Raw genomic sequence first — 56,572 nt, forward strand, 5'->3', positions numbered from 1 at the left:
CGGGGCGGCTGCGCCGCGGCTGGGAGGAACGCGGGCGGCCCGCCGCCGAGGCGGTCCGCAGCAACCTCCTCGGGACGGAGGTCACCGGCGCCCACATGGTCGTCTGCCTGCTGGACTCGGCCGTTCTCGGCCTGTCGCACCGGCGGCTCGGCGAGCTCGAGCCCCGGCTCGCGGAGACGGCCCGCGCCGTCTTGCGGACGAAGGAGCGGCACGTGGCCTTCTTCGGCGAGGAGGCCGCCGCCCGCCTGTCCGTCGGCGGGCGCTCCCGGCGCCCCGCCCGGACGGCGGTGGCCCGGTGGAACTGGCCCGGCACGCACCGCGGCGGGCCCGCGTCCGCCGCCGCGGCCGCACGCCGCCTGTTCGCCGGCGCGGCGGCCGAGGAGGCCGTTCTCGATCTCGACCGGGCCACGGCGACCCTGCCCGGCCTCTCCGGGGTGCGTCCGGTGCACACCGCGCTCGTGCGGATTCGCCGTGGCGAGACGGTCAGGAACGCCGACCGAGCCGCTTGACGAACGGAGCGGAGTCGCCGGGCTCGTAGCCGTTCCGGTGCCAGAACCCCTCGAGGTCGTGGCGGTGCGCGGGGACGGCGATCTCCACGACGGAGGCCCCCATCCGTCCGGCGAGCTCCTCGCAGTGGGACAGCAGCCTGGAGCCCACCCGGCCGGCCCGGTGGTGCTCGTCCACGGTCAGGGCCGTGATGCGTGCACGGAGGCCGTCGCCGGACTGCCGGGACGGGACGACGACGTGCGCCGCACCGATCGGCACGTCGTGGAGCACGGCCACGACGTGCGCCTCGGCATCGGGATCGGCTCCGAGCCGTGCCCGGATCCACTCCGGATTGAGCCGGTACCCCACCTGGTCCGCGAGGTCCACGAGCAGGAACATGTCCGCCGTCCGGGCCCGGCGCAGGACCACCGGTTCCGCCCACTCCGCCCCGGCCGCTCCCGAGATGCTCACGCCGGCCTCCTTCTCCGCCCCCGAGGAGACAACAACGGCGCCCAGGAGCATCCCCCGACAAGGTGACCGGAGCGGAACGAACACCTCCGGTCGTCCACGGCGTGATCCGCGATGATCCGCAAAGCGCACTGGTTCTTGACAAGAATAGCTCCGAACGTGCAGGCGTGCCAGGCCGGTTCGGCACCTGTGGGGTCGCCGGGAGGACGGGCCGGCACCCCCACCGCGCCGGGCACCGTTGCTAGACTGGGCGGAACTCCGGCGTGACCGGGATCCGCCGAGCGGGTTCAGGGTCCGCCGACAGGTCAAGCAGACGGCCGAGGTGTTCGCCGTACCCAGAAGGATCCCGCCATGCCTCGACCGTCCACCGTTCTGTCCCCTCCGTCTCTGCCCGGCGACTCGGGCGCGCCGGGCGCCCCTGCCGCCGGAGGAGTCCGGCCGTCGACCGGCGGGACCTCTGCGGTCAAGCAGCTGCGCTTCGTCACCCAGGACCCCGCCGAGGGCATCGAGGTGCTCGAACGGATCTACTCCGCCAAGCGGATCGAGGTCTCCCCCGACGCGCCGTTCGCCATGAGCCAGGTCCTGGCCGCCCTCGAACGGGTGAGCCTCGAGCGCGTGCGGCTGACGGGCGCGCCGTCCGCGGGACTGATCGACGCCCCCGGGACCCTGCGCGTGGCCAGGGTCCTGAGCGGGCGGCTGATCTTCACGGACTCCACGGGGACCAGGCCCGGCCCCACCCCCTTCCTGCTGCCGCAGCGCCCCTACAGCTGCCGGTGGACGGACCTCGACCTGCTCACCCTCTCCCTGGACACGGCCGCCGTCGAGGCCCACGCGGCCGAGCTGCTCGGGGTCGCGAACTTCCGTCTGCACTTCACCGGCGGTGAGCCGGTGTCCCCCGGCATGGCCCACTACCTGAGCACGACGGTCGCCGCCTTCGGCCAGCACCAGTTGAGCAACGAGGAGGCCATGGCCGGCCGGCTGACCCGCGCCGAGGCTTTCCGCTCCCTGGCCACCGCGGTGCTCCACACCTTCCCCGGCACGTTCCTGGACCGGGCGTCCGCACCCACGTCGGAGCGGACGAGCCCCGCCGGCCTGCGCCGGGCGATCGCCTTCATGGAAGAGCACCTGGCCGAGGACATCGGCCTGCCGGAGATCGCCGCCGCGGCCCGGATGAGCCCTCGCGGCCTGCAGGCCGCCTTCCGCCGCGAGCTCGCCTCCACGCCCCTGAGCCATCTGCGCGGGATGCGCCTGGACGCCGTGCACGCCGAGCTGCTGTCCACGGATCCCGCGGACGGAGGCACTGTCTCGGGCGTCGCCGGACGCTGGGGCTTCGCCCACGCCGGACGCTTCGCCGCCGCCTACCGGGAGCGCTACGGCGTCAACCCCGCCGCGACACTGCGGGCCTGAGGGCGCCGGCCGCGCGTCACGGAGCCAGGCCGTGGTCGACGACCCCTTCGGCGGGGCGTAGCCTTCCCCTCATGAACGCCCCCGTGCAGCGCTCGGTGTTCAGCACCCACGACCCGGACGAGGGCCTCGCCGTGCTCGACGACGTCTTCGCCGTCCGGGGCGTGCGCCGGGACCCCGAGGACGGGTTCGCCATGCGACTGGGCGCGACCCGTCTGGGTCCGCTGACGCACGAGCGGGTGCGCCTCGCCGGCTCGTCCGCCGCGGGCCGGACCGACGGCGCCGGCGTGCTGCGGGTCTGCCACGTGATCGGCGGGGTCCTGCGCGCGACCAGTCCCGGCGACCGGTATCCCCGCACCGGCCCGTTCCTGTTCCCCCAGCGGACCTTCACGAGCTGGTGGGAGGACCTCGAGACGGTCACCGTCTCCGTGGACCCGGCCGCGGTGGAGGAGCGTGCCCGGAGCCTGCTCGGCGACGACGGCTTCCGGCTCGTGTTCACCGGCATCCACCCCGTCTCCCCCGCCGTGGGGCGGTACTGGCTCGGAACCGTGTCGCACCTCGGGCGTGACCTCCTGCCCGACGACCAGGCGCTGGAGAATCCGCTCATCCGGGCGGAGATCGCCCGGTCGCTGACCACGATCCTGCTGCACGCCTTCCCGAACTCCTTCCTCGACCGGGCCCACGACGCCCCCGGACCGTCCCGCCGCACCCCGGCGGGTCTGCGCCGCGCCGTGGCGTTCATCGACGAGCACGTGGCCGAGGACATCGGCACGGCCGAGATCGCCGCCGCCGCCGGGATGAGCGTGCGCGGCCTGCAGGCGGCGTTCCGCCGTGAACTCGACACGACGCCGACCGCCCGCCTGCGCGAGGCCCGCCTCGACGCCGCCCACCGGGAGCTCGAGGCCTCCGATCCGGCGGCCGGAGCCACGGTCGAGGCGATCGCCGCGCGGTGGGGCTTCGCCCACCGCGGACGGTTCGCCGCGGCCTACCGGGCCCGCCACGGCCGCGGCCCCGCCACGACCCTGCGCGGCTGAGCCCCGCCGGAGAAGGAGCTGGAGATGACGACCCCGGTGCACCTGCACCTGGCCACGACCGACCCGGAGGTGGCCAACGAGGGACTGCGGCGGGTCTTCACGCGCGCGAGGATGGGCACGATCGCCGACGAGGCCTCGTTCCTGTACCGCCAGGACGTGCAGGGCGACACCGATCTCAACCTGGGCAGGCTGACGTTCCGCGGCAGCATCGCCGGGCACATGGTGCTCGAGGACGCCTTCTCCGTGGTCGTCCCGCGCGCGGGCGGCGTCAGATGGACGATCGACGGGCAGGCGGGGACCGGACTCGGGGTCTTCGTGGTCCAGCCGGGACAGGACTACTACGGCGAGGTGGACCGGCTGGAGGTCGATTCGGTCAACCTCGGCCTGAGCACCCTCCGGGAGACGGCGCGCACCGTCTACGGCGACGAGGAGCTCGCGGTGTCCTTCGCCGGCCCCCGCCCGCTCTCCCCCACCCGGGAGCGGTACTGGAGGTCCACCTACGCGTTCCTGCACGAGATCCTGGCGGACCCCGCCGTCACGTCCGTGCCGCTGCTCCGGGCGGATCTGCAGCGGCGGATGTCGGTGGCCACCCTGGAGGCCTTCGCCTTCAACGGGAACCCGAGGACCCCCCGCGCCTCGGTCGCCGCGCACCAGGCCGCGTACCGGCGCGCGGTCGAGTACCTGCACGCCCACGTGGCCTCGCCGATCACCGTGGAGGACGTCGCCCGCCACGTGCGGCTGAGCACGGTCCAGCTCACCCGCGCCTTCCGCTCCCACGCCGGGACCACGCCCGGCGCGTACCTGCGGGACCTCCGGCTCACGGCCGCCCACGAGGACCTGGTGCGGGCCGACCCCGCCGACGGCACGACCGTGCGGGACGTCGCCCGGCGCTGGGGCATGGCCCACGCCGGGAGCTTCGCCCGCCGTCACCGGCAGGTCTACGGCGAGAGCCCCGGTCTCACGCTCCGCCGTCCGTGACGGCCCCCGGGACGCCGCCGGGCCCGGTCCGGAGCGCGGGCGGAGGGGCGGCCGGCGGCTGCCCCTCCGCCCGGGACGACCCGCTCCGGCTCCTCAGACCTGGGAGATCTCGTCGTCGGGCCGGGTCGTCCGGCGACGTCCCCGGTGCGCGCGCCACAGGGGCACGGCGAGGGAGATCAGCGCGAGGACGAGCAGCACGAACGGGATCGGGTCCAGGGCCCAGCCGAAGGTGCCGCCGGACTGGATCATGGCCAGCCGGTAGTTGTCCTCGGCGAGGGGACCGATGATCACGCCGATCAGGAACGGCGCGACCGGATAGCCGCCCTTCATCATGAGGTAGCCCAGGCCACCGGCGATCAGCATCACGAACACGTCGAAGGGATTGGTGCGCACGGCGTACGCGCCGATGATCGACAGGACCAGCACGATCGGCCACAGCAGCAGCGGGGGGATCCGGATGACCTGGGCCCATGCCCGGATGCCCAGCGCGCCCACGAGGAGCAGGAACGCGAAGCCGGCGAAGATCGCGATGAACGCGCCGTAGACCAGGTCCGGGTCGGACTCGAACAGCTGGGGTCCCGGCCGCAGCCCCTGCACGAGCAGCGCGCCGATCAGGACGGCGGCGGCCGTGTTCCCGGGGATGCCGAGGGTCAGCGTGGGCACGAGACCGCCGACCTGGGCCGAGTTGTTGGCCGACTCCGCGGCGGCCACGCCCCGGGGATCGCCCTTGCCGAAGTTCTCCTTGCCCTGGCGGGCGAAGCGGCGGGTCTCGTTGTAGGCCACGTAGCCCCCGATGTCCCCGCCGACACCCGGCAGGGCGCCGATGAAGAATCCGCCGACGGAGGACAGCACGGTCGTCGGCGCGATGGAGCGCAGCACCTTCTTCCCGATCCGGAAGCTGCCCATCGAGGAGACGTGCTCGGCCCCGTGCATGCGCTCGATCTGCACGAACGCCTCCGCGGCCCCGAAGAGCCCCACGAGCAGCGGGATGAGCTCCACGCCGCCCGTCAGCTCGGGGGTGCCGAAGGTGAACCGGCTGGCCCCGGAGATGCTGTCCAGGCCCACCATGGCCACGAGCACGCCCAGTGCGGCGCTGAGCACGCCCTTGGCCAGGGAGTCCTCGCCGAGGGAGGCGATGATGGTCAGCGCCACCACGGACAGCGCGAAGTACTCGGCCGGCCCGAAGGTCAGGGCGAACTCCGCCACCGCCGGCGCGGAGGCGATCAGCATGACGGTGGCGATCAGGCCGCCGACCACCGAGGCCACGAGGGACACGGCCAGGCTGAGCCCCGCCTGGCCCTTCTGCGCCATGGGGTAGCCGTCCAGGACGGTGGCCGCCGACGCCGGCGTGCCCGGGGTTCTCAGCAGGATTGCCGGGATGGAGCCGGCGTAGCAGGCCCCGTTGTAGATGCCCAGCAGCAGCACGAGTCCCGGCAGCGGGTCCAGGGTGAAGGTGAACGGCAGGAAGATCGCGATGCCCACCGTGGCCGACAGGCCCGGCATCGCGCCGATCAGCACGCCCAGGAGGATGCCGAGCGGGGTGAGGATGAGGACGGTGGGGTCGAGGACGGCCTCGAGGCCGGAGAGCCAGTCGGTCATACCGGCAGTCCCCCCCATCCACTCAGCGGCAGGGGCACGTCGAGGACCTCCCGGAACAGGTAGAAGAGGCCCAGGGACACGGCCAGGGGCATGACGATCAGCGTGAGCGGCTTGCGGGCCCCGAGCAGGAACAGCTCAGCGAGCACGAAGGCCACCGTGGTGATGACGAACCCCGCCTCCTCGACGACCAGGGCGTAGACGCACAGCAGCGCGGCGGTGCCGACGACGCGCGCGGCCACGATGCCCCGGGGGAACCGCTCCCACGCGTGGGGCCTGATCAGCGGCACCAGGGCCAGGACCCCGATCAGCACCGCGAGCATGCGGGGGAAGTACCCCACACCCGGGTCCAGGTCCTGGACCGGGGCCGGCAGGGTGCCGCTGTACACGAACACGAACACGGCCAGCGCCAGCAGCAGAACGGCGGCTGTCCGGTCACCCAGTCCGGTGGTCATGGTCGATCCCTCCTTCCGGGGGTCGGGTCCGGTCTACTCGGCAACGATGCCGACCTCGCGGATGACCTCGGTGTACTGCTCCGACATCTCCTGGAGGTACGCCTCGAACTCCGCCGGCGGCAGGTACGACAGGCTGAGGTTCTGCTCGGCCATGGCCGTCTGGAACTCCTCGGACTCGATGGCCTCGTGCAGGCACTCGTCGAGGGTCTGGACCACCTCGTCGGGGGTCTCGGCCGGCACGGCCAGACCGAGGTGGGAGGACGAGGTCCAGTCGATCCCGAGCTCCTCCAGGGTCGGGGTGTCCGGGATCGCCTCCAGTCGCTCGTCACCGGCGACGGCCAGGGGCCGCAGCCGGCCGGACTCCACCTGGGAGATCGCCTCGTTGAGCACCACGGCCGTCATGTCCGCCTGGCCGCCGATGACGGCCTGGACGGCGGCGGACCCGCCGTCGAAGGGCAGGTTCCGGAACTGGTCGGGCACGCCTTCGGCCAGGCCGAGCCCCGCCACGGCGAGGTGGTAGACCGAGCCGGTGCCGCTGGACGCGGCCGAGATGGTCTCCCCGTCCTTGGCGGCCTGCAGGAGGTCCTCCATGGTCTCGTACGGGGAGTCCGCCGGGACGAAGTAGACGTGGGGGTTCAGGGCGTAGCGCATCACGCCCTTGAGGTCGTCCGGACCGATGTCCGTGAAGCCGAGCTCCTGGAGGTAGGTCACCTCGGTGGCGGTCGCGCCCACGGTGTAGCCGTCCGGGTCGGCGTTGGCGGTCGCGGTGAAGCCCACGGCCCCGGCGCTGCCGGTCTGGTTGCTGGCGATGATGTCCGTGCCGCAGGTGTCCTCGGCGACGGAGGCCATCTGCCGGACGCTGACGTCGGTGCTGCCACCGGCGGCATAGGGAATGATCATCTCGATGGTGTCCGAGGGGAACTCCTCGGGCTCCCCGCCGCCGCCGCAGGCCGTCGTGGCCAGCACACCGGCCGCCGCCGTGGCCGCGCCGGCCGTCCGCAGCACGCGCCGGCGTCCCGCCGCTCCCCGCCGCGCCGCGAGGTCCGGGATCAGGTTCTGGTTCCGCATGTTCTTCCTCTTTCTTCCGGGACGGAGTGGCCGCGCCGACGCCGTCGCCCTTCGGCCGGCGGCGACGGCGCTCAGGGCCCGAGCCCCTAGAGTTCTCATATATTGAGAGCTCCTGCTGTCTATTGGAATTCCAGCATGAAGTAGGTCACACTGGGATGTCAAGGAGGCAGAACGATGGCGACAGATGGATCAGGAACCGTGGGCAAGGCCCTCAGCGTGCTCACGCTGCTGGGGAAGCACCCGAACGGGGCGACGGCCGCCCAGATCGCGGAGGAGGTCGACTACCCGTTCAGCACGGTCTACCGCCTGCTGAACACGCTCGTGCGCTCCGGGTACGCCGCGTACGATCCGCGGGAGAAGAGGTACGGCCTGGGCCTGCAGGTCTTCGCCCTCGCCCAGAAGGTCGCCAGCTCCCGCGGCTTCGAGGGAACGGCGGCCCCGATCCTGCAGCGTCTCACCGACCTGACCGGCGAGAGCTCCATCCTCTCGGTTCTCGACGGCGACCGGTTCCTCACCGTGCGCAAGGTGGACGGTCCCCAGTTCCGCACCACCACCGACCCCGGGGACCGCGGCTCCCTGCACACCAGCGCCGCCGGCAAGGCCCTGCTGGCCTTCAGCGACAGCACCACGCGGGAGCGGCTCCTGGAGACCATCGAGCTCACGCCCCGGACCGAGCACTCCGTCACCGACCGCGACGAGCTGCGCCGGCAGGTCGAGCAGATCAGGGCCCAGGGGTGGGTCGGCCAGCAGGAGGAGCACGACATCGGCATGACCGCCGTCGCGGTGCCCGTGCTGTCCCCCTCCGGACGGCTCATCGCGGCCATCACCCTGGCCGCCCCGGTCTTCCGCATCGACCTCGCCGGCCTGCAGAGCTACGTCCCCGCGCTGCGGCAGGCCGCCGCCGAACTGGCGCTGGAGCTCCCGCCCCAGCCCTGACCGACCCGGGAGCGCTCCGGCACGGTCCCGCCGCGGACCGCCGACCGGGCCCTCCGCCCCCGAATCCGTGAGGAGACCGCATGAGCACGACGTCCGAGTCCTACCTGGTGGGCCTGATCGGCGAGGGCATCACCCGCAGCCTGACCCCGCCGATGCACGAGGCCGAGGCCCGCCGGCACGGCCTGCACTACCTGTACCGCCCGATCGACCTGGAGGTCATCGGCCGTCCCGCCCAGGACGTCGGGGAGCTGCTGCGCGCCGGCCGGGACGTCGGCTTCAACGCCTTCAACATCACCCACCCGTGCAAGCAGCTCGTGCTCGGCCACCTGGACGACGTCGCCCCGGAGGCCGCGGCCCTGGGCGCGGTGAACACGGTCGTGATCCGCGACGGGCGGTTCGTGGGCCACAACACCGACCAGACCGGCTTCGCCGCCGGGCTGCGCGCGGTGCTGCCCGGGGCCGCCAAGGACCGGGTGGTCCAGGTCGGCACCGGCGGGGCCGGGTCCGCGGTGGCCTCGGCGCTGCTCGCGGCCGGCGTGGGAACCCTGCACCTGTTCGACGTGGACCCCGGCAGGGCCACCGAGCGCGCCGCGGCCCTGGGGCGGACGTTCCCCGACCGGACCGTGGCGGCCGCCACCGCCCAGGCCCTCCCGGAGCTGGTGGCCGACGCCGACGGCGTGGTCAACGCGACCCCGGTCGGCATGCACCACCACCCCGGCACGCCCGTGGACACGGAGTGGCTGCAGGCCCGGCAGTGGGTGGCCGACGTGGTCTACCTGCCGGTGGAGACGCAGCTCGTGGCCGCGGCGCGGTCCATCGGCTGCCAGGTCCTCGACGGCGGGCACATGGCCGTAGGCCAGGCCGTGGACGCGTTCCGGCTGATCACCGGCGTGGAGCCGGACCGGGACCGGATGCGCGCCCACTTCCTCGAGCTCCTCGGGTCCCAGCCGCGCTGACCCCGGCCGGGCCGGCCGGACGCACCGCCGGGGCCCGGGCCGCCCGCCCCTACCGGGTGGCCGGCGAGGTCGTCAGCGCCGGGTCCCGCTCGGCGAGGGAGCCCACGACGTCGTCGACGCGGCGCATGATCTCCGCGTCGAGGACGACCCCGGCCGCCGCCGCGTTGGAGGCCACCTGTTCGGGACGGGAGGCCCCGATGATCGCGGAGGCCACGTTCTCGTTGCGCAGCACCCAGGCGATCGCGAGCTGCGCCATGGTCAGGCCGGCGTCCTCGGCGACCGGCCGCAGCCGCTGCACCGCGGTGAGGACGTCGTCGGACATCCACCGCCGGATCATGTCCGCGCCGCCCCTCTCGTCGGTGGCGCGGGTGCCGGCCGGGGGCGCCTGCCCGGGACGGTACTTGCCGGTGAGCACGCCCTGGGCGATCGGGGACCAGACGATCTGGGACACGCCCAGCTCCCGGCACGCGGGGACCACGTCGGACTCGACGACGCGCCACAGCATCGAGTACTGCGGCTGGTTGGAGATCAGATGCACGCCCAGCTCGCGGGCCAGGGCCTGGCCCGCGCGGATCTGCTCCGCCGTCCACTCGCTCACGCCGATGTAGAGGGCCTTCCCCTGGCGCACGACGTCCGCGAACGCCTGCATGGTCTCCTCGAGCGGCGTCGTGTGGTCGTAGCGGTGGGCCTGGTAGAGATCCACGTAGTCGGTGCGCAGGCGTCCCAGGGACCCCTCGACGGACTCCATGATGTGCTTCCGGGACAGCCCCGAGTCGTTGTGCCCCCGCGGACCGGTGGGCCAGTAGACCTTGGTGAAGATCTCCAGGGACTCCCGCCGCTCGCCCTGCAGGGCGGCCCCGAGGACCTCCTCCGCCACGGTGTTCGCGTAGACGTCGGCCGTGTCGAAGCTGGTGATGCCCGCCTCGAGGGCCGCCCGGACGCACCGGGCCGCGACGTCGTTCTCCACCTGGGAGCCGTGGGTGAGCCAGTTGCCGTAGGTGATCTCCGAGATCCTCAAGCCGCTGCGGCCGAGATGCCTGAACTCCATCGTGGCGGGCCTTCCTGGGTCGGGGCGCGGGAGCGGGCGCGCCCCCGAGTGGTGGTGCCCACCCTAGTGCTGCTCACAGCAGCGGCCAGGGCACCCGGCGTCCGGTCTCGTCGACGGGCAGCACGGGGTCGTCGAGCAGCCGGCGCACGCGTGTCCGCAGGGCGGCCGCCTCCCGGGGGTCGAGGAGCTCGGCGAGCTCGGCGGGCACCGCGTCGGCCAGCGGGGCGATGTCCCGCAGCAGGTCCTCGGGGACCGGCTCCCCGCCGAAGTCCCACACGACCGTGCGGAGCTTGTAGCCCGCGGCGAAGCACAGCCCGTGGTCGATGCCCCAGACCCGGCCGTCCACCCCGAGCAGGACGTGGCCGCCCTTCCGGTCGGCGTTGTTGGCGACGACGTCGAAGACCGCGATCCGGCGCAGGACCTCGTGCGTGCCGGGGGCGCCGCCGTGCAGGGTGAAGTAGTGCTCCCGGGGCTCGTGCTCGACGAACAGCTGCACGGAGCCGACGCCGAAGGGCCCGTCCTGCCGCACCACGGTGGGCGGGACGAACTCCCACCCCAGTGCCTCGCTGAGCAGGTACGCGGCGCGCTCCCGCCGGTGCAGGCCCGGGCGGAAGTCCAGCAGCGGCCGCTCGCCCTCCTGGGGCTTGTAGACGGCCCAGGCGCAGCGGTCCCCGCGGGCGAGCTCGACCAGCAGCGCCGAGTTGCTGCTCCCCCGGATCATCCCGAGCAGCTCCATCCGGCCCTCCGCGAGGAGCTGGAGATCGTGCATCATCACGTGCTCACGGGGCCCTCAGCGCGCTCAGCGGCCCGTCGGTGGAGTTGACCGTCAGCACGGCCGGGGCGGCTCCCGGCGCCCAGGAGATCGCCGAGACCGAGCCCGGCCCCACGACGATCCGCTGGAAGAGGTCCAGGTGCGTCCCCAGGGCGTGGGCCAGGACCGCCTTGATGGGGTCGGCGTGGGAGAAGCACACCACCACCCCGCCCTCGTGGGCCGTGCGCGCCCGGTCCACGGCGCCGACGATCCGGGCCTGCATCTCGGGGAAGCTCTCGCCGCTGGGGAACCGGAAGGCCGAGGGCGCCTGCTGGACGGTCCGCCAGGCCCTGAGCCGCGCGAGCCGGGAGATCTCCTGCCCCGTCCACTCCCCGAAGTCGCACTCCAGCAGACCGGGCTCGACCACGGCCTCCCGCCCGGTCGCCGCCTCGGTGGGCGCCGCGGTCTCGCGCGTGCGCTCGAGGGGGGACGTGAGGAGGGCGTCGACGCGGACCCCCGCGAGCCGCTCCGCCACCTGCCGCGCCTGGACGCGGCCGCGCTCGGACAGGTGCAGGCCGGGCGCCCGTCCCGGCAGCACCTTGCCCGTGGTCGGGGTCTCGCCGTGCCGCACGAGCAGGACGAGAGTGCTCCGTGGTCTCCTCCGAGGTGCCATGATCCACCAGCGTACTGGCGGGTCGCCGCGGACCACAGGCCCCGCGGACGGGCACCTCTTGACGACCGGGTTACCGTGGCGCTGTGAGCGATCGTCCTGACATCCGCACCCTCGGCGAGCTCCGCGCGGCCGGCCTCCCGCACCGGTCGCTGCGCCAGGAGATCCGCGAGAACCTCCTGCGGGTCCTGGCCGAGGGCGGCGATCCCTGGCCGGGCCTGCACGGGCTCGGCCGCACGGTCCTGCCGCAGCTGGAGCGCGCGCTGCTCGCCGGCCACGACGTCGTGCTGCTCGGCGAGCGCGGCCAGGGCAAGACCCGCCTCCTGCGCACCCTCTCGGGCCTGCTCGACGAGTGGTCCCCCGCGGTCGAGGGCTCGGAGCTCAACGAGCACCCGGAGGAGCCCCTCACGCAGGAGACGGAGCGCCGCGTCCTCCTCGAGGGCGACGAGCTGCCCGTGGTGTGGCGGCACCGCTCGGAGCGCTACGTCGAGAAGCTCGCGACCCCGGACACGTCCGTGGCCGACCTCATCGGCGACGTGGACCCGATGCGAGTGGCCGAGGGCCGCCGGCTCGGGGACCCCGAGACGATCCACTACGGGCTCGTGCCGCGCGCCAACCGCGGCATCGTGGCCATCAACGAGCTGCCCGACCTCGCCGAGCGCATCCAGGTGGCGATGCTCAACGTCATGGAGGAGCGGGACATCCAGATCCGTGGGTACGTCCTGCGGCTGCCGCTGGACGTGCTCGTGGTGGCCACGGCCAACCCCGAGGACTACACGAACCGCGGGCGGATCATCACCCCGCTCCAGGACCGTTTCGGCGCCGAGATCCGCACCCACTACCCCCTCGAGCTCGAGGACGAGGTCGCCGTGATCCGGCAGGAGGCCGAGCTCGTCGCGGAGGTCCCGGACACGATCCTCGAGACCCTGGCCCGGTTCACGCGCCTGCTGCGCGAGTCCCCCGCGGTCGACCAGCGCTCCGGGGTCTCGGCACGCTTCGCGATCGCCGGCGCCGAGACGGTCGCGGCGGCCGCGCTGCGGCGGGCCGCGATCCGCGGCGAGCCGGACGCCGTCGCACGGATGGTGGACGTGGGGACGGCGACCGACGTCCTCGCCGGCAAGATCGAGTTCGAGTCCGGGGAGGAGGGCCGCGAGCGCCCGATCCTGGACCACCTGCTGCGCCGGGCGACGGCGGAGACCGTGCGCGAGCGCTTCCGCGGCCTCGACCTCGGCCCGCTCGTGGCGGCGTTCGACGGGCGCACGACGGTGACGACGGGCGACGACGTCGCCGCCCAGGACTTCCTCGGGTCGCTCCCGCCGGTGCCGGCGGACGGAGAGGCCGGCGAGGGCTCGCCGGCCGAGCCCGGGGGCGGCGTCTACGACGAGATCGCCGCCCGGCTGGGCGCCACGACCCCGGGACAGCGCGCGAGCGCGATCGAGCTGGCCCTCGAGGGGCTCTTCCTGGCCCAGCGCATCTCCAAGGACTCCGACGAGGAGGGCACCGTCTACGGCTGAGGGCCGCGGACGGCTCGGTCCGGGACGCGGCACGCACCACGGCGCACGGCACAGCGCCCGACGCGGCGCACGAGACAGAGGGGGCGTCATGCCCGCACACCACCGGTCGTCCAGGTACGGCAGGTACACCGGGGGGCCCGACCCGCTGGCCCCGCCCGTGGACCTGTCGGAGGCGCTGCGCGCCGTCTCGGAGGACGTCATGGCCGGGTACTCCCCCGAGGAGGCGCTGCGCGAGTTCCTCCGCCGGGGCGGGCGGAGCCGTGAAGGCCTCGACGACCTGGCCCTGCGGGTGCACCGGCGGCGGCGCGACCTGCTGGACCGGCACAGCCTCGGCGGCACGCTCGACGAGGCGAAGAAGCTGCTGGAGCAGGCCCTGCGCCTGGAGCGCGAGCAGTTCCTGCGCGACGCCCGGATGGACCCCCTGGACCGGTCGTTCCGTGAGATGCAGCTGGACGGGCTCCCGAGCTCGACGGCCGCCGCGGTGAGCGAGCTCGCCTCCTACGACTGGCAGTCCCCGTCCGCGCGGGAGGCCTACGAGCAGATCAAGGACCTCCTGGGCCGGGAGCTGCTGGACCAGCGGTTCGCCGGGATGAAGCAGGCCCTGGAGAACGCCACCGACGCCGACCGGGAGGCGGTGGCCGAGATGCTGCGCGACCTCAACGAGCTGCTGGAGAAGCACCGGCGCGGCGAGGACACGGAGGAGGACTTCCAGGAGTTCATGGACCGGCACGGGCAGTTCTTCCCGGAGAACCCGCGGTCCGTGGAGGAGCTGGTCGACGCGATGGCCCAGCGGGCGGCCGCGGCCCAGCGGCTGCTCAACTCGATGTCGCCCGAGCAGCGCGAGGAGCTCATGCGGCTCTCCGCCCAGGCCTTCGGGTCCCAGGACCTCATGGCGCAGCTCGGCCAGCTCGACGCCAACCTCCAGGCGCTGCGCCCGGGCGAGGACTGGGGCGGCTCGGAGCGCTTCGAGGGCCAGGAGGGCCTCGGGCTGGGCGACGGCACCGGGGTGCTCCAGGACGTCGCCGAGCTCGACGCCCTGTCCGAGCAGCTGTCCCAGGGCTACGGCGGCGCCGGCCTGGAGGACCTGGACCTCGACGCCCTCGCGCGTCAGCTCGGCGAGGACGCCGCGGTGTCCGCCCGCACGCTCTCGGAGCTCGAGCAGGCGATGCGGGACAGCGGCTACCTGCAGCGCGGCGCCGACGGGGACCTGCGGCTCTCCCCCCGGGCGGTGCGCCGGCTCGGGAAGACCCTGCTGCGCGACGCGGCCCAGCAGCTGTCCAGCAGGACGGGGCAGCGCGACGCCCGGCCGGCCGGGGCGGCCGGCGAGCCGAGCGGGGCGACGAGGCAGTGGCAGTTCGGGGACGTGGAGCCCTGGGACACCACCCGCACCATCACCAACGCGATCACCCGCACCGCGGCCGAGGGCGGCGACGCCCGCCGGGGGATCCGGCTCGACGTCCGCGACGTCGAGGTGGGCGAGACCGAGGCGCGGACGCAGGCCGCCGTCGCGCTGCTCGTGGACACCTCGTTCTCGATGGCCGCCGAGGGGCGCTGGGTGCCGATGAAGCGCACGGCGCTCGCGCTGCACCACCTCGTCTCCACCCGGTTCCGGGGCGACCGGCTGCAGCTGATCGGCTTCGGACGGTGGGCGCAGGAGCTGCCGGTCGAGGAGCTCACGGCGCTTCCGCCGCTGCGGGAGCAGGGCACGAACCTGCACCACGCCCTGCTGCTCGCGGAACGCTTCTTCCGCAGGCACCCGGCGCTGCAGCCCGTGCTGCTGGTGGTCACCGACGGGGAGCCCACGGCCCACCTGCTGCCCGACGGCGAGAGCTGGTTCTCCTGGCCCCCGGAGCCCGAGACGATCCGTGCCACGGTGGAGGAGCTCGACCGCCTGGGCCGGACCGGCGTGCAGGCCACGTTCTTCCGGCTCGGCGACGACCCGGGTCTCGAGCGGTTCCTGCACCGGATGGCCCAGCGGATCGGCGGGCGCGTGGTCTCCGCCGACCCCGCCGACCTGGGCTCGGCGGTCCTGCAGGAGTACCTCGACGCGCGCTCGGGGGACCCCGGAGCCGACGCGCGCTCGTAGGAGACGTCGCCGGGGAGCCCGGCTCAGCCCGTCCGGCGGGCTCACCGCACGACGACGCCCGGGGCGGGGACCGCGGTCCCCGCCCCGGGCGTCCGGGAGCTCGGCTCAGCCCAGGAGTGCGGTCAGGAGCCGGTAGCAGGTGGCCAGGATCGCGGCCAGCCCGGCCAGGCCGAGGACGGTCTGCCACCAGCGGTTGACGTGGACGCCCATGACCTCGCGGCGGGTGGCCATGATCAGCAGCAGGATTCCCAGCAGCGGGGCGACGATCACCGTGAGGGCCTGGGCGGTGATGATCAGCTGGATCGGGGCGCCCTGGGAGATGACGGTGACGGCCAGCCCGAAGGCGAGCACGATGCAGATCATGGCCTTCACCCGGCGACGGTCCAGCTTGTTGCCCCAGCCGACGGCGTCGGAGAGCAGGGTGCCGCCGGCGGTGGCGTTGGCGATCATCGAGGAGAACGCGGCGCCGGTGAAGCCCAGGGCGAAGACGGTCGCCCCGATCGGTCCGGCGACCGGCTCCAGGACCTTGCCGAGGTCGGCCAGCGTGGCGGCGGTGCCGCCGGTGGCCTGCAGGGCGGTGGCGGCGGCGACGATGACCAGGATGGTCATGACCCCCGGTGCCACGATGCCGGGGATGGTGTCGGCCAGGGTGGTGGCCCTGTACTGGTCGGGGCGCAGGCCGCGCTCCCTGGAGGCGTAGCCGGTGTAGAAGGCGGCGTTGATCGAGAAGTTGGTCCCGACGAGCGCCACCACCAGCAGGCCGGCCTCGGCGGGCAGGGAGGGGACGAACCCGTCGACGACGTCGACCCAGTCGGGCTTCGTGAGCACCGCCGAGAGCAGGAAGCCGACGGACATCAGGGCGATGAGCGCCAGCAGGCCGCGCTCGAAGATCTTGTAGTAGTTGGGCGCCCAGACCACTGCGGCCACGACCACGGTGCAGACCAGGGTCCACACGGTCGGGGAGCCGCCGAAGAGGAAGGACAGTCCCAGCCCGGATCCGACGGCGTTGCCCACGGAGAACATCAGGGTGATCAGGAAGACCCCGATGCCGGCGGCCAGGCCGGTGGCCTTGCCGAGGTGCTTCTTGATCATCTGGATCAGGGAGCGGTCGGAGGCGATGGCGATCCGCACGCTCATGTCGGTGAAGGCGAGCATGAGGACGGTGGAGACGGCGATGACCCAGATCAGGTCGTAGCCGTGGAGGCTGCCGGCCTGGACGGCCGAGGTCAGGTTGCCCGGGCCGAACTGCCAGGCCCCGACGATGAACCCCGGGCCCATCAGGGCCAGGGCGCCGAGCAACCGCGATCGGCGGGTGCGCGGGGTGGGACCCTCAGCTCCGGATGAGGTGTCGTCGGTGCCGGCCACCTCGTGGGCGGGCCGGTGTGCGGACTTCTTGGGTCGAGCAGTCACGTTGGTCATCGTCGTTCTCCACCGTCCTGGATCGGTCACACCACGCCGGTGGCCTGGAAGGCCCGGGTGGTCGTGTACTGGGCGTCGTCGCCGATCAGGCCGGCGTGGGTCAGCGCCGCGGAGATCTCCTCGCGGGCGCCCTCGCCCAGCGGCAGCAGCGGCGGGCGCACCACCGCGTTGGGCAGCACCCCGCGCTCGACCAGGCCCATCTTCAGCGCCACGGTGCCCTCCATGTGGGAGCCGCGGTGGTAGACGGCCTTGGTGACCGGCAGCAGCTTGTCGTGCAGCCGACGCGCCGCGGCGTAGTCCTTGGCCTTGCCCGCGGCGATGAGCTCGATCAGCGGCTCCGGGGCCAGTCCGCCGTAGCCGACCAGGGCGCCGTCGACGTCGAACATGGTGTGCAGCAGGTACTCGTCGTGGCAGGTGAGGATCTGCAGCTCCGGGTTCTCACGGCGCAGCACGGGGATCTCGGTGTCCCAGCGGCGCATGTTGCGCACCCCGTTCTTGGTGGCGAAGACCCCCGGCTGCTCGGCGATCTCGAGCTGGGTCCTGAGGTTGTAGGTGGCCTTGGTGGCGTCGGGGTACTGGAAGAGGATCAGCGGCAGGTCCGACTCCTCGTGGATGATCCGGTACCGCTGCTGCGGGGCCCCGTCCTGGTAGCCGAAGCGCAGCCAGCCGTGGGAGGGGTAGACCAGCCCGGCCTTCGCCCCGGCCTCGGCGGCCCGTGCCGCTTCGAGGCCGGCGACCTTGTCGCCCTCGCCGGTGATGCCGGCGATGATCGGCACCTGGCCGGCGGCGTCGACCATGGTGCGGATGACGTCGACCTGCTCCTCGGCGGTGAGGTAGGTGCCCTCCCCGGCGTGGCCCAGGCAGACCAGGCCCTTCACGCCGGGCACGGAGGCCAGCCAGCGGGTCAGGTTCGCCACGGCGGCGTGGTCCACCTCCATGTCCTGGGTGAACGGGGTGACGGGGGCGGGAACGAGTCCGCGGAGATCGAGTGACATTTCGGGTTCCTCCTGTGTTGGGAACGTTTTCAGGAACGTTTTCAACTATGCTGTGATCCATGACACCTGTCAACACCCCGCCGGAAATTTCTCGTGATTCAGGCCACGGGCCGGACCCGGTCCCGCCCGTGCCGCGGCCCGTCCCGTCGGCGGCTTTGGTATCGTCCGTGCCATGGGTGAGCACCGGGATGGCTGAGCGCACGGTCCCCCGCAACGTGACGATCCGCGACGTGGCCCGGGTCGCCGGCGTGAGCATCTCCACGGTCTCCAGGGTCCTCGACGACCGGCACCCTCCCTCGACGTCGCCGTCGGCCGAGCGCGTCCGCGCGGCGGCCGCGCAGCTGGGCTACCAGCGCGACGCCTTCGCGTCCGGCCTGCGCCGCCAGCACACGGGCACCGTCGGGGTGCTCGTGCCCCGGCTCTCGGACACCGTGATGGCGGTCTTCTTCGAGGAGGTCGCCCGGGCGTGCGCCCGCCGGTCCGGCTTCGCGATGGTCGCCACGACCGAGGACGACCCCGAGGCCGAGCAGGCCGCCGCCGAGACCCTGCTGCGCCAGCGCGTGGACGGGCTCATCCTGACGACCGCGCGGCTGGAGGACCCGTTCACCGCCGAGCTGCGGGCACGCCAGGTCCCGCACGTGCTGGCCCTGCGCACCGACCACGTCAGCCCCTCGGCCACCGGGGACGACGAGCTCGGCGGCTACCTCGCCACCCGCCACCTCCTGGACCTCGGCCACCGGGACATCGCCCTGGTCGCCGGACCCTCCTACGCCTCCACGGCCGTGGCGCGACAGGCCGGCTACCGGCGCGCCATGGCCGAGGCGGGCATCGCCGACGTCGAGCACCTCGTGCACGAGTCGACCTTCGGCATGGACTCGGGCGAGATCGTCGCGCGCCCCCTCCTGGGCGGCCCGGACCGGCCGACCGCGGTCTTCGCCGTGAACGACAACACCGCGATCGGCGTGCTCGCCGCGGCCCAGGCCGCCGGGCTCTCCGTGCCCCGGGACCTGTCGGTGGTGGGCTACAACGACATCCCGGTCTCCGCGCGCCTGCCGGTGCCGCTGACGACGGTGCGGGTGCCCTTCGACCGGATCGCCGCCCACGCCGTGGAGCTGCTGGTCCAGCAGCGCACGGGCACGCTCGGGGAGACGCTCACGGTGGCCCCGCCGACGCTCATCCCGAGGCGGTCCACGGCCCGCCCGGCGCCCTCTCCCTGAGCGACGGGGCGGCGCCGGTCACGCCGGCTGCGGCGCCCCTCCCACGGCGGCTGGTCCGGTTCCGGACCGGGCCCCGGCGCCCTTCCACACGGAGTAGCCCGCCCACGCGAGCCCGAGGCCGAAGACGGGAACGCCGATGAGGAAGCCCCACTCGGTGGTCACCGGCTCGCTCTCGAAGAAGGCACCGGTGGCCATGTCCACCACGAGGGACCCGACCAGGCCGACGAGCATGAGGACGCCCGAGGCCACCGGCAGCACCTTGGCCCGGACGACCCCGATCGCGAACAGGATCACGCCGATCACGAAGACGGCGAAGCCTGCCATCCACGCCACGTCCACCGCGGCGGGACCGGATTCGGGCGGGGTGCCCACGGCTTCCCACACGAGGAAGGCGAGCCCGAGCAGGACGATCACGGCTCCGCCGAAGCGGATGAGCTGGGCGCCCCACTTCCCGAGCGCACCGTCGGCCGGCGCCTGGTAGTGGTGGACCCCTGGCATGCCGTAGACCATGCCCAGGAAGCCGATCAGCATGACCACCCACAGCCCGTCGAGGACCGAGCTGCCTGCGGAACCGATGATGATGAGAATGCCGGAGATCAGGACCACGAGACCGGAGCTCCTGCTCCGCGCCCTGGGTGTCCCGGTGGTGGAGTTGGTGGTGTCCATGACCTTGCCCCTTCGGTTCGAGCCTCCCCACTGTCAACGATAGGTTCGGCGCGACCGGCGGGCCACGGTCCCCGCAATTTCGCTCGCAAATTTCGCGTCCGTGACGCGGGGGACCCTCAGACCTCGGGACGGCGGCGGCGCGGCGGCGCCTCGTGCTTGCCGTGGTGCTCGGCGTCGGCGTGCGCCTCCTGCGCCTCCGGAGAGACGTGCTCGGCCTCGTGCTCGCCCTTGCGGAAGGGCAGCAGCTCCCACAGGAGCACCAGGACCGCACCCCAGACCGCGCCCAGGACCGCGGAGAAGAAGGTGTTGGTGGTCCAGGCGAGGGCCGCGCCGAGAGCACCGGGCACGGCGTGGTGCACGGCGGTCTCGGCGTGGTGCACGAGGTCGTAGGGGGTGTGCCAGCCCATCTCGTCGAGGCCGACGAGGATGATGTGCCCGCCCACCCACAGCATGGCCGCGGTGCCCACGACCGAGATGACGGCGAGCAGGCCGGGCATGCCCTTGACCAGGCCCCGGCCGAGCCTCTGCGCGGCCGGGGACCTCCGCTCGGCCAGGTGCAGGCCGATGTCGTCCATGCGGATGATCAGGGCCACCACGCCGTAGACCAGGGCGGTGATCCCCAGTGCCACGACGACCAGGATCGCGGCGCGCGAGAGCAGCGACTCGGCGGCCACCTCGTTGAGGGAGATCACCATGATCTCGGCCGAGAGGATCAGGTCGGTGCGCACCGCCCCGCCGACCATCGAGTCCTCGGCCTCCTTGCCCTTCTCGACCACGGGCGTCTTGGTCTTGGCCCCGTGGCCGGAGAGCTTGGACCAGATCTTCTCGGCGCCCTCGAAGCACAGGTAGCTGCCGCCGATCATGAGGATCGGGGTCAGCAGCCAGGGCGCGAACTGGCTCAGCAGCAGTGCCGCCGGGAGGATGAAGAGCAGCTTGTTGCGCAGCGAGCCCTTGGTGATGCGCCAGATGATGGGCAGCTCGCGCGCCGGGGAGATCCCCTGGACGTACTGCGGGGTCACGGCGGTGTCGTCGACGACGACGCCCGCGGCCTTCATGCTCGCCCGGCCGGCGGCCGCGCCGATGTCGTCGACGGAGGCGGCGGTGACCCGCGCCAGGGCGGCGACGTCGTCCAGCAGGGCCATCAGGCCGCCGCTCATCGGAGGGCCTCCGGGGCGGCCGCCGCGGCGAGCGGGGCCGGGGTGATGATCAGCATGGATACAGAGTAGACCCCCGGGCGGCACGCACACCGCCCACGGGCCGCCCCGTACCGCGACGGGACGTGAAGTCCCGGCGGCGCTCCCAGGGCGCCCGTCGCACCCCGGAGCAGGCAGACTGGTCCGGCCGACTACGAGGAGGTCCGTCGTGACGACACGGCAGCAGAGCGAGGGCCGGCGCCGGCCCGTGAGCGGCACCGGGGCCGGCGCTCGGCCGCGCCCCCTGTGGGGCATGACCGCGATCCTGATCACCTCGATCCTGTGGGGCACGACGGGAACGGCCGCGACCTTCGCCCCGGACGCCGGCCCGCTGGCCGTCGGCGCGGCCGCGCTGGGCATCGGCGGGCTGCTGCAGGCGGCCATCGCCCTGCCGTCCCTGCGCCGCTCGCGGCGGATGCTCCGGGCGCACACCGGGCTGGTCGCGCTCGGGGCGCTCGCGGTGGCGATCTACCCGCTGGCGTTCTACAGCGCCATGCACCTCGCCGGGGTCGCGATCGGCACGGTCGTCTCCCTGGCCTCCGCGCCCCTGGCCTCGGGCGTCCTCGAACGGCTCGTCGAACGCCTCCCGCTGAGCCGGTGGTGGCGGCTGGCCGCGGGCCTGGGCATCCTCGGCGGCGTCCTGCTGTGCCTGTCGACATCGGCGGCGCCGGAGACCTCGCCCGCGTCCACCGCCGGCGGGATCGCGCTCGGCCTGGTGGCCGGCGCCGCCTACGCGCTCTACTCCTGGGTCGTCCACCGGCTCATGGGCCACGGCGTGGGGCGCGCGGCCTCGATGGGCGCGGTCTTCGGCGCGGGCGGAGCGCTCCTGATGCCTGTCCTCCTGGTCACCGGCGCTCCCCTGCTCGCCTCGGCCCAGGCCTTCGCCGTCGCCGCCTACACGGCGCTCGTGCCGATGTTCCTGGGCTACTTCCTGTTCGGCGTCGGGCTCGCCCGCGTGCGCCCCAGCACCGCGACGACCCTGACCCTGACCGAACCGGCGGTCGCGGCGGTGCTCGCGGTCGTCGTGGTCGGCGAGCACCTGACCGCCGTCGGCTGGAGCGGGCTGGCGGTCATCGCCGCGGCCCTGGTCGTGCTGGCGGTGGCCCCCACCAACGTCGGCGTCGACGGGCTCCACTCCCCCCACGACGACGCCCTCGCCACCGCCGCGCGTGCCGGCGAACCGGCCGGGACCACGGGCGGGTGATCACGAGCCCGGTCCACGACATCCGGGCCGTGGACCGGGGCGGTCCGGGGCTCAGAGACCGATCTCGTCCAGGTCCGCTCCGATGACGAGCCTTCCGCGATAGCCCTGCTGCGCCGCGTGCCACTTCTCGACCGGCCAGCTGCCGGGCACGAAGTGGTTGAGCACGAGCGTGGGGACGCCGGCCCGCTCCGCGACGGCGCCGACCTCCTCCACGGGCGTGTGCGACTTGATGAGGTGCTGGAACGCGGCCTCGTCCTCGGGGCTGCGGGGCTCCGGATAGCGCTGGGACGCCCACTCCGTGGCGATCACCTCGTGCACGAGCACGTCGGCCCCCCGTGCCATCCGGACGAGGTTCTCGCTGGGTCCGGTGTCGCCGGAGAAGACGACGCTGCCGTCCTCGGTGTCGAAGCGGAAGGCGAAGGACGGGAAGATCGGGGCGTGCTGGACCAGGGTCGCCGAGACCTTCACCCGGTCGTCCTCGTAGAAGACCACCGGCTTCATCCGCGGGTGCGGGTCGCCGTTCGGGTCGTCGACCAGCCGCTCCGGCAGAGGGATGTCGTGACCGGCGAACATGTCCTGGGGAGCGGGCATGCCGCCGTCGATGGCACGGTCGTTGAAGTCCGTGGCGAAGGCCCGCACGAGCAGGTCGACCATCTCCGCCGTGCCCGGAGTGGGATTCTCGGGAGCCGTGATCGGGGGCATCGGGTGGGTCCCGGTCTTCGGCGGGAGGACCCCCCGGTTGCCGGGTCCCCACACCGGGACCGGGCGGTCCGCGGCCACCAGGCCGTTGTAGGCGCCCAGGCTGAGGATGTTCGACAGGTCGTTGATGTGGTCCGAGTGCAGGTGGGTGAGGAAGATCGCGCGCAGGTCGCTCAGAGCGGCCCGCGCCTCCCAGTTCCCGAGCTTCGCGTCCATGAGGCGGAAGCCGACGCCCTCGCCGGTGTCGACGAGGTAGTAGCGGTCGCCGACGACCAGGACGCTGGCGATGCCCTGGCGCTGCGGCTCGGTGGTTCCCCAGCCGGGCCCGCCGTTGGTGCCGAGGAGGACGATCTTGGTCCGCGCGCCGGAGCGCAGCGGGGCCGCGGGCGCGGAGGCGGCAGCGGCGGCCGGCGCCAGCAGCGGAGCCGCTCCGGCGGCCGCCAGTCCCCCGAGCACGGTGCGCCGGGTCAGGGCAGGAGGGCGAGAGGACATGGTGAGCTCCTTGGTCCGGACGACATCGAGACCCACGTCACACTAGCGGCCCGGCCGTGTCAGGGCCCCAGTGTGACGGCGGTGCGCACCATCGGCGCGCACCGCCGTCCTCAGCGCCCCACGCGGGACAGGACGGCCGTCAGGGCCGCCCGCACCCCGGTGGACAGGGTCGGTTCGATGACGGGGGCGAAGAACGGGGAGTGGTTCATCGGCACGGCCCCGTCCCCCTCGAGGGTCGCGGCGTCGTGGCCGCCGAAGAGCCAGAACACGGAGGGCACCCCGATGGCCGCCCCCAGGGCCCCGAAGTCCTCCGAGCCCATCAGCGGCTCGACCTCCTCCACACGGTCCTGCCCGAGCGCCTGCCGCAGGGCCCCGACGACGTCCGCCGTGGCCGCGGGGTCGTTGTAGTTGCGCGGGAACACCGAGAGCTGCTCGATCGTGGGCTCCGGGGCCCCGGAGGCCGCGGCCTCCGCGGCGATGATCCGCCGCAGCGAGGCGAGGACCTGCTCGCGCACGGCCGGGTCGAAGGTGCGCACGTTGAGGGTGAACTCGGCCGCGGCCGGGATGATGTTCTCCTTCAGGCCGCCGTGGAAGGTGCCGACCGTGACCACCGCGGCCCGGCGCGGGTCGATCTCCCGGGAGACGATGGTCTGGATGCGGGTGATGATGTGCGCGCCCAGCACGATCGGATCGGTGGAGTCCTGCGGCTGGGAGGCGTGGGAGCCCTTGCCGTGGAGGACGACCTTCCACGAGTCGGCCATCGCCATCGCGTCCCCCGGCGAGTACTGGACGGTCCCGGCCAGGCCCGGCATCACGTGCTGGCCGTAGACGACCTCCGGCAGCGGCGCCTTGTCCCACAGGCCGTCCTCGAGCATGGCCTGCGCCCCGGCCGCGGTCTCCTCCCCGGGCTGGAAGACGAGCACCACGGTCCCCGCCCACGCCTCGCGGGCCCCGGCCAGCAGCTTCGCGACCGTCAGCAGCACCGCCACGTGGGTGTCGTGCCCACAGCCGTGCATCAGCGGCACCGGGGTGCCGTCCTCCAGGAGCCCGGTGGCCGTGCTGGCGTAGTCCACCCCGGTGTCCTCGGCGATGGGCAGCCCGTCGGTGTCGGCGCGGAAGGCCACCGTGGGCCCGTCCCCGTTGCGCAGCAGCCCGACCACCCCGGTGCCCCCGCACCGGAAGTGCTCGATCCCCAGGGCGGTGAGCTCGTCCTCGATCAGCGCCGCCGTGGCGTGCTCCTGCATCGACAGCTCCGGATGCGCGTGCAGGTGCCGGTAGAGCGCGTGCATCTGCTCGCGCGCGTCGTCGGTCAGCTGCGGGGCGGTGGCGGTGGTGGTCATGCGGTTCTCCTCGGGAGCGTCGGATCGGGAGCGGCGGGTCGGCGGTGCGGTGGTGGAACGGGTTCGCGACGGCGCCTCAGTCGCCCACCGTCTCCTTCTCGCGTGCCGGGGCGGCCTCGGCGGGGGCGACGGTGGCGTTCCTGTCGCGCAGGAACCATGCCAGCACGGCGGTGCTGATCACCGCAATGGCGGTCCCGAAGAAGAGCAGCGAGGGGATGGCGGGCACGAGGACGAACACGACCGCCGCGGAGACGGCACCGGCGATGATCGTCATGCGCAGGTTCCACTGGGAGACGATCGCCTGCACGAGCACCGCGCCCAGCACCGAGGGCAGGATGTAGGTCTGGACCACGGCCACGACCTCGGCCGGGACGACGCTGAGCAGCCACGTCCCGAGGAGGCCGACGAAGATCAGCAGCGAGACGAGGTGGACCACGGCCGCGCCGCCGATGGCCATCACGGCCGCCAGCTCCCCGCGGCGGGTGCCGGGCCTGGCGCCGATGGCGGCCTGGGCGATCAGCGCCGAGGGCAGCAGCTTGTTGGAGATGTTCCCGATCATGAAGGCCTGGTACATCGAGGCCTGGCCCAGGATCGGGTAGTAGGTCAGCGGTTCCACGATCCACAGGACCCCGAAGGTGCCGGCGATGGCCAGCAGGGCGGTCCAGATCCTGGCCTGGTCCACGTCCAGGCCGCTGAACAGGACCAGGTACGCCGGTCCGGCCAGGGCGAAGAACAGCCCGGCGATCATGGTCAGCCGGCCCCACCGGGCCGTGGTCGTGTCGAAGTCCCGCAGTGCGGGAGCGGAAGTGTGCACAGAGCTCATGGCAAGATCCTTCGTTGGTCTCGGCGGCGGGTCAGGCGGCGGGGAACAGGCCGGCGCCGACGGTGAGATAGGTGACGACCAGGGCGGTCAGGATGGCGACGCCCAGCGCCCACTCGCGGATCCACTGGGCCCGCAGCGCCTTGGCGAACCCCAGGCACACGGCCATCGCGGCCGACGAGGCGAGGAAGGCCACCACGTGGTTGCCGGACTTCGGCAGCTCCCCGAGACCCAGGGCGAAGAACGCCGCGAGCAGAGCCGCCCCCGGGACGACCGTCATCACGGCGGGGTTGACCTTGCGCAGGTTGACGTCACCGCGCTTGAGCAGCGGCGTGAGGACCAGCGTGGCGATCATCCACATCGCCCCGCCGAGGCTCATGGCCATGAACGCCACCGCGAACACGCCCTGCGTGTAGGTCGGGCCGCCCAGGTCGGCGCCCATGGTGCCGGCGGCGATGCTGGCGGCACCGGTCTCGAAGGACACCGACCCGATCAGCCCGATCCGCATCAGCACGGCCGGAGTACCGAAGACGGCCAGCAGCGCCACGGCCACGAGGGCCACGGCCAGGGACGGGCCGATCGCCGAGACCGCCCCGGCGCGGAAGGAGGTCCTGAGCTCTCCCGGCTGCATCCCGGCGGCCGGGGCCGCCACCCGGGCGGCCCGGATGTAGATGACGGTCTGGACGATGATGACGGCGAAGACACCGAGGGCGCAGATCCACAGCACGGGCAGTTGTGCCACGGACAGGATGTCGGTGGAAGCGCCGTCGACGACGGTGCGCAGATTCATGAGAACTCCCAGATCGGGTCGGGCGGACACAGCAGAGGTCCGCAGGGCCAGGACGCGTCCGCGCGCCGACAGGGGCGTCGCGACGGGGTCCGTCCGGCACGGCGGGAGTCCCCTCCCCCGCACCGGGCACGGCCCCGGGGTCGCCCCTCGGTGGCCTGCGTCACTTCCGAGACTGAGGTGACCTCAGTCACTGTGCGAGAAAAACTTTGACATACTGCATACAGCGCTTCTCCAACCGAAGGATCCAGCATGGAACTCCCCGTCGAGGACCTCGAGCTCGTGCACGCCCTGCAGATCGCGCCGCGGGCCACGTGGTCGCAGCTGGGCGCTACCCTCGGCCGTCACCCCACCACGCTCGCCGCGCGCTGGGAGCGGCTCCGGGCCGACGGCCGCGTCTGGGTCACCGGCCACATCGGCGCCACCGGGACCCAGGGCATCGCCACCTTCATCAGCCTCGAGTGCCGGCCCGGCCGTCGCCCCGAGGTGCTGGAACGGCTGTGCACCGTCCCCGACATCGCCACCGTGGAGGAGTCGGCGCGCGCCTGGGACGTCCGCCTGACCGTGCTCACCAGCACCTGGCAGCAGATGACCCAGGAGGTGCTGCCGCTGGTGCGGGCCGATCCGGCGATCCAGCGGACCCAGGTCACGGTGGTCACGCGGCTGTACGCGATCGGCAACAACTGGCGCCTGGACGTCCTGACCCCCGAGCAGCAGCGGCGCGTGGCCGCCCTGCGCTCCGAGGTCCTCCGCCCGCCCGGGGCCACCCCTCCGCACCTGTCGGAGCTGACGGCCGTGCTCCAGCGCGACGGACGGGCCACCGCGGCCGAGATCGCGGCGGCGACGGGCACGCACCCGACCACGGCCGCCCGGCACCTGCGCCAGGCCCTCGAGACGGGCCTGATCGCCCTCCGCTGCGAGCTCGCGCAGCAGCACTCCGGATACCCCGTCCCCTGCCAGTGGTACGTCCGGGTGCCCCCGGCCCAGCTGGAGGCGGCCGTGCACTACCTGCGCTCCTTCCGGACGCTGCGGCTGTGCGCCTCCACCACGGGCGACACCAACCTCACGTTCCTGCTCTGGCTGCGCACCCCCGGGGACATCCTCGACGTCGAGGCCGGGCTGCAGTCCGCCGCGCCGGGGGTCCAGGTGGTGGAGTCCGACGTCGGGGTCCGCACGCACAAGCGCATGGGGTGGATGCTGGCCGAGGACTCCACGGCGACCGGCGAGGTGGTGGCCGGCCGCCCGCCGGCGCCCTGACGCCCCGGCGGCTACTGCGCGCGGCGGTGGCGCAGCACGCCGGGGATGTGCCCGTCGTCGTCGAGCTCCTCGCCGCGGGCGAAGTCCGCCCACAGCCGGCGGACCCGGCGGCCGTGGGCCTGGATCTCTGCCCAGGACGCGCCGGCCACGAGAGCGGTCGACGCCCAGGCCCGCTCGTCGCCGAACAGCAGCGGGAGGTCGATCGTGTGGGCGGCCCCGTACGGGTTGCCCGGAGCGGCCCAGGAGAGCACGTAGGTGTGCGCCGTCCCGCCGGCGCGGGCGTGCCGCCGGGCGAACCGCCGGACGGCCCGCGAGTAGACCGCCGAGGTCACCCAGCCCACGACGGCCCGGCGGATCAGCGGGCCGATCAGCGGGGCGCGGGTCCACCGGTGCAGGACGGGCGCCGTCGGCAGGAAGAACCGCGCCTCCTCGGCGGTGCGGCCGATGAGGACGTCGATGTGCGGGGCCACCCGGTCCCAGGCCTCGTCGACCTCCTCCTCCGCGGGCAGCGGGTGGTGCCCGTACTGGGTGCCGAACGGCATCGCCCCCATCAGCCCGAAGGAGGCGCCGTGCCGCTCGACCTCGGCCTGCAGGGCCACGACCTCCTCGGCGGGCAGGCCTGCGGTCACGACCTCGGCCGCGCGGGCCATGGCGGCGTTCATCCGCTGCCGGCCGCGCGAGATGCCCAGCGGGGGGCTCTGCAGAATGGCCCGGCGGAACAGTGTCTCCGCGCCGGGGGTCGCCATGAGGTGGGCGACGGCGTCGGCCCCGGCGGACTGGCCGAAGGCGGTGACCCGGTCGGGGTCCCCGCCGAAGGCGGCGATGTTGCGCCGCACCCAGCGCAGCGCCTCGAGCTGGTCGAGCAGCCCCAGGTTGGCCGGGCGGTGGTGCCCGGAGCCGAGGTAGCCGAACAGTCCCAGCCGGTAGGTGACGGTCACGACGACGACGCGCTGCTCGGCCACGAGCGGCTTCGGGTCCATGATCGGGGCGTCGCCGGCCCCGGTGACGTAGGAGCCGCCGTGGATCCAGACCATCACGGGCAGCGACTCGCCGGGTTCCACGTCCCCCGGGAGGGTCACCGAGAGCCGCTGGCAGTGCTCGTCCCGCGGGAGACCGGCCAGGGCGTCGCCCAGGATCCGGCCCAGGAACATCGACCGCACCTGGGGGCAGGCCGGTGCCGGATCGGTCGCGTCCAACGGCTCCGTCCAGTCCTCCGCCGGGACGGGCGCCGCGAATCGGTCGGCCCTCGCGTACGGGATGCCGGTGGCGCGGAGGACCTCGCCGTCCGGCCATCCGCGCACGGGGCCGCAGGGCGGAGCGAACGCGAGCGTCGTGGTGGTCATGCTCCCTTCTACCAGATCGTCCGGGGCGCGCCCGGGGAGGAGCGGACGGCTCGTGCGCGAACGGTGCCACCGCGCGCTCAGGAGGCAGGGCCTGCCGGGCCGGCCGTCAGGTGGCGGCGCAGGAACCGGGACTGGTCCTCCGTCACCCGCTGCTGCCACGGGTCCTCGTAGAGGTCGAAGTGCCCCACCGGGTAGCTCAGCGTCCCACCGCGGGGCGCGGCCCGGGCGATCTCCGCGGCCGCCCGGGGATTCGTCTCGGTGTCGTGCTCGGCCACGCAGACCAGCAGGGGGACGGCGACCCGTTCGGCCGTGCCCGCCCGGTACCTCGGCGGGTGGAGGAAGAGCCGGGCCGCGAACTCGTTGCGCCACGTCGGTCCGGTCTCCTCGGCCCGGGCGAGGAACCGCTGGTGCCGCGGGTCGATCACCGCCCCGATCCCGCCCGGAGGCGCGAAGACCGGCAGCAGGTGGGGCGGGCGGCCGCGGCGGGCACGCACCTCGTCCCGCACGGCAGCCCCCAAGAGCCGTGTCCCCACACCCAGGATCGTCCGCAGCGGAACGCCCTTGCGCTGCCGCTTGGCGCGGATCTCGTCGGCCACGCTCCCGGCGCCCATCCCGAACTCGGGGACCTGCACCACGACCGCCCGGATCGCGGGGTCCTCGGCGGCCAGGCGCAGCACGTGGCCGCCGGAGAACGAGGAGCCCCACAGGGCGAGGGCCTCCGGGTCGACCTCCGGCAGCCGACGGGCGAGGTCCACGGCCGCCCGCCAGTCCTCGAGCTGCTCCCCGACGTCGACGACCTGCCGGGGGTGCCCGCCGCTGGCACCGAAGTGCCGGTAGTCGAAGGTCAGCACCGCCAGACCCTGCTCGGCGAAGAGCTCCGCCTGAGGGGTCAGCTGGTCCTGGGTGCCCGTGAAGCCGTGACCCATCACCACGCACGGGCGCGGGTCATCGCCGGCGGGCCGGTACAGCCGTGCGGTGCACGACGTCCCGCCGGAGTCGAAGCTGACGGTGCGGATCACGGCCGCTCCTCCCGTGGTCGGTTCCTGGGCCGGGCTCCCGTGGCCGGCGACGCGCTCCGGACCGCGAGGGCCCGGGGTGTCCCGACCCGGTTCCTACCGGGCGCCGTCCGCGGCGCCTTCCGCGGCGCCGCCCGCCTCACCATCCGCCTCACCGTCGACGCCGACGGTGACGTCGTGCCCCACGGGGACTCCGTGCTCCACCGTCCGCGAGACCGTGCAGTACTTGTCGTGGGAGAGGGCGACGAGGCGCTCGACCATGCCGGCCGCCTTGCGCCCTCCGGCGTCGTCGGGGAAGGACAGCCGGAACGACAGGTGCAGGTCGTCCATGCGGTTCGCGCCGTTCTGCTCGACCACCTTGCGCCCGGTGGCCGCCACGCGGAACTCCGAGGGCTCGGAGCTGCGGGAGGTCGCGACGTCCACGTCGATGGCCGAGCAGCCGGCGATGGCCGCCAGCAGCAGCTCCACCGGGGTGAGCAGTCCCTCCTCGCGCCCGAACTCTATCTCGGCTCCGGCCGCGTTGCGGGCGGTGTAGCGGCCGGTGGCGGTGCGGGTCAGCTCGACGGAGCGCGGCGTGGGGTCCGGGGTTTCACTCATGGGCCCATCATGCCAACGTCGCGCCCGCCGTGCCCGGCCGCTGACGTGCCGCCTCGGCCCGACTCCCAACCGTGACTAGGGTTCTCCCCGATCCAGGAGGAGAATTGCTCTCCACAAGGGTCGTGCGGAGTCTGGGGAGACCGGTCATGAAACTGTCACTGAGATCGCGGGTGCTCACCGGCGCCTCGACCGCCGTCCTGGCCGCCACGGGGATCGGCGTGGCCGGACCGGCCCAGGCCGCCACCCAGCCGTACTTCACCTACACCAACGGCTGGCGGGTGGGGATGCACGTGCGCCAGCTGGCCGATCTGGACGCGGACTCCCGCGCCGACATCGTGGGCTTCGGGGACGCCGGCACCTTCACGGCCCACGGGCGGGGCGACGGCACATTCACCGCCCCGGTCCTGGCCATCGCCGAGTACGGCACCGACCAGGGGTGGGCCGGCGGCCAGAGCCCGCGCACGACCGGGGACGTCAACGGCGACGGCCGGGACGATCTGCTCGGCTTCGGCACCAAGGGAGTGCAGATCTCCTACCACCGCGCCGACGGGTCGTTCACCGCCCCGGCGCAGAAGGTGGACGACTTCGGCTGGGCCCAGGGATGGATGGTCGAACGCCACCTGCGCGAGGTCGCCGACGTCAACGGCGACGCCATCGAGGACATCGTCGGCTTCGGCAACGCCGGGGTCTTCGTGGCCTATGGGCGGGCGGACAACACCTTCACCGCTCCGGCCCTGAAGATCCCCGACTTCGGCTGGAACCAGGGCTGGCGCACCGACCAGCACCCCCGTCAGCTGGCCGACGTCGACGGCGACGGGATCGACGACGTCGTGGGCTTCGGCTACGGCGGCACCTGGGTCTCCTACGGGCGGGCGGACAACACCTTCACCGCTGCGGTGCGGGAGATCCGCGACTTCGGCGTCGCCCAGGGCTGGCGGGTCGACCGGCACCCGCGCGCGGTCGGGGACGTCAACGGCGACGGCCGGGCGGACGTCATCGGCTTCGGCGAGCGCGGGGTGCTCGCCGCCTACTCCCGCGCCTTCGCCCCGGGTGAGCCGAAGTTCCTCCCGGTCACCCTGGAGCTCGCCGACTTCGGCGCGGCCCAGGGGTGGCGGGTGGACCGGCACCCGCGGACCCTCGCCGACCTCGACGGCGACGGGATCCAGGACGTGGTCGGTTTCGGCGACCCCGGCACGTTCGTGGCCTACGGCGACGACAACGTCCTGGTCAACCACTCCCTGACGACGACCGAGTTCGGGTACAACGGCGGCTGGACCCCGGACCGGTACCCGCGTCTGCTCGGCGACCTCAACGGCGACGGCCGCGACGACATCGTCGGCTTCGGCCACTCGCTGCTGCACACCCGTCTGCTCTAGGCCGCGGGACCGGACGTCGGCGGTCCCAGCGGGGTCACACGAGCGCCCGCTCCGAGGTCCTCGGCACCGGGGCGGTCAGGAGCCACGGGCAGTGGGCGGCGGCCCAAGCGCGGGTGGCCTCGACGTCGCGGTGCAGCTGCTCCGTCAAGGCGTGGACGGAGGGGAAGCTCTGCTGGCCCCGCAGCCTGGTGCCGAGCTCGACCCGCATCGTGCGCCCGTAGAGGTCGCCGTCCACGTCGAGGAGGTGGGCCTCGAGCAGCCGGTGGCCCTCATCGGCGTAGAAGGTCCTGCGCCGGCCGACGGACACCGCCGCGAGGACCCGCTCCCCCGAGTCGATCCGGACCTGAGCGGCCCACACACCGTCCTCCGCCACGCCGCCGGGGAGGGCGAGGTTCGCGGTGGGGAACCCGAGGGTCCTGCCCCGGGCGTCCCCGTGCTCGACGACGCCTTCGATCACGGTCATGGAGAGATCCTTCCTGAGCTCGTGCAGGGTTCCGGGGCCGGCCCGGGGGCACTGCGCAGGCGGACGGTCCCGGCCACGGGACTCCGTGGCCGGGACCGGGCACCCGCGCGGGTTCCCGGCGTCGTGCCGGGAGCCGGCGTGGGGCGGCCGGTCAGCCGCGCTCGACCGCGGCGAGAGGGGGCGTTCGGGCTTCCAGGACGGTGCCGCCGTGGCCCGGCCCGTCGGAGTCGCCGGGCTCCTCGCCGTTGCGCCGCGCGGCCCGCCGTCCGTGGTCAGGGCCGGTCGCGGAGCCGTCGTGCACGCCGGGGAACGGGGAGATCAGCGGATCGCGGCGCAGGTGCATCACGACCGCCACCGCCAGGGCGAGGATCACGAAGATGAACGGCGCGGCGGAGAGGATCACCGCCGTCTGGAGCGCCTGCAGGCCTCCGGCGTAGAGCAGGACCGCGGCCATGGCACCGGTGAGGATGCCCCAGACGGCCAGCACCGAGCGCTTGGGGTTGAGCTCGCCGTCGCTGGAGATCACGGCCAGCACGTAGGTGTTGGAGTCCGCGCCGGTGACGAAGTAGAGCACGACCAGCACGATGGCCACCACGGAGGTCAGCAGGGTGAGCGGGAGCTGGTCCAGCAGGCCGAAGAACGCCGTGTTGACGTCCTGCGCCGCGGCCTCGCCGATCCCGGCTCCGCGGTTCATGTCCATGAACATCGCGCTGCCGCCCATGACGGTGAACCACGCGGAGAACACCACGGTCGGCACGCCGAGGACCACGGCCACGAACTGGCGGATCGTGCGGCCCCGGGAAATCCGGGCCAGGAACACGCCCACGAAGGCGCCCCAGCTGATCCACCACGCCATCATGAAGTAGGTCCACCACTGCATCCAGGCCAGCTCGTCGGCGTCGGTGGGCAGCATCAGGCTGATCTCGAGGAAGCCGCCGACGTAGCCGCCGAGGGAGCGGAAGAAGACATTGATGAGGTAGGTCGTGGGCCCGGCGATCAGCACGAAGATCAGCAGGGCGGCCGCGATGACCATGGTGGTCTGGCTCAGGTAGCGGATGCCCCGGCTGACCCCGCTCATGGCGGACAGCGTGAAGATCACGGTGATCACGGCGATGATGCCCACCTGGACGGGCATGCTCGTCAGTGTGGCGCCGGTGACCTGGCTGAGCCCGTGGCCGATCTGGCTGGCGCCCAGGCCGAGGGAGGTCGTGGTGCCGAACAGGGTGGAGAGGATCACCAGGACGTCCACGGTCTTGCCGACCACGCCGTCGGCGTGCCGGCCGATCAGCGGCCGCAGGACCGGGGAGACGAGGCCCTTGTTGCCGAGGCGGTGGGTGGAGTACCCGATGGCCAGGCCGAAGATCGCGAAGACCGCCCACGCGTGCAGGCCCCAGTCCAGGAACGTGAAGCGCAGCGCTTCCACGACGGCGTCCTGGCTGCCGGGCTCGGCGAGGTCGTGGGGCGGGGTGAGCAGGTGCGAGACCGGCTCGGCCACGCCGTAGGTGATCAGCCCGATGCCCATCACCGCGCCCAGCAGCATGGCGATCCAGGCATAGGTGGGGTACTCGGGCCGGGAGTCGTCCGGGCCGAGCCGGATGGTCCCGTACTTGGTGAACGCGAGGAAGAGCAGCAGCCCCATGAGGCCCAGCGGGATGAGCAGCATGGACCAGCCGGTGGTCTCCGTCACCCAGTTCAGGGCCGCCGTGGAGACCTCGCCCATCCGGGTCGGGAAGAAACCGGCGAGGGCGATGAACACGACGATGAGCGAGACCGACACCCAGAACACCGGGTTCCTGGATCTGCGGTCCGTGCCGGGCTTCGGCCGATGACCTGTGGGGCCGTCCGCAAGGAAGTCCTGGGACATGGTGGGCTCCGTTTCTTCTGGAGGTGGTTGCCTCGGGGAGGATCTGTGCGAGCGGTGCCGGACGGCATCCGCTGAGGATGGGACCCGGGCACGCCACCCGGGGGCGGCCTCGACGGCCGGGGGTGCGCTAGAGCTGGGTGAGGTCGTCGCTGTCGTAGAACCGGCCGGCCTTGTAGATGATGGGGGTGGCCTCGGTCACCTCCGCGTGGCGGACGCGGCAGATGAAGACGGTGTGGGTCCTGGCCTGGAACCGCTCGCGGATCTCGGCCTCCAGCGAGGCCGGTGACCCGTCGATCAGCGGGCTGCCGTGGGGCGCCGGGTGCCAGTCGACCGCGGCGAACTTGTCGGTCGCCTTGGAGGCGAAGGTGGCGATGGTCTCGCGCTGCTCGGTGCCCAGGATGTTGATCCCCAGGTGGGTGGCCGCGAACAGGGCCGGGTAGGTGGAGGAGGTCTTCTGGATGCAGACCATCACCAGCGGCGGCTCCAGGGACACCGAGGCGTAGGAGTTCACCGCCAGGCCCTTGGGCACCCCGTCCTCCTGGGTGGTCACCACGGTGACACCGGTGATGAACTGCCGGTTGAACGTCTTCATGACCTGCGGGTCCGGCTCGCCCGAGAGGTCGTCCAGGACGACCTCGCCGGCCGGAGCCTGGGCGTCGCTGAGGTGGCGGACGCCGAGGCTGTGCAGCAGCTCGGAGCCGTCCCAGGTCACCTCCTCCCGGGTGATCCGTCCGTCCACCAGGGTCACGTGGTTGCACCCGCGGGTCTGGACCCGGCGTCCGGTGGGCGGAACCCCGAGGAAGGTCTCGGTGTGGGTCCCGGTGGTGGTCCAGAAGATCGCGGCGGTGTCCTCCTGGGTGACCACCGAGTCGATGGTCGTGGTCAGGTCGGGGAAGCCGGCGCGGACCGCCAGGATCTCCTCCTGCAGCTGTGCCAGGGTCGCCGTCTGCCCGCTGGCACGGCTCACCCGGACGTAGTCAGGGGCGACGACGGCGTCCAGCGCCGCGACCTCCCCGCGGTCCCAGGCGGACCGCCAGGCGGTGGTGAGAGTTTCTTCGAGAAGCTGTTGCATGGCACAGACCGTAATCCACATCACACGTCAAGGTCAATAGACCCCCATGATCCCGAACATCGCGGGGAACTTGAGGCTTCGGTGCATCACCGCCACCCGCCCTCTTGACGGTCATGCATGCAACATCTACTGTGTGATGCATGCAACAGATGACGAATGGCGTGGAAGAAGCCGCCGAGGTGTCGCTGCTGGACCGGGTCCGGCAGCTGGTGCTCGGCGGGCAGTTCCCCCCGGGCGCTCCGCTGTCCGAGGTCTTCCTGGCCCAGGAGTTCGAGGTCAGCCGCACGCCCATCCGCGAGACCCTCAAGCAGCTCCAGCACGAGGGCCTCGTGGAGATCCGGCCCAAGGTCGGCACCTTCGTGCGGGAACCCACCCGCCGGGAGATCGTCGAGCTCTTCCAGCTCAAGGAGGGCCTGGAGGGTCTGGCCGCGGGCCTGCTCGCCCGCCGCGGCCCGGTGCCCGAGCTCGAGGTGCTCGAGCGCAACATCGCCGAGTCGGACCAGGCCGCGGCCGACCAGGACGCCACCCGGTACGCGGAACTGGTCCACGAGTTCCACCGCACGATCATCAACGGAGCGGACAACTCCAAGCTGGTCGAGCACTACGACCGGCTGATGAACCAGCTGGCCTACCACCGCCTGGTCCTGCGCACGGCCGAGCACCCGGGACGCATCAAGGCCTCCACGAGCGAGCACCGAGTGGTGCTGGACATGATCCGGAACAAGGACCACTTCGGCGCCGAGGCCGCCATGCGCAACCACGTCTACGCCTCGGCCCGGGAGGTCCTCACCGACTCCCGCACGGCCGGCGGCCCCCTCCACGCCTGACCATCGCCTCACCGACTGCCGGCCCCGGGCCGGCGCGAAAGGACCACACTATGCGCAACCTGGAGCTCGTCTCCGCGGTCGTGCCGCACCTCACCCGCACGCCCCACATGGTGGGAGATCGGTGAGGACCATGACGGACCGCTCTGCCGGTAACGCCGGCATCCGCAAGATCGTCCACTACCAGGAGGAGATCCTCCTGGAGAACGGCCGGGCCCCGGCCGCGCCGGCCGTGCGCGCCACGGTCGCCGCCGTCGTGGCCAACCCGTGGGCCGGAACCGGCCCTGACACGGACCTCTCCCCGGCCACCGAGCACCTGGCTCCGCAGCTGGCGCGCGTGCTGACCGAGCGCCTGCTGGAGAGCCTGGGCGGACCCGAGCAGGTCGAGGCCTTCGGCAAGGCCGCGATCGTGGGAACCGCCGGGGAGATCGAGCACGCCGGCGCGCTGATCCACACCCCGTACTTCGGCAACCTGGTGCGGGAGTTCCTCGAGGGCTCCTCCATCATCTGCTTCGCCGACGACCGCGCCGAGGCGGGTCAGCCCCTCGTCGTGCCCATGTGGCACAAGACCCACGCCGCCACCCGCAGCCACTACCAGGCCATCACCACCCGGGTGAACGACGGGCCGCGCGCCGACGAGATCGTCGTCGTCGTCGCCGCCTCCACCGGACCCCGCCCGCACCCCCGCATCGGGGACCGGGCCACCGATCCCGCCGTCACCTCCGCCGTCCTCGAAGGAGCCTCCGCATGAGCCCCCGCAAGATCATCACCCTCGTCGAAGAGACCGTCACCGAGGGCGGCCGCCCCGTCGAGCCCGCGGCCCGCGTGGCCGTGGTCGCCGCCATCATCGCCAACCCGTGGGACGGGCAGGGCTTCGTCGAGGACCTCGCCCCGGGCATCGAGGCCACCGCCTCCGAGGTCGGCGCCCTGCTGGCGGCCCGGGTGGTCGAGGCCCTCGGCGCCCCCGTGGAGGCCTACGGCAAGGCGGCCGTCGTGGGCCTGGACGGGGAGATCGAGCACGGCTCGGCACTGATCCACACCCTGAAGTTCGGCGACCACTTCCGCCGGGCGGCCTCGGCCACGACGCTGCTGCCGGCGGTGGAGAAGCGCGGGCCCGCCGGGGTCGTCTTCGACATCCCGCTCAAGCACATCACGGACGCCACCATCCGCTCCCACCACCAGAGCATCGAGGTCCGCCTCGCCGACGCCCCCCACCCCGGGGAGATCGTGATCGCCCTGGCGGCGGCCGCCCAGGGGCGCCCGCAGCAGCGGCTCGCCCCGCTGAGCACCGAGCAGTGACCGTGGCCCAGCCCCTGCCGATCGTCCTGCTCCACGGCGTGGGGCTGGACCGCACCATGTGGGAGCCCCTCCGCGCGGCGCTCGCCCGGACCGGCCGCCCGGTCGTGGCCCTGGACCTGCCCGGTCACGGCGACCGGCCGCCCCTGACCCGTCCGGTCTCCCTGACCGAGCTGGCCGAGGACGTCGCCGACCGCCTGCCCGGGCGGGCCCACCTCGTGGGGTTCTCCCTGGGCGCGCTCATCGCCCAGCACCTGGCCCGCCACCGCCCGGAGCTCGTCGCCACCCTGACCAGCGTCAGCTCCGTGTGCCGGCGCACCCCCGAGGAGACGGCCTCCGTGGCCGCCCGGCTGGACAGCGCCCGGGAGGACTTCCCCGGGAGCGTCGAGGCCTCGATCCGGCGCTGGTACCCCGCCGGCAGCGGGGTGGACCCCGGGACGGTGGCCGGAACGCGCACGACCCTGCTGGCCAACGCCGTGGAGTCCTACCTGCACGCCTACGAGGTCTTCGCCACCGCCGACGCCGAGATCGGCCCCGAGCTGGGCCGCATCACGGTGCCGTCCCTGGCGGTGACCGGTGAGCTGGACCCCGGCTCCACCCCGGAGATGACCGGCCGGCTCGCGGCGGCGATCCCCGGCGCGCACGCCGTCGTCGTCCCCGGCGCCCGGCACATGCTCCCCGTGGAGCAACCCGACGAGCTGGCCCGCACCATCCACCACTTCATCGAGGAATCGGACCGAGAAGACCATGCCTGAGCGCTACGACCACTTCATCAACGGAGCATTCGTCGCCCCGATCGAGGGCGCCCACTTCGAGAGCACCAACCCCGCCACCCTGGAGGTCCTCTACTCCGCGGCACGCGGCACGGGCGCCGACGTCGACGCCGCCGTGGCCGCCGCCGACCACGCCTTCCACCACCCCCTGTGGCGGGACCTGTCCCCCACCCGGCGCGGGCACCTGCTGCGGCGCCTGGGCGACCTGGTCGGGGAGCACGCCGAGGAACTGGCCCGGATGGAGTCCCTGGACAACGGCAAGCTGCTGCGCGAGATGCGCGGGCAGCTGACGACCCTGCCGGAGTACCTGTACTACTACGCCGGGCTCGCCGACAAGGTCCAGGGCAGCCAGATCCCCACCAGTTCCGTGCAGATGCTCAACTACACCCAACGGGAGCCGCTGGGCGTCGTGGGTGCCATCACTCCCTGGAACTCGCCGCTGACCCTGACGACCTCCAAGCTGGCGCCGGCCCTGGCCGCCGGCAACACCCTGGTGATCAAGCCCTCGGAGTACACCTCGCGCACGGTCCTGCGCCTGGCCGAGCTCGCCACGGAGGCCGGGTTCCCCGACGGGGTCGTCAACGTCGTCACCGGCTACGGCACCGAGGCCGGCGCCCCCCTGGTGGCGCACCCGGGCCTCGCGAAGATCTCCTTCACCGGGTCCACGGCCACCGGCTCCGCGATCGCCGCCTCCGCAGCCTCCCGCTTCATCGGCTGCACCCTGGAGCTGGGCGGCAAGAGCCCGAACATCGTGTTCGAGGACGCCGACGTCTCCAACGCCGCCATGGGCGTCATCGCCGGCATCTTCGCCGCCGCGGGACAGACCTGCATCGCCGGCAGCCGCGTGTTCGCCCACCGCTCGGTCTACGATGAGCTGCTGGAGAAGGTCGCCGAACGGGCGCGCAGCATCGCGATCGGCGACCCCCTGCTCGAGACCACCGAGCTGGGGCCGCTGGCCTTCGCCGACCAGCAGGCGAAGGTGAACTCCTACGTGGAGCTCGGGGTCTCGGAGGGCGCCACCGTCCTCACCGGCGGCGGCCGGCCCGACGTCGGGCTCCCGGGCTACTTCTACGCCCCGACCGTGCTCACGGGCGTGAACAACTGCATGCGCGTGACCCGCGAGGAGATCTTCGGGCCCGTGGCCGCGATCATGCCCTTCGACACCGAGGACGAGGTCCTCGGCCTGGCCAACGACACCGAGTACGGACTGGCCGCCGGGGTGTGGACCCAGAACCTGGCCCGGGCCCACCGGATGGCCCGGCGCCTCGACGCCGGCACGGTGTGGGTCAACACCTACCGGGCCATGTCCCCCATGTCCCCGCGCCAGGGCTTCAAGAACAGCGGCGTGGGCATCGAGCACGGCCTGGAGTCCATGAACGAGTACACCCGCCTCAAGAGCGTGTGGATCAACACCGACGAGGGTCCGGTCGCCGACCCCTTCGTCATGCGCAGCTGAGGGAGAGACCGATGCCCCTGATCGACGTGTCCATCGCACAGGGTCGCAGCCCCGAGCAGCTGCGCTCCCTCGTGTCCGCGCTGCACCGCGCCGCCGAGGAGACCGTCGGCGCCGTCCCGGAGAACACCACGGTGATCGTCCGGGAGGTTCCCACCACCCACTGGTCCAAGGCCGACCGCACCATCGCGGAGCGGACCGGCGTCGCCGAACCGTGCTGAGGGCTACGGCCCCGGGTCCCTGGTGCTCAAGCGCCCGGGCGACCGCCTCGCCACAGACCACATGTCACCGAGACCGAAAAGGATGACCACCATGCGATTTTCCCTGTTCGTGCACATGGAGCGCTGGGACGACCAGCTGAGCCACCGGCAGCTCTTCGAGGACCTCGTCGACCTGGTGCACGTCGCCGAGGACGGCGGGTTCTCCACCGTCTGGATCGGCGAGCACCACGCGATGGAGTACACCGTCTCGCCCAGCCCCATGCCGCTGCTCGCCTACCTCGCCGCGCAGACCACGACCATCCGTCTCGGCGCCGGCACCCTCATCGCGCCGTTCTGGAACCCCATCCGCGCCGCAGGCGAGTCCGCGCTGCTGGACGTCATCAGCGGCGGACGCCTCGAGCTCGGGATCGCCCGCGGCGCCTACCAGTTCGAGTTCGACCGTCTCGCCGGCGGCCTGCCCGCCGCCGCCGGGGGGCAGCACCTGCGCGAGATCCTCCCGGCCATGCGCGCCCTGTGGCAGGGCGACTACGCCCACGACGGGGAGATCTGGCAGTTCCCCACCTCGACCAGCGTGCCGAAGCCGGTACAGGCCGAGATCCCCATCTGGGTGGCGGCCCGCTCCCCCGAGTCCCACGAGTTCGCCGTCGAGAACGGTTTCAACATCATGGTCACGCCGCTCATGAAGGACGACCGCGAGGTCGCCGACCTCACCGGCAAGACCCAGGACGCGATGGCCAAGTTCCCGGACGCGCGCAAGCCGGAGATCCTCTGCCTCCGGCACACCTACGTGCACGACGCCGAGGAGCCCGACGCCTGGCGTCCTGCGGCCGACGCGATCAACCGCTACTACCGGACCTTCGACGCCTGGGCCGGGAACAGGACGACCCCCGTCAACGGCTTCCTCGAGCCCTCGCCCGAGGAGAAGTTCGCGGGCCGCCCGGAGTTCGAGCCAGAGAGCCTGCACCGGTCGGCGATGATCGGCACACCCGAGGAGGTCATCGAGCGGATCAAGCACTACGAGGACCTGGGCGTCGACGAGTTCGCCTACTGGATCGACAACGGCATGACGCACGCCGAGAAGAAGAAGTCGCTCGAGCTGTTCGTCCAGCACGTGGTCCCCGCCTTCGGCGGCACGGACGCCTCGACGGCGCCGCACCCGGCCGACCGGCGGACACCCAGCGAGAGCCCCGTGGACTCCACGGTCACGGCCTGACGGACCCTCCGGCGCGGTCCCGGCCCGAGACCGCGCCGGAGCTCCGCACGGCTACGGCAGGTCCCGGACGGCCTGCCCCATCCGGGTCACCGCCTCGGTGAGGATCGACCGTGAGGTGGCGAAGTTCAACCGCACGTGTCCGGCCCCGCCGGTGCCGAAGACGTGCCCGGAGCTCAGGGCGACCCGGGACCGGTCGAGGAACATGCGTGCGGTCGCGGCCATGTCCGAGGCGACGGCGAGCCCGTCGGGGCGGTCGCCGGGCTCCAGGCCCAGGTGGCGGCAGTCCAGCCAGGCCAGATAGGTCCCCTGCGGCGGGGTGTACCGCACCTCCGGCAGGTGCTGTGCCAGCAGGCGACCGAGCAGTGTCCGGTTGGCGTCCAGGCCCTCGAGCAGCGCGTCCAGCCACGCCCCGCCCTCGGCGAAGGCGGCGGTGTGGGCGATGACCCCGACGTGGCTGGGACCGTGGCCGACCTCCTCGGGCATGCGACGCAGATCCGCGGCGGCGTCGGGGCCGGCGACGGCCAGAGCGGCCTTGAGCCCGGCGAGATTCCACCCCTTGGAGGCGGACAACAGGGCGAACGCGTCCTCGGCGCCGGGCACGCTCAGATACGGGGTGAACTCGGCCCCCGGCAGCACCAGGGGCGCGTGGATCTCGTCGGCGATCACCCGCACACCGTGGCGGCGGGCCAGCTCGGCCACCGCGGTCAGTTCCTGGCGGGTGTGGACGGCCCCGGTGGGGTTGTGGGGGTTGCTCAGCAGGTAGGCGACCTTGCCCCCGTGCGCCCGCGCACGCCGGAACGTCGCCTCCAGGACGTCCAGGTCGATCCTGAGGTCGTCGCCCAGCGGTGCCTCCACGACGTGGCGGGCGTCGTGGGAGACGAAGGCGTAGAAGGGGGCGTAGACCGGGGAGTTCACCACGACCGTGTCCCCCGGATCGGTCACGAGGCGCAGCAGCTCTACCACCCCCAGCATGACGTCCGGGACGACGGCGGTGCGCTCCACCGCGATGCCGTCCCACCGCCACCGCCGAGCCGCGAAAGCGCTCAGCGCCTCGGCGTAGTCGGTGCCGGCCGGGTATCCGGTGTCACCGAGGTCGATGGCCTCGTGCACCGCCCGGACCACCGCCGGGGCCAAGGACACGTCCATCTCCGCGACCCACAGCGGCAGCACGTCCTCGGGATGGGCGCGCCACTTGCTGCTGGTGCGCCGCCGCAGCTGGTCCAGCGACAGTGTCTCCAGAGGATTCGGCGGTGCGTCCATGATCACGGGTCCTTTCGTGGCCGTCGCGCCGGTCGTCGTGAGGAGGCGACGACCAGCCGGATCCCAGCACAGGCGTTCAGCGGCAACGATGCCACACCCGGGGCCGGCCGTGCGGGCCGGCCTCGCCGGCGGCGCCCGCCACGAGAGCGACCTCCTGCTGCAGGACCCCTCCCGAGAGCACCACCACCTCGTCCTGCTGGATGGTGGAGCTCCCGCCGATCCACTCCTCCTCGGTGGAGCCTCACACGGCTTCCGGCGTGGATCCGCCGGTCACGGGCGAGGACCGAGCGGCCGGACGGGTCCATGCCGTCGACAACATCCCTGTCACCCGGGACGAGCCGGACATCCGTTATCCCGCACTTCTCCACCGCAAATATGGGTCTGGTCGTCAGCGGCACCGGCGGGTAGACAAGACCTACGCGCCGCGTGGCGCCTCTGGGGACCGTGGTTCGACGAGTCCGCCGATGAGGAACGGGTAACGTATCGGTACTCGGTTGCTACGGGCGCGAGAATGGGTTGGATGTCAAGGGTGTTCGGCGAACACGCGGGCATCCGGAACGCGAGGTGCTGCCATGTCCGGTCGGATTCTCCACGTGGTCCGACGGGTCGGCGTCGTCGTGGGACACGTCTCGGTCTACGTCCTGATCTGGGCGGGTCTCTCACTTCTCATCGCCGCCGCCGGCATCCGTTTCTTCTGGGGCAGGATCTCCGTGGGCCAGATGCTCCTGAACCTCGTCTCCGTGGAGATCGACGGCGGGGGCGGCCCCATCGTCTGGATCGGCATCCTCGGGGTCGGCGTCGTGCCCCTGCTCGTCACCGCCGGGATCGCCCTGTGGCAGTACGTCCGGCGCCGCAAGCAGCGCCGCACCGGCGACGGCCTGCGTCCTCGTCGCTCGCCGTGGATCATGCGCACCGTCTCCACCGCTCTGGTGGCCACGGTGGTCGTCGGCGGCACAACGGCCTTCGCCACCACGGTGCGCATCGGGGACTACCTCAGGGCGGCGAACTCCAGGTACGACATCGGCCACTACTATGTGGAGCCGACCGTCACCAGCGACCAGCACAGGCGCAACCTGGTGCTGATCTACCTCGAGTCCGGCGAGGCCACCCTCGCGGACGACCAGCTCTTCGAGAAGGACGCGTTCGCTCCGCTGAAGGAGGTCACCGAGGCCTCGGAAGGCTGGCAGAGCGTGGACGACTTCCAGCAGTACAAGGGCGGGGGCTGGACCATGGCCGGTCTCACCGCGACACAGTGCGGCGTTCCCCTGAAGGGCATGGGCTCCGCCGTCGGCAGCGGCGCCCTCAACGCGCTCGGCGGCGACGTCGACACCTACCTGGCAGGGCTGACCTGCCTGGGCGACGTCCTGGACCAGCACGGCTACCACAACGTCTTCCTGGGCGGCGCCAACGCCTCCTTCGCCGCGAAGGACACGTTCCTGAGCAGCCACGGCTACTCCGAGGTGAAGGACCTCTCCGACTGGCGCGCCGCCGGCGAACCGGAGAAGAACTTCCGCGGCGACTGGGGTCTGAGCGACGGACGCCTCATGGCCCACGCCAAGGACGAGATCGACGAGCTGCACGCCGAGGCGGAGAGGACCGGCCGGCCGTTCCACCTCTCCATGCTGACGCTGGACACCCACGAGCCGGTGCACGTCTTCGACTACTGCACCGTGGACACTCAGAACGAGGTCACCGCCGTGTTCTCCTGCTCCATGACCCAGGTGGCCGGATTCGTGGACCACATGAAGGAGAAGGGCTACCTCGAGGACACCGCCGTGGTGATCATGGGCGACCACCTCAAGCACATGAGCGCCGGCGACGCCTTCCACGAGCAGCTGGACGACCACGACAACCGCACCGTCTTCAACCGGATCTGGGTTCCGGGCGAGGACGAGAACGACGAGCTGCGGCCCGGCGTGGACCAGCTGAACATGTACCCCACGATCCTGGAGGCCGCCGGCCTGACCGTGAAGGACCATGAGGCCGGGCTGGGCGTGTCCGTCTTCGCCTCGACGGTCCCCGACGGTTCAGCGCAGGCACTGAATCCGGGTGCCTATGCCGAGCTGCTGGGCTCGTTGTCCCCGCTGTTCTACGCGCAGGCCTGGGCCGGCGAGGACGCCGCCCAGTAGCACGGTCAGGGCCCCGAAGTCCCGATCCGAGCAGGCGACGGTCGCTGCGCGTACACCCCCGCGCAAGGGCAACGAGTTCCTCGAACGTACGTCGTTGTCGAGCTGCGCTCAGAACTGAACGGAATCCCCGACCGAAACTGAACCAGCAGGAGAGGCGCGGGGAACCGTTCGGTTTTCCCTCCACCTCCCGACGACAAGGTCCCTGGCCGTACAACGCATTGTCTTCCGGCCCGCAGAAACGATCCGGAACCGAACGCGAGGACGAAGTGGCTTCTCTTACGCGCCACTGCAGCAGCGCCAGATTTCCGTGGAGCTCTGGTGTTCCGCTGCCTCCGTGACGCCTGATTCAGGATGCCCATGCGAAAATTTCTCGTCTCGACGCTGCGGGGACTGCGATCCGGCATCTCGGAGGTCAATGGGGTGATAGGACGGGCCCCGCATGACTGACCGCCACATCTCGTCTCCAGAGGCCGCCCGACAAGGGAAAAGACTCGAGAAACAGCAGTCAGGCATGGGACTGTCCGCCAGATCGTCCCAGTCGCCGAAAGGCCGGTAACCGGGCCCTACGTAAAGTCCAAGTCCGTGCAGTTGTGGCACAGGCGAGCAACTCCACCGTGACATGCAGGTTGGTTACCGACTGGCGCACCCCCCGCTCTGGCGACCACGACAACTCGAGCTTTCATGGGGTTCTTGCGCTACGCCGTCTGATCAGCGACTGGGGAGACCTTGCGCCCTGCGGGCAGCAATCGCTCGACCTGGTCCAGCGCTGATCGCGTCTGGTCTTCGGTGGCGACGGTGATGCGCTGGAACACTAGTCCGTCGAGGGCGGCGAACACCAGCCGGGCTACGGCTTCGTCGGCGTCGTAACCGGCGGCGGCGAGGGCTGCCTGCATTCGCTGGACGTATGCGCCGTACAGACGCTCGGCTGCCGGTCGCAGGGCTGGGATCGCCCGGGAGGCCAGGACCATCTCGAACTGGAAGGCCTGTCGTTCGGGAGACTCTCGCACGGCGTCCAGGACGTTGTCGGCGATCGCACCGTGGAAGATCCGTTCGAACTCGGTGCCTTCCAGGGTGCGCTGGGCCGCATAGTCCATGGCCGCTTCCAGCAGGGCGGCCTTGGAGCCGAAGTGGTGGGAGATCAGCGTGTTGTCCACTCCGGCGATCTGGGCCACCTTCCGGTAGCTCAACGATTTCAGCCCGTCGCGGCCCACCAGCTCGATGACAGCGTCGAGCAGGGCCTCCCGGCCTGCCCCGTAGACCCCATTGCGTCCCGCCACTTGCGCTCCTGTCCTTGCACCTGCCCCAGACATCCCTTGTTTCTCCACGCTACCGGTCGGCCTGGCCACGGGAGGCCCGTGGGCGCCTGATCGGCGAGCATCCGCGCATCTCCGACCTTCGGGCGAAGAAATTTTGGGGCTACCCCTTGCCATTCAAACTCTGCAAGTGCAGAGTTAGGCTGTCACGCACAGTGACTCGCGTCACTCCGGACTTCTGCAAGAGCGACGCTCCTCTGTTCGTCTCAGACCTGCGCTGCGATCCACAGGGCTACCTCGTGTGGCGCTGGCAGCACCCAATCCCAGGGGGACCTGATGTCTTCACCCATCACTTCCGGTGCCACGACCGGGTCGACGCCGGCGTCGCCGGGCTCACCCTCGACACCGCCGGGCACACCCGGCCCGGGCGAGGCGCCCACCGAGTTGCACGCCCGCCTGTCCTGGAAGGACGCCTTCGCGATGTCGATGGCCGTCTCCGGGGGGCTCTACGTCTCCTTCGGCGCCACCGTGGCGGTGGTCGGGGGGCTGTCGGCGATGGTCCTGTGGGCGTTCGCGGCGCTGATCGGCTGGGTGCAGAACAGCCTGTTCGCCGAGATGGCCTCGATCTTCCCCGACAAGCCCGGCGGGGTGCCGATATACGCCCACGAGGCCTGGCGGGAGCGTTTCGCCCCGGCCGGGGCGCTGGCCACCTTCGGCTACTGGTTCGGCTGGTCGGCGGTGATCTCCATCGTGAGCGTGACCGCCGGGGTCGTCGTCGCCGCCCGCTGGCTGCCCGAGGCCACCTGGGCGCTGAACCTTGGGGTGGCCCAGATCGGGCCGGCGCAGCTGATCGGCATCGGGCTGATCCTGCTCATCATGGTGCCTAATCTCTTCGGCGCACAGCCGGCCGCCTGGGTGAACAAGGTGATCGGGGTGCTGCTGCTGGCCTCCTTCGCCGTGTTCATCGCTGCCCCCCTCGTCTCCGGGTCCTGGCAGGCCCCGAACCTCACCTGGGGCCTGGGCGATCTGGCCGCCGACCCCTGGGCCACGATCCAGCTGGCCCTGGTCTGGCTCTACCTCATCGGCTGGACCGCCTACGGCACCGAGATGTGCGCAGCTTTCATGCCCGAGTACCGCTCGAAGAAGGACGGCAGGAAAGCGCTGTTCACCTCCGGGGCCTACACCTTCGGGATCTTCCTGCTCGTACCCTTCGGCGTGGGCGGGCTCATCACCCAGGAGGAAGCCGCGACAGATCCGGCCGGGATGTTCGTCACCGCCTTCACCCGGGTGCTGCCGGCCGGGCCCTTGACCGATGTGATGCTCCTGGCCATCCTGGCCGCCCTGCTGATGGGCGTGAACGCCTCGATGGCCGACGGCTCCCGCGCCCTCTACGGAGCCGCCCTGGACAAGCTCGCGCCCCGGCAACTCGAGAAGACCAACCGCCACGGGGTCCCGGCCCGGGCGATCTACGCGGCGGTGGCAATGAACGTCGTGCTCATCGTCTTCATCGCCAACCCGATCTCCATCCTGGTCGCGGCCAACCTGGGCTACCTGCTGGCGATCCTGCTGGCCCTGGCCGGTTTCCTCGTCCTGCGCCGCGACCACCCCGAGTACAACCGACCCTTCCGGGTGGGAGGTTACGCGGTACCCCTGGCGGTGGCGCTGGTCGTCTACACCGCGGTCGTGCTGGTCGTCGGGGCCCTGTCCAGTGAGCTCACCGGTTACGGGGGACCGAAGGAACTGGCCATCGGCGTCGGGATCCTGGCCCTGTCCCTGGTGCTCTACCTCTACCGCCGCCGCGTCCAGGAGCACCTGCCGCTGTTGCGCGATCCCCGGCCCACCCCCGCGACCCCCTCGGTGCCCGCGACCCGCTGACCACCGCGTCCATATCCCCTGATCGAACTGACCTCTTGGGAAGGAAACCATCATGTCCGCAGCCCTCGCCGCCGTCTTCCACGCCGACACCGACACCACAGCTCCCGAGCCCTTCGAGGTCGGCACCGTCCGGTGGCTGCGCAAGCCCGGACAGGGTGGGCGCCAGGCCCTCTCGGCCGGGATCTGGGAGGTCACCCCCGAGCAGGCCCCCGAGGCCTTCGACCTGCCCATCCACCAGGACGAGACCATCTACATCGTCTCCGGCCGCCTGCGCATCCAGGTCCGGGACGGGGACACCTTCGACCTCACCGCCGGGTCCATGGCCTCCTTCACCGAAGGCGCGATGACCCGGTGGCAGGTCCTGGAACCCACCGTCGAGTTCTTCGTCTACAGCTGAGCCGGCGGCGCGTTTCGCGCGCCGCACCCGCTGCAGACCCACCTCTTGATCCCCTCCGAAGGAGTTCTTTCCATGACCATCGACAACTCGTTCCAGGACTTCGTTCCCGTCGACGAGTGGCCCTCGGTGTCCACCATGCTCGACGGCTTCGGGGACCAGACCCTTCCCGCCTCGCCGGCCCTGGCCGGCACCAGTCTGACCCTGCTGGGCGAGGACGGCCGGAGCTTCACCATGGCCTTCCGCGACGACTCCGCGCTGACGTGGAGTGCCGGCACGGCGGGTCATGAGGAGATCGTGCAGGCCGGTTACAAGGCCATTGAGGCCCGCCCGGGGATCTTCATCATCGACTTCGTGCACGGTGAGGGCCGGCGGATGCGCGATATCACCGTGGTCTTCAACCAGAACACCGGTGTGGCCACCATTGCCGTCTCCGCCCTTCACGAGCAGAACGGCGCCGTCAAGGGCAGCACCGAGTTCACCCATGCCCGCCTCGAGGGCACCGAGGCGGCCTTCCACCAGCGTTCCACCGGGCTGGTGGGCAAGCGGATTTACTACCGCTACAGCGACGTGGAGGCCTATGAGCACATCTACCTCACCCCCGGCACGTTCGTGTGGCACTGCCTGCGCGGTGGGGAGAAGGGACTGGCCGACGTCGACCGGACCCTGGCCTTCGAGGTCGCCGAGGACCTCTATCTCTTCTTCTGGACCGAACGGGTCATGACCGTGGAGTCGGTGCTGCTGGTGGACCTGCGCGAGCAACGCTCGATCGGGCGGATGTTCGGCTGGGACGACACCACCGCCGAACCGCTGGTGCTGCCGTTCAACTCCCGGCTCACCGTGCTCAACACCACCGCATACCCCCAAGACCACCTCAAGCACTGAGCAGCGGCTCAGTTCCGCACGCAGCCGCACCTCTACCCGCCCCGTCGAAAGAAACGATCATGACCGAGAACATCAGTGACGTCATCGTCATCGGCGCCGGCTTCGCCGGACTGACCGCCGCCCGGGAACTGTCCCAGCGCGGCCACACCGTGACCGTGCTCGAGGCCAAGGACCGCATCGGCGGGCGCACCTGGCTCGAGGAGCGGATGGGCCGGCCCCTGGAGCTCGGTGGCACCTGGGTGCACTGGATCCAGCCCTTCGTCTGGGCCGAGATGGGCCGCTACGGCATCAAACCTGTCGCCGGGCCCGAGTTCACCACGGGCTACCGCCGTGTCGACGGGCAGATCATCAAGGGCGGCGCCGAGGAGATCCTGGAGCTGATGGACGAGGCCAACACCCGCCTACTGGCCCCTGCCCGCGAGGTTTTCCCACTGCCGTGGGAGCCGCTGCACAACCCCGCATGCACCGAAATTGACAGCACCACCCTGGCTCAAGCCATTGACGACCTGGTCCTGGACCCACAGGTCCGGGAGCTGGTGCGGTCGTTCTGGGCGCTGAACTTCAACGGCCGCCTGGATGAGGCCGCCTACACCCAGGCGCTGCGCTGGGCGGCGATCTCCAACGGGGACTGGAAGCTGATGTTCGAGGCCTGCGCCACCTACAAGATCGACGGCGGCACGAGAACGCTGATCGAGGCGATCCGCGCCGACGCCGAGATCGATCCGCACCTGAACACCCCGGTCACCGCCGTGGACCAGGCCGAGGGCACCGTGACCGTCACCACCGCCGACGGGATTCGGTTCACCGCCTCCGCCGTCGTCGTGACCTTGCCCCTGGGCGCCCTGGGCTCCGTGGAGTTCACCCCTGCCCTGTCGGCGCCCAAGGTCAAGGCCGCCCAGCGGGGCCAGGCCGGGCGGGGCGCGAAACTGTGGATCAAGGTGCGCGGGCGCCAGGAGCGGTTCGTGGCCTTCGCGCACGCGGAGTCGCCGTTGAACTTCGTTCAGGCCGAGTACTTCGACGCCGACACCACCACCCTGGTCGCCTTCGGCCCCGACGCCACCGCGGTGCCCATCGACGACGTCGCCGCCGCCCAGGCCATGCTCGACGAGCTCGTGCCCGGCCTTGAGGTCCTGGAGGTCACCGGGCACAACTGGGTTGCCGACGAGTACGCCGGGGAGACGTGGCCCATGCATTACGCCGGGCACCTCACCGAGTGCTTCGAGGACCTGCAGCGACCCGACGGGCGGGTGTTCCTGGCCGGGGCCGACTACGCCACCGGCTGGGGCGGGTTCATCGACGGCGCCATCGAGAGCGGCCTCATCGCCGCCCGCCGCATCCAAGAGCTGCTGGTCCAGCCCCGTCCTGTGGAGGCTCAGCTCACCGCCTGAGCCTCCACTCACAGACCGCTGGGGCAGGGCCGTTTCGCCGTGGCCCTGCCCCAGCCCTTCAACCGCACATCATCGACCCGATGCGCCTACGGCCACCGCAGTAGCCGGAGCTGACCTGGAATCCGTAGCGGACCGGGATGTGAAGGATTTCCCAAAAAGGAGAGTTGTTATGACTGCTGAAGCTATTGCCCTGCCGACGTTCTCGAGTGCGGCCGATCTGCTGGCGGTGATCCAGCCCGCCGAGGGCGGACGCACCCTGCTCGACCCGGCCACCGGCGAGGTCGTGGGCCGGGCGCCCAAGCACTCCCTGACGGACCTGGAGACGGCCGTGGCCGCCGCCCGCACCGCCCAGCCCGGCTGGGCGGCCTGCGGCCACGCCGCACGCTCGGCTCTCCTCGACGCCGCCGCCGATGCCGTGGAGGCCAACGCCGAGGCCCTGGCCGAGCTGCTCTCCCGGGAGCAGGGCAAGCCTCTCAACGGCCCCAATGCCCGCTTCGAGGTCGGCGCGTGCGCGGCCTGGCTGCGCGCCACCGCCGCCCTCCCCCTGGAACCGGAAACCCTCGTGGAGGAGAACGGGACCAAGGCCGAGCTGCACTACCGGCCCCTGGGCGTGGTCGGTGCGATCGGGCCGTGGAACTGGCCGATGATGATCTCCACCTGGCAGATCGCCCCGTCCCTGCGCATGGGCAACACCGTGGTGGTCAAGCCCTCCGGCTACACCCCGCTGTCGGTGCTGACCCTGGTGGAGGTCCTCAACCAGGTGCTGCCGGCCGGCGTGCTGCACGCGGTCACCGGCGACCGCGAGATCGGTGAGGCCCTGGTCGCCCACCCGGGAGTGGACAAGATCATGTTCACCGGCTCCACCCCGGCCGGCAAGGCGATCATCCGCAACTCCGCCGACACCGTGAAGCGCCTGACCATGGAACTGGGCGGCAACGACGCCGGGATCGTGCTGCCCGACGTCGACCCCCAGGCCATCGCCGAGGACCTCTTCTGGGGGGCGTTCCTCAACACCGGCCAGACGTGTGCGGCGCTGAAGCGCCTCTACGTCCACGAAGACGTCTACGACGCCGTGTGCGAAGCCCTCACCGAGGTCGCCGCCCAGATGCCGATGGGTGTTGGCCTGGAGGAGAACAACGTGCTGGGCCCGCTGCAGAACCAGGCCCAGTACGACATCGTTGCCGGTCTGGTGGAGAAGGCCAAGGCCGGCGGCGGACGGGTGCTGCTGGGTGGGAACCCCGAGACCGGGAAGCCTGGGTACTTCTACCCGGCGACCCTCGTGGCCGATCTGGACAACGACAACCCGCTGGTGGCCGAGGAACAGTTCGGCCCGGCCCTACCCATCGTCAAGTACACCGACCTCGACGAGGCCATCGCAATGGCCAACGCCCTGGAGGTGGGTTTGGGGGCCTCGGTGTGGTCGGCCGACACCGAGGCCGCCCGCGAGGTCGCCGCCCGCATCCAGGCCGGCACCGTGTGGATCAACAGGCACGGAGCCGTGGACCCCCGCATCCCCTTCGGCGGGGCCAAGCAATCCGGCTACGGCCTCGAGTTCGGCGTCGAAGGACTCAAGCACCTCGGCGCCCCCCAGGTCATCAACGGCTGAGCACCCATCCATAACCAACGCAGGCGGCGCCGGCACCCCCGCGTGGGAGCCGGCGCCGCAGCCATACATTCCTGTTCGTCCTCCACATCAAACGGGTCGAGCCGCACGCTCCCGCTCCGCGGGCTCGAACGCCGGACGGAGCTCCTGCCTCCAGGCACTTCACGGCCGACACAAAGGGAACTGTAGGGCAGGTCAGAGAGTCAACGGAAGTCGGGTCAGTCCCTCGCTCCTGCGCTTTGATTCCCCGGTGATCGCAAAGAGATCGCATGGGACTCCTGCGAACAGCTGGGGACTGCTCCCGAACGCGCCCGTACGGCCCTCCCAGATCTCGACTGCGCCCGAGTCCATCGGAAGACCTGCGGACATCACCCGGGAACTGAAATGGTTCTCAGCGCAGCTGCGCCTGTCATGCGAAGACGCTGCAAATCAGTCGAGCGGCCGAGTCACCGAATACTGGTTCGGGCCCTCAGAAAGCGGCCAAGAACGGCTACGCAGGCCCGGCTCAGTCCGAAATCAATTTTCTCGAGGGTTGTTCAGTTTTGTCCGCATCTCGACATCAGAGCCCCTCGTGGGCCATGTTCGCGAACCGGGAGTAGTGCCCCTGGAAGGCCACCACTATCGTCTTGGTGGGACCGTTGCGGTGCTTCGCGACGATCACGTCGGCCTCACCGGCACGCGGCGACTCCTTGTCGTAGACGTCGTCGCGGTGCAGCAGGATGACCATGTCGGCGTCCTGCTCGATCGAGTTGTGCACCGTGATGCCGTTGGCGACGAAGTTGTGGTTCCCGAGCACCGTGGCGTCGAATACCTCCTCCTCGCCGTCGTGGTCGATCGACACGACGGTGTCCCACAGCAGGTCGTTCACGGCGGCGAGATCCATGTCGGCGTCGTCGAGCAGGGCTGACACGCGGGCCAGCTTCGGGGCGGGCCCGGGTGAGCGGAGTTCGTCGACCCCCTCGCGAACGAGCGTCCCCACGGGAACGGGATCGGCCAGGACATCGCCCACGCTCTGCCAGAGCTCGGCGTCGGAGCCGGCGCCCGATGGCTCGTCGAGGATCCCGAGAAGGTCTCCTGCGGCGTCGCCAAAGGCGCTGGTCCGGCCGATCTCCCGGAGGAAGCGCACCTGGTCGTCCGCGTCGGCCACGACCAGCTCGGACCGGTCCGGCGACCACGTGGTGGAGATGCCGAACCGCAGCAGGAGCCGGCTGAACCGGTCCGCCGTGACACCGTCGTCGAACGACGCGGCGACCGTCGCCCCCGGCCCGTCGTGACCGACGTGCCCGCGCTCCGCCCAGTAGGTCTGGACGAAGCGCCAGATGTGCGCCTTGGGCACCGCGAACACGGCGTCGGGCAACGGAGAACGGCCGGCCGCGAGCGCCCGGGCGGCGTCGTCGATCTGCGCGTCGTTCCAGTGCGTCCGCTCCGTCGGACCGTCGGTGTGCCTCGGCACGCCGAGCCGGTCCCCCACGGCGATCTCACCCAGCGGCTTCCACCCGCGGTAGGTGAAGAACGGGTGGTTCGCCGTCGCCCGGATCGTCTTCCCCGAGGCCAGGTCCAGGCGGTGGACCGGCTTCACCCCGGTGGAGAACACGTGCGTGAGCGTCCGCTCGACGTAGCGCATGTCGTCGCCCAGGGACCACACCGGCACGTCCCGTGCACCCGAGGCGAACAGCTCGCCCATCGTCGTCTCGGCACCGGTGTCCGAGCGGAGAATGCGGGTGTCCGCGGTGAGGCAGCCCGACTCACGGAGATCGGACACCATGGGCTTCTTGTCCTGGCGCTGCTCGGAGCCACGGTTGAGCTGCGACAGCGCGATGACCGGGACCTCGAGCTCCTTGGCGAGCAGCTTCAGCGCCCGGGAGAACTCGGAGACCTCCTGCTGGCGGGACTCGACCTTCTTGCCCGAGCTCATGAGCTGGAGGTAGTCCAGCACCACGAGCTTGAGGTCGTGCTTCTGCTTGAGCCGCCGGCACTTCGCCCGGATCTCCATCAGCGACATGTTCGGGGAGTCGTCGATGAACAGCGGCGCGGAGTCCATCTTGCCCATGGTCGTGGCGATCTTCGCCCACTGCTCGTCCTGCAGGCGCCCCTTGCGCAGGTCCTGCATGTTCAGCGTGGCCTCGGCGGAGAGCAGGCGCATGGCGATCTCGTTGCGGCTCATCTCGAGGGAGAAGATCACCGTGGTCATGTCGTGCTTGATCGCCGCGGACCGGGCGACGTCGAGGGCCAGGGTCGAGTTGTGCGTGGGGACGAAGGTCCGTCCCGCCAGGTACAGGTGGGAGGGGTGGTCGATCTCGATGCACCGCACCGGCACCGACTCGACCGGCTCGATGTCCGTGATGCGCCGTCGTCCCCCGGGCTCGTAGGCGGCGTCCGCCCGGTCGAGGCCGGGCGCGTTGACGACGTCGTGCCGCTCCCCGGCCACGAGAGCGGCCAGGATCTGCTCGGTGGTGCGCACCTCGGCGGAATCCGTGGTCTCCGTCAGCCACTGGTGCTGCTCGTCCGCGACGATCTCCGACCCGTCGTCGAAGCGCACCCGGTAGCAGGGCCGGCCGGTCATGACCTCGGTGGCCGCGACCACGCGGGACGGGGTGCCGTCGGCGGCGATGACGTCGTCCCCGACCCGGACCTCGCCCATGGTGGTCCAGCCGGTGGGCGTCGGGAGCGGCGTGTCCAGGGCGAGCGCCTTGCCCATCGCCGGGCGCGCCGCGATGACGATCATCTGCCCGCCCTGGAAGCCCTGGGTCAGCTCGTCGAGCTCGATGAAGCCGGTGGGCACCCCGCGCATGCCCTCGCCGCGGGTGCCGGCGGCCTCGATGTCGTCGACCGTGGACTCGATGACCTCCTTGAGGATCGTGTAGTCCTCGGAGGAGCGGCGCTCGGCCACCTGGTAGATCTCGGCCTGGGCGGCGTTGACGATGTCGTCGACCTCGCCGTCGGAGCTGTAGCCCAGCTGCACGATCTTGGTGCCGGCCTCCACGAGCCGGCGCAGCACGCCGCGCTCGCGCACGATGTCGGCGTAGAAGCCGGCGTTGGCCGCAGTGGGCACGGAGGAGATGAGGGTGTGCAGGTAGGCGGGGCCGCCCACCCGTTCGATCTCCCCGCGCTTGGTGAGCTCGTCGGCCACGGTGATGGCGTCGGCGGGCTCCCCGCGCCCGTAGAGCGAGATGATCGCCTCGTAGATGGACTCGTGGGCGGGCTTGTAGAAGTCGTTGCCGCGGATGACCTCCACGACGTCCGCGATCGCGTCCTTGGACAGCATCATCCCGCCGAGCACGGACTGCTCCGCCACGTTGTCCTGCGGCGGGGTCCGGCCGTACTGCCGGTCCTCCACGGTCGACTGCTCCGACACGATCACACCTCTCCTCGCGCCCGTGCGGACGCACGACCGACGACGACGACGCCGCCCGGTCCCCCCGGACAGCCACTCCATTCTCGCACCGACCGCGGACATCGCTTGCCGCCCGGCGGCTCCCGTGGACACCATGGACCATGACGCTCAGCACAGACCTCAGCGGGCCCTCCTCGTGGGACATCAGGACCACCCGCGAGGAGCTGGCCGCGGGGCGGATCAGCCACGTGGAGCACGTGGACGCCCTCCTGGAGCGGCTGCCGGTGGCGGAGGCGCTGGGCGCGGTGATCAGCGTGGACGCCGACCTGGCGCGGGCCCTGGCCCACGCGCTGGACCGGCGCGAGACGGACGGACCGCTGACGGGCGTCCCCCTGGCCGTCAAGGACGTGCTGGACGTCGCGGGGTTCCCGACCACCGGCGGCACGCGCGCGCTCGGGGACCACGTGGCGGGCCGGGACGCCTCCGCCGTGGACCGGCTGCGGGCGGCCGGCGCGATCCTGGTCCTGAAGACCAACCTGCACGAGCTGTCACTGGGCGTCACGTCCAACAACGGCGCCTTCGGCCCGGTGCACCACCCGGTGGACCCGCTGCTCGCCGCGGGCGGCAGCAGCGGGGGCTCGGCGGTGGCCGTCGCGGTGGGCCTGGTCCCGGCGGCGGTGGCCGCGGGCCCCGCGGGGTCGGCCCGCCTGCCCGCCGCCCTGTGCGGGATCGTGGGGTTCCGGCCCACGCTGGGCCGCTACCCGTCCTCGGGCGTCCTGCCGCTCGCCCACTCCCGGGACACGGTGGGGCCAATGGCGCGGACGGTGGACGACGTCGTGCTCCTGGACGCCCTGCTCGCCGGCGAGCACCCGCACGGCGCGCCGGGCGCGCGGCGGCTGGAGGTCGACGACGAGGGCCCCGGGCCGCTGCACGGCGTCCGCCTGGGGGTGCCGGAGCTGTTCCTGCGGGACCTCGAGCCCGGTGTGGACGCGGTCTTCGGCGCCGTCCTGCGGGCCCTGGAGGCGGCCGGCGCGGAGCTCGTCGAGGTGGACGTCCGCCCGGCCCGCGAGCTCGCGGCCCCGGCCGGCATGACGATCGCCCTGCACGAGTTCCTTCCGGACCTGGAGTCCTACCTGGCCGCCGGGGCCGGCCGCCGCTCCCTGGCCGAGATCCGGGACGGCATCGCCGGCCCGGACGTGCGGCGGATCTGGCAGCTGGCCGAGGTGTTCCGCGCCGCCGACGACGAGTACCGGGCGGCCCAGGAGGAGCGGGCGATGGCCCGCCGGCTCTACTCCGCCGCGCTCGCCGCGCAGGGGGTCACGGCCCTCGTCCAGCCCACGGCCCCGCTCACGGCACGCCCCCTGGGCGAGGACGAGACCGTGGAGCTCAACGGCCGCCGGG

The 56,572-nt window shown here is 72.0% G+C and carries 50 protein-coding genes (1 of these 50 cut by a window edge); 26 read left to right on the plus strand and 24 right to left on the minus strand.

Annotation, left to right across the window (positions count from 1 at the left end; translation table 11 throughout):
- Positions 1-509, plus strand: a 509-nt coding sequence (locus ACH9EU_RS01895) for a hypothetical protein (protein WP_396412238.1), incomplete at its 5' end; no start/stop codon positions are given.
- Here ACH9EU_RS01895 and ACH9EU_RS01900 read toward each other — a convergent pair.
- Positions 484-957 carry a GNAT family N-acetyltransferase gene (locus ACH9EU_RS01900; protein ID WP_396412239.1) on the minus strand — a complete coding sequence of 158 codons (474 nt, stop codon included), beginning with the start codon at positions 955-957 and terminating at the stop codon, positions 484-486. The genes ACH9EU_RS01895 and ACH9EU_RS01900 overlap by 26 nt on opposite strands.
- A gap of 348 nt (positions 958-1,305) precedes the next feature.
- Here ACH9EU_RS01900 and ACH9EU_RS01905 point away from each other — a divergent pair, with 348 nt between their 5' ends.
- The 3 genes from ACH9EU_RS01905 to ACH9EU_RS01915 all read left to right on the plus strand — a co-directional run bounded on the left by ACH9EU_RS01905 (position 1,306) and on the right by ACH9EU_RS01915 (position 4,370).
- Complete coding sequence (locus ACH9EU_RS01905) at positions 1,306-2,361, plus strand: helix-turn-helix domain-containing protein (protein WP_396412240.1); 1,056 nt, start codon at positions 1,306-1,308, stop codon at positions 2,359-2,361.
- A gap of 71 nt (positions 2,362-2,432) precedes the next feature.
- The gene (locus tag ACH9EU_RS01910) at positions 2,433-3,392 is read left to right on the plus strand and encodes a helix-turn-helix domain-containing protein (RefSeq protein ID WP_396412241.1); all 960 of its coding nucleotides are present in this window, start codon (positions 2,433-2,435) and stop codon (positions 3,390-3,392) included.
- Positions 3,393-3,416: 24 nt separating this feature from the next.
- Entirely contained in the window at positions 3,417-4,370 is a 954-nt protein-coding gene (locus ACH9EU_RS01915) for a helix-turn-helix domain-containing protein (RefSeq protein WP_396412242.1), read from the plus strand.
- 93 nt (positions 4,371-4,463) lie between these two features.
- Here the strand turns inward: ACH9EU_RS01915 and ACH9EU_RS01920 are convergent, their stop codons facing one another.
- Genes ACH9EU_RS01920 through ACH9EU_RS01930 form a run of 3 tightly spaced genes read right to left on the minus strand, consistent with a single transcriptional unit; the run spans position 4,464 to position 7,489 of the window.
- Positions 4,464-5,969: a tripartite tricarboxylate transporter permease gene (locus ACH9EU_RS01920; RefSeq protein ID WP_396412243.1), complete on the minus strand. Its 1,506-nt coding sequence runs from the start codon at positions 5,967-5,969 to the stop codon at positions 4,464-4,466.
- Entirely contained in the window at positions 5,966-6,421 is a 456-nt protein-coding gene (locus tag ACH9EU_RS01925) for a tripartite tricarboxylate transporter TctB family protein (RefSeq protein WP_396412244.1), read from the minus strand. Before ACH9EU_RS01925 ends, ACH9EU_RS01920 begins: the two co-directional genes overlap by 4 nt.
- A gap of 33 nt (positions 6,422-6,454) precedes the next feature.
- Positions 6,455-7,489 carry a tripartite tricarboxylate transporter substrate-binding protein gene (locus ACH9EU_RS01930; protein ID WP_396412245.1) on the minus strand — a complete coding sequence of 345 codons (1,035 nt, stop codon included), beginning with the start codon at positions 7,487-7,489 and terminating at the stop codon, positions 6,455-6,457.
- 174 nt (positions 7,490-7,663) lie between these two features.
- Here ACH9EU_RS01930 and ACH9EU_RS01935 point away from each other — a divergent pair, with 174 nt between their 5' ends.
- On the plus strand, positions 7,664-8,425 hold the full coding sequence (locus ACH9EU_RS01935; protein WP_396412246.1) for an IclR family transcriptional regulator domain-containing protein: 762 nt from the start codon (positions 7,664-7,666) through the stop codon (positions 8,423-8,425).
- 80 nt (positions 8,426-8,505) lie between these two features.
- On the plus strand, positions 8,506-9,381 hold the full coding sequence (locus ACH9EU_RS01940) for a shikimate dehydrogenase (RefSeq protein ID WP_396412247.1): 876 nt from the start codon (positions 8,506-8,508) through the stop codon (positions 9,379-9,381).
- Positions 9,382-9,430: 49 nt separating this feature from the next.
- On the opposite strand, the gene ACH9EU_RS01945 is transcribed toward ACH9EU_RS01940, so the two are convergent.
- The 3 genes from ACH9EU_RS01945 to ACH9EU_RS01955 form a co-directional block, all read right to left on the minus strand.
- On the minus strand, positions 9,431-10,429 hold the full coding sequence (locus ACH9EU_RS01945; RefSeq protein WP_396412248.1) for an aldo/keto reductase family protein: 999 nt from the start codon (positions 10,427-10,429) through the stop codon (positions 9,431-9,433).
- A 73-nt stretch (positions 10,430-10,502) separates the two neighbouring features.
- Positions 10,503-11,198 carry an SCO1664 family protein gene (locus ACH9EU_RS01950; protein WP_396412291.1) on the minus strand — a complete coding sequence of 232 codons (696 nt, stop codon included), beginning with the start codon at positions 11,196-11,198 and terminating at the stop codon, positions 10,503-10,505.
- Between the two features lie 10 nt (positions 11,199-11,208).
- Positions 11,209-11,853: an MSMEG_4193 family putative phosphomutase gene (locus ACH9EU_RS01955; RefSeq protein WP_396412249.1), complete on the minus strand. Its 645-nt coding sequence runs from the start codon at positions 11,851-11,853 to the stop codon at positions 11,209-11,211.
- A gap of 83 nt (positions 11,854-11,936) precedes the next feature.
- Between ACH9EU_RS01955 and ACH9EU_RS01960 the strand changes: the two genes are divergently transcribed.
- Positions 11,937-13,364: a sigma 54-interacting transcriptional regulator gene (locus ACH9EU_RS01960; RefSeq protein WP_396412250.1), complete on the plus strand. Its 1,428-nt coding sequence runs from the start codon at positions 11,937-11,939 to the stop codon at positions 13,362-13,364.
- A gap of 88 nt (positions 13,365-13,452) precedes the next feature.
- Positions 13,453-15,450 carry a VWA domain-containing protein gene (locus ACH9EU_RS01965; protein WP_396412251.1) on the plus strand — a complete coding sequence of 666 codons (1,998 nt, stop codon included), beginning with the start codon at positions 13,453-13,455 and terminating at the stop codon, positions 15,448-15,450.
- Between the two features lie 105 nt (positions 15,451-15,555).
- On the opposite strand, the gene ACH9EU_RS01970 is transcribed toward ACH9EU_RS01965, so the two are convergent.
- A complete protein-coding gene (locus tag ACH9EU_RS01970; RefSeq protein WP_396412252.1) occupies positions 15,556-16,869 on the minus strand; it encodes an Nramp family divalent metal transporter in 1,314 nt (437 codons plus the stop codon).
- Between the two features lie 26 nt (positions 16,870-16,895).
- Positions 16,896-17,864, minus strand: coding sequence for a dihydrodipicolinate synthase family protein (locus ACH9EU_RS01975; RefSeq protein ID WP_396412253.1), 969 nt, complete (start codon positions 17,862-17,864; stop codon positions 16,896-16,898).
- Between the two features lie 188 nt (positions 17,865-18,052).
- Here ACH9EU_RS01975 and ACH9EU_RS01980 point away from each other — a divergent pair, with 188 nt between their 5' ends.
- Complete coding sequence (locus ACH9EU_RS01980) at positions 18,053-19,081, plus strand: substrate-binding domain-containing protein (protein ID WP_396412254.1); 1,029 nt, start codon at positions 18,053-18,055, stop codon at positions 19,079-19,081.
- An 18-nt stretch (positions 19,082-19,099) separates the two neighbouring features.
- Here the strand turns inward: ACH9EU_RS01980 and ACH9EU_RS01985 are convergent, their stop codons facing one another.
- Both ACH9EU_RS01985 and ACH9EU_RS01990 read right to left on the minus strand, forming a co-directional pair.
- Positions 19,100-19,747 (minus strand): hypothetical protein, encoded by a 648-nt coding sequence (locus ACH9EU_RS01985; protein WP_396412255.1) that lies wholly within the window; start codon positions 19,745-19,747, stop codon positions 19,100-19,102.
- 116 nt (positions 19,748-19,863) lie between these two features.
- Positions 19,864-20,904 (minus strand): DUF808 domain-containing protein, encoded by a 1,041-nt coding sequence (locus ACH9EU_RS01990; protein ID WP_396412256.1) that lies wholly within the window; start codon positions 20,902-20,904, stop codon positions 19,864-19,866.
- 205 nt (positions 20,905-21,109) lie between these two features.
- On the opposite strand from ACH9EU_RS01990, the gene ACH9EU_RS01995 reads away from it, so the two are divergent.
- Entirely contained in the window at positions 21,110-22,144 is a 1,035-nt protein-coding gene (locus ACH9EU_RS01995) for an EamA family transporter (protein ID WP_396412257.1), read from the plus strand.
- Positions 22,145-22,195: 51 nt separating this feature from the next.
- On the opposite strand, the gene ACH9EU_RS02000 is transcribed toward ACH9EU_RS01995, so the two are convergent.
- The 4 genes from ACH9EU_RS02000 to ACH9EU_RS02015 form a co-directional block, all read right to left on the minus strand.
- Entirely contained in the window at positions 22,196-23,335 is a 1,140-nt protein-coding gene (locus ACH9EU_RS02000; protein WP_396412258.1) for an MBL fold metallo-hydrolase, read from the minus strand.
- A 110-nt stretch (positions 23,336-23,445) separates the two neighbouring features.
- The gene (locus ACH9EU_RS02005; RefSeq protein WP_396412259.1) at positions 23,446-24,675 is read right to left on the minus strand and encodes an amidohydrolase; all 1,230 of its coding nucleotides are present in this window, start codon (positions 24,673-24,675) and stop codon (positions 23,446-23,448) included.
- A gap of 76 nt (positions 24,676-24,751) precedes the next feature.
- Complete coding sequence (locus ACH9EU_RS02010; RefSeq protein WP_396412260.1) at positions 24,752-25,498, minus strand: hypothetical protein; 747 nt, start codon at positions 25,496-25,498, stop codon at positions 24,752-24,754.
- A gap of 31 nt (positions 25,499-25,529) precedes the next feature.
- Positions 25,530-26,285 carry a DUF5058 family protein gene (locus ACH9EU_RS02015; protein WP_396412261.1) on the minus strand — a complete coding sequence of 252 codons (756 nt, stop codon included), beginning with the start codon at positions 26,283-26,285 and terminating at the stop codon, positions 25,530-25,532.
- 249 nt (positions 26,286-26,534) lie between these two features.
- Between ACH9EU_RS02015 and ACH9EU_RS02020 the strand changes: the two genes are divergently transcribed.
- Positions 26,535-27,539 carry a winged helix-turn-helix transcriptional regulator gene (locus ACH9EU_RS02020; RefSeq protein WP_396412262.1) on the plus strand — a complete coding sequence of 335 codons (1,005 nt, stop codon included), beginning with the start codon at positions 26,535-26,537 and terminating at the stop codon, positions 27,537-27,539.
- Positions 27,540-27,550: 11 nt separating this feature from the next.
- On the opposite strand, the gene ACH9EU_RS02025 is transcribed toward ACH9EU_RS02020, so the two are convergent.
- The 3 genes from ACH9EU_RS02025 to ACH9EU_RS02035 form a co-directional block, all read right to left on the minus strand.
- Positions 27,551-28,882, minus strand: a complete 1,332-nt coding sequence (locus tag ACH9EU_RS02025; RefSeq protein ID WP_396412263.1) for a carboxylesterase family protein — start codon at positions 28,880-28,882, stop codon at positions 27,551-27,553.
- A 77-nt stretch (positions 28,883-28,959) separates the two neighbouring features.
- On the minus strand, positions 28,960-29,901 hold the full coding sequence (locus ACH9EU_RS02030; protein WP_396412264.1) for an alpha/beta fold hydrolase: 942 nt from the start codon (positions 29,899-29,901) through the stop codon (positions 28,960-28,962).
- 93 nt (positions 29,902-29,994) lie between these two features.
- Positions 29,995-30,495, minus strand: coding sequence for an OsmC family protein (locus ACH9EU_RS02035; RefSeq protein ID WP_396412265.1), 501 nt, complete (start codon positions 30,493-30,495; stop codon positions 29,995-29,997).
- 146 nt (positions 30,496-30,641) lie between these two features.
- Between ACH9EU_RS02035 and ACH9EU_RS02040 the strand changes: the two genes are divergently transcribed.
- Positions 30,642-31,871 (plus strand): FG-GAP-like repeat-containing protein, encoded by a 1,230-nt coding sequence (locus ACH9EU_RS02040; RefSeq protein ID WP_396412266.1) that lies wholly within the window; start codon positions 30,642-30,644, stop codon positions 31,869-31,871.
- 34 nt (positions 31,872-31,905) lie between these two features.
- On the opposite strand, the gene ACH9EU_RS02045 is transcribed toward ACH9EU_RS02040, so the two are convergent.
- The 3 genes from ACH9EU_RS02045 to ACH9EU_RS02055 all read right to left on the minus strand — a co-directional run bounded on the left by ACH9EU_RS02045 (position 31,906) and on the right by ACH9EU_RS02055 (position 35,270).
- On the minus strand, positions 31,906-32,334 hold the full coding sequence (locus ACH9EU_RS02045; RefSeq protein ID WP_396412267.1) for a riboflavin kinase: 429 nt from the start codon (positions 32,332-32,334) through the stop codon (positions 31,906-31,908).
- Positions 32,335-32,485: 151 nt separating this feature from the next.
- Positions 32,486-34,120: a BCCT family transporter gene (locus tag ACH9EU_RS02050; RefSeq protein ID WP_396412268.1), complete on the minus strand. Its 1,635-nt coding sequence runs from the start codon at positions 34,118-34,120 to the stop codon at positions 32,486-32,488.
- Between the two features lie 205 nt (positions 34,121-34,325).
- A complete protein-coding gene (locus ACH9EU_RS02055) occupies positions 34,326-35,270 on the minus strand; it encodes a flavin reductase (RefSeq protein WP_396412269.1) in 945 nt (314 codons plus the stop codon).
- Positions 35,271-35,410: 140 nt separating this feature from the next.
- On the opposite strand from ACH9EU_RS02055, the gene ACH9EU_RS02060 reads away from it, so the two are divergent.
- The 7 genes from ACH9EU_RS02060 (at position 35,411) to ACH9EU_RS02090 (ending at position 41,050) form a co-directional block, all read left to right on the plus strand.
- A complete protein-coding gene (locus ACH9EU_RS02060; protein WP_396412270.1) occupies positions 35,411-36,097 on the plus strand; it encodes an FCD domain-containing protein in 687 nt (228 codons plus the stop codon).
- Between the two features lie 130 nt (positions 36,098-36,227).
- Entirely contained in the window at positions 36,228-36,845 is a 618-nt protein-coding gene (locus ACH9EU_RS02065) for an amino acid synthesis family protein (RefSeq protein ID WP_396412271.1), read from the plus strand.
- Positions 36,842-37,393 carry an amino acid synthesis family protein gene (locus ACH9EU_RS02070; RefSeq protein WP_396412272.1) on the plus strand — a complete coding sequence of 184 codons (552 nt, stop codon included), beginning with the start codon at positions 36,842-36,844 and terminating at the stop codon, positions 37,391-37,393. Before ACH9EU_RS02065 ends, ACH9EU_RS02070 begins: the two co-directional genes overlap by 4 nt.
- A gap of 2 nt (positions 37,394-37,395) precedes the next feature.
- Entirely contained in the window at positions 37,396-38,145 is a 750-nt protein-coding gene (locus ACH9EU_RS02075) for an alpha/beta fold hydrolase (protein ID WP_396412273.1), read from the plus strand.
- Entirely contained in the window at positions 38,138-39,619 is a 1,482-nt protein-coding gene (locus ACH9EU_RS02080; protein ID WP_396412274.1) for an aldehyde dehydrogenase, read from the plus strand. Before ACH9EU_RS02075 ends, ACH9EU_RS02080 begins: the two co-directional genes overlap by 8 nt.
- Before the next feature lie 11 nt (positions 39,620-39,630).
- Complete coding sequence (locus ACH9EU_RS02085) at positions 39,631-39,837, plus strand: tautomerase family protein (RefSeq protein ID WP_396412275.1); 207 nt, start codon at positions 39,631-39,633, stop codon at positions 39,835-39,837.
- A 91-nt stretch (positions 39,838-39,928) separates the two neighbouring features.
- Positions 39,929-41,050, plus strand: a complete 1,122-nt coding sequence (locus ACH9EU_RS02090; RefSeq protein WP_396412276.1) for an LLM class flavin-dependent oxidoreductase — start codon at positions 39,929-39,931, stop codon at positions 41,048-41,050.
- Positions 41,051-41,101: 51 nt separating this feature from the next.
- Here the strand turns inward: ACH9EU_RS02090 and ACH9EU_RS02095 are convergent, their stop codons facing one another.
- Entirely contained in the window at positions 41,102-42,310 is a 1,209-nt protein-coding gene (locus ACH9EU_RS02095) for an aminotransferase class I/II-fold pyridoxal phosphate-dependent enzyme (RefSeq protein WP_396412277.1), read from the minus strand.
- A 572-nt stretch (positions 42,311-42,882) separates the two neighbouring features.
- Here ACH9EU_RS02095 and ACH9EU_RS02100 point away from each other — a divergent pair.
- Positions 42,883-44,439: a sulfatase-like hydrolase/transferase gene (locus ACH9EU_RS02100; protein ID WP_396412278.1), complete on the plus strand. Its 1,557-nt coding sequence runs from the start codon at positions 42,883-42,885 to the stop codon at positions 44,437-44,439.
- Between the two features lie 695 nt (positions 44,440-45,134).
- On the opposite strand, the gene ACH9EU_RS02105 is transcribed toward ACH9EU_RS02100, so the two are convergent.
- A complete protein-coding gene (locus ACH9EU_RS02105; RefSeq protein ID WP_396412279.1) occupies positions 45,135-45,716 on the minus strand; it encodes a TetR family transcriptional regulator in 582 nt (193 codons plus the stop codon).
- Positions 45,717-46,028: 312 nt separating this feature from the next.
- Between ACH9EU_RS02105 and ACH9EU_RS02110 the strand changes: the two genes are divergently transcribed.
- The 5 genes from ACH9EU_RS02110 to ACH9EU_RS02130 all read left to right on the plus strand — a co-directional run bounded on the left by ACH9EU_RS02110 (position 46,029) and on the right by ACH9EU_RS02130 (position 51,840).
- Entirely contained in the window at positions 46,029-47,567 is a 1,539-nt protein-coding gene (locus tag ACH9EU_RS02110; protein WP_396412280.1) for an amino acid permease, read from the plus strand.
- Between the two features lie 52 nt (positions 47,568-47,619).
- A complete protein-coding gene (locus ACH9EU_RS02115) occupies positions 47,620-47,964 on the plus strand; it encodes a cupin domain-containing protein (RefSeq protein ID WP_396412281.1) in 345 nt (114 codons plus the stop codon).
- A 72-nt stretch (positions 47,965-48,036) separates the two neighbouring features.
- Positions 48,037-48,846 (plus strand): MoaF C-terminal domain-containing protein, encoded by an 810-nt coding sequence (locus ACH9EU_RS02120; protein WP_396412282.1) that lies wholly within the window; start codon positions 48,037-48,039, stop codon positions 48,844-48,846.
- A gap of 59 nt (positions 48,847-48,905) precedes the next feature.
- Positions 48,906-50,234 (plus strand): FAD-dependent oxidoreductase, encoded by a 1,329-nt coding sequence (locus ACH9EU_RS02125; RefSeq protein ID WP_396412283.1) that lies wholly within the window; start codon positions 48,906-48,908, stop codon positions 50,232-50,234.
- A 169-nt stretch (positions 50,235-50,403) separates the two neighbouring features.
- Positions 50,404-51,840 carry an aldehyde dehydrogenase family protein gene (locus ACH9EU_RS02130; protein ID WP_396412284.1) on the plus strand — a complete coding sequence of 479 codons (1,437 nt, stop codon included), beginning with the start codon at positions 50,404-50,406 and terminating at the stop codon, positions 51,838-51,840.
- Between the two features lie 556 nt (positions 51,841-52,396).
- On the opposite strand, the gene dnaB is transcribed toward ACH9EU_RS02130, so the two are convergent.
- On the minus strand, positions 52,397-55,192 hold the full coding sequence (gene dnaB, locus ACH9EU_RS02135) for a replicative DNA helicase (protein WP_396412285.1): 2,796 nt from the start codon (positions 55,190-55,192) through the stop codon (positions 52,397-52,399).
- A gap of 140 nt (positions 55,193-55,332) precedes the next feature.
- On the opposite strand from dnaB, the gene ACH9EU_RS02140 reads away from it, so the two are divergent.
- On the plus strand, positions 55,333-56,572 hold the 5' portion of the coding sequence (locus tag ACH9EU_RS02140) for an amidase family protein (protein ID WP_396412286.1). The gene runs 191 nt beyond the window's last position; 1,240 of the gene's 1,431 nt are visible here — the first part of the coding sequence; its start codon is at positions 55,333-55,335; its stop codon lies off the right edge, out of view.

Origin of the sequence: Kocuria rhizosphaerae (genome assembly GCF_044462265.1) — a bacterium.
Lineage (GTDB): Bacteria > Actinomycetota > Actinomycetes > Actinomycetales > Micrococcaceae > Kocuria > Kocuria rhizosphaerae.

Bases quoted from the DNA above. Each gene is read 5' to 3' on its own strand.
- ACH9EU_RS01905 (WP_396412240.1), top strand. From the start codon at position 1,306: ATGCCTCGACCGTCCACCGTTCTGTCCCCTCCGTCTCTGCCCGGCGAC.
- ACH9EU_RS01910 (WP_396412241.1), top strand. From the start codon at position 2,433: ATGAACGCCCCCGTGCAGCGCTCGGTGTTCAGCACCCACGACCCGGAC.
- ACH9EU_RS01915 (WP_396412242.1), top strand. From the start codon at position 3,417: ATGACGACCCCGGTGCACCTGCACCTGGCCACGACCGACCCGGAGGTG.
- ACH9EU_RS01920 (WP_396412243.1), bottom strand. From the start codon at position 5,969: ATGACCGACTGGCTCTCCGGCCTCGAGGCCGTCCTCGACCCCACCGTC.
- ACH9EU_RS01925 (WP_396412244.1), bottom strand. From the start codon at position 6,421: ATGACCACCGGACTGGGTGACCGGACAGCCGCCGTTCTGCTGCTGGCG.
- ACH9EU_RS01930 (WP_396412245.1), bottom strand. From the start codon at position 7,489: ATGCGGAACCAGAACCTGATCCCGGACCTCGCGGCGCGGCGGGGAGCG.
- ACH9EU_RS01935 (WP_396412246.1), top strand. From the start codon at position 7,664: ATGGCGACAGATGGATCAGGAACCGTGGGCAAGGCCCTCAGCGTGCTC.
- ACH9EU_RS01940 (WP_396412247.1), top strand. From the start codon at position 8,506: ATGAGCACGACGTCCGAGTCCTACCTGGTGGGCCTGATCGGCGAGGGC.
- ACH9EU_RS01945 (WP_396412248.1), bottom strand. From the start codon at position 10,429: ATGGAGTTCAGGCATCTCGGCCGCAGCGGCTTGAGGATCTCGGAGATC.
- ACH9EU_RS01950 (WP_396412291.1), bottom strand. From the start codon at position 11,198: ATGCACGATCTCCAGCTCCTCGCGGAGGGCCGGATGGAGCTGCTCGGG.
- ACH9EU_RS01955 (WP_396412249.1), bottom strand. From the start codon at position 11,853: ATGGCACCTCGGAGGAGACCACGGAGCACTCTCGTCCTGCTCGTGCGG.
- ACH9EU_RS01965 (WP_396412251.1), top strand. From the start codon at position 13,453: ATGCCCGCACACCACCGGTCGTCCAGGTACGGCAGGTACACCGGGGGG.
- ACH9EU_RS01970 (WP_396412252.1), bottom strand. From the start codon at position 16,869: ATGACCAACGTGACTGCTCGACCCAAGAAGTCCGCACACCGGCCCGCC.
- ACH9EU_RS01975 (WP_396412253.1), bottom strand. From the start codon at position 17,864: ATGTCACTCGATCTCCGCGGACTCGTTCCCGCCCCCGTCACCCCGTTC.
- ACH9EU_RS01980 (WP_396412254.1), top strand. From the start codon at position 18,053: ATGGCTGAGCGCACGGTCCCCCGCAACGTGACGATCCGCGACGTGGCC.
- ACH9EU_RS01985 (WP_396412255.1), bottom strand. From the start codon at position 19,747: ATGGACACCACCAACTCCACCACCGGGACACCCAGGGCGCGGAGCAGG.
- ACH9EU_RS01990 (WP_396412256.1), bottom strand. From the start codon at position 20,904: ATGAGCGGCGGCCTGATGGCCCTGCTGGACGACGTCGCCGCCCTGGCG.
- ACH9EU_RS02000 (WP_396412258.1), bottom strand. From the start codon at position 23,335: ATGTCCTCTCGCCCTCCTGCCCTGACCCGGCGCACCGTGCTCGGGGGA.
- ACH9EU_RS02005 (WP_396412259.1), bottom strand. From the start codon at position 24,675: ATGACCACCACCGCCACCGCCCCGCAGCTGACCGACGACGCGCGCGAG.
- ACH9EU_RS02010 (WP_396412260.1), bottom strand. From the start codon at position 25,498: ATGAGCTCTGTGCACACTTCCGCTCCCGCACTGCGGGACTTCGACACG.
- ACH9EU_RS02015 (WP_396412261.1), bottom strand. From the start codon at position 26,285: ATGAATCTGCGCACCGTCGTCGACGGCGCTTCCACCGACATCCTGTCC.
- ACH9EU_RS02020 (WP_396412262.1), top strand. From the start codon at position 26,535: ATGGAACTCCCCGTCGAGGACCTCGAGCTCGTGCACGCCCTGCAGATC.
- ACH9EU_RS02025 (WP_396412263.1), bottom strand. From the start codon at position 28,882: ATGACCACCACGACGCTCGCGTTCGCTCCGCCCTGCGGCCCCGTGCGC.
- ACH9EU_RS02035 (WP_396412265.1), bottom strand. From the start codon at position 30,495: ATGAGTGAAACCCCGGACCCCACGCCGCGCTCCGTCGAGCTGACCCGC.
- ACH9EU_RS02040 (WP_396412266.1), top strand. From the start codon at position 30,642: ATGAAACTGTCACTGAGATCGCGGGTGCTCACCGGCGCCTCGACCGCC.
- ACH9EU_RS02045 (WP_396412267.1), bottom strand. From the start codon at position 32,334: ATGACCGTGATCGAAGGCGTCGTCGAGCACGGGGACGCCCGGGGCAGG.
- ACH9EU_RS02055 (WP_396412269.1), bottom strand. From the start codon at position 35,270: ATGCAACAGCTTCTCGAAGAAACTCTCACCACCGCCTGGCGGTCCGCC.
- ACH9EU_RS02060 (WP_396412270.1), top strand. From the start codon at position 35,411: ATGCAACAGATGACGAATGGCGTGGAAGAAGCCGCCGAGGTGTCGCTG.
- ACH9EU_RS02065 (WP_396412271.1), top strand. From the start codon at position 36,228: ATGACGGACCGCTCTGCCGGTAACGCCGGCATCCGCAAGATCGTCCAC.
- ACH9EU_RS02070 (WP_396412272.1), top strand. From the start codon at position 36,842: ATGAGCCCCCGCAAGATCATCACCCTCGTCGAAGAGACCGTCACCGAG.
- ACH9EU_RS02080 (WP_396412274.1), top strand. From the start codon at position 38,138: ATGCCTGAGCGCTACGACCACTTCATCAACGGAGCATTCGTCGCCCCG.
- ACH9EU_RS02085 (WP_396412275.1), top strand. From the start codon at position 39,631: ATGCCCCTGATCGACGTGTCCATCGCACAGGGTCGCAGCCCCGAGCAG.
- ACH9EU_RS02090 (WP_396412276.1), top strand. From the start codon at position 39,929: ATGCGATTTTCCCTGTTCGTGCACATGGAGCGCTGGGACGACCAGCTG.
- ACH9EU_RS02095 (WP_396412277.1), bottom strand. From the start codon at position 42,310: ATGGACGCACCGCCGAATCCTCTGGAGACACTGTCGCTGGACCAGCTG.
- ACH9EU_RS02100 (WP_396412278.1), top strand. From the start codon at position 42,883: ATGTCCGGTCGGATTCTCCACGTGGTCCGACGGGTCGGCGTCGTCGTG.
- ACH9EU_RS02110 (WP_396412280.1), top strand. From the start codon at position 46,029: ATGTCTTCACCCATCACTTCCGGTGCCACGACCGGGTCGACGCCGGCG.
- ACH9EU_RS02115 (WP_396412281.1), top strand. From the start codon at position 47,620: ATGTCCGCAGCCCTCGCCGCCGTCTTCCACGCCGACACCGACACCACA.
- ACH9EU_RS02120 (WP_396412282.1), top strand. From the start codon at position 48,037: ATGACCATCGACAACTCGTTCCAGGACTTCGTTCCCGTCGACGAGTGG.
- ACH9EU_RS02125 (WP_396412283.1), top strand. From the start codon at position 48,906: ATGACCGAGAACATCAGTGACGTCATCGTCATCGGCGCCGGCTTCGCC.
- ACH9EU_RS02130 (WP_396412284.1), top strand. From the start codon at position 50,404: ATGACTGCTGAAGCTATTGCCCTGCCGACGTTCTCGAGTGCGGCCGAT.